Origin of the sequence: Citrobacter sp. Igbk 14 (assembly GCF_028069825.1) — a bacterium.
Lineage (GTDB): Bacteria > Pseudomonadota > Gammaproteobacteria > Enterobacterales > Enterobacteriaceae > Citrobacter.
This window is the reverse complement of the sequence record NZ_JANEWM010000004.1, coordinates 57,672-115,342: the sequence shown is the minus strand read 5'-3', so window position 1 is coordinate 115,342 and position 57,671 is coordinate 57,672. Positions and strand designations below refer to the sequence as shown.

General features: G+C 52.8%; 55 protein-coding genes, 1 tRNA gene, 1 other RNA gene and 1 pseudogene (2 of these 58 cut by a window edge). 31 read left to right on the top strand and 27 right to left on the bottom strand.

The features are described from left to right. The 16 genes and pseudogenes from NNN64_RS02965 to NNN64_RS02890 all read left to right on the top strand — a co-directional run. Positions 1-269, top strand: partial view of a phage protein Gp37 gene (locus NNN64_RS02965; protein ID WP_271440412.1) — the 3' portion only. Its footprint begins 265 nt before the window's first position; only the last 269 of its 534 coding nucleotides appear in the window; its start codon lies beyond the left edge, outside the window; it ends in the stop codon at positions 267-269. Then, a complete protein-coding gene (locus NNN64_RS02960) occupies positions 266-439 on the top strand; it encodes a DUF2635 domain-containing protein (protein ID WP_271440411.1) in 174 nt (57 codons plus the stop codon). The genes NNN64_RS02965 and NNN64_RS02960 overlap by 4 nt, the downstream gene beginning before the upstream one ends. Next, positions 436-1,956 carry a phage tail sheath subtilisin-like domain-containing protein gene (locus NNN64_RS02955; protein WP_271440410.1) on the top strand — a complete coding sequence of 507 codons (1,521 nt, stop codon included), beginning with the start codon at positions 436-438 and terminating at the stop codon, positions 1,954-1,956. The genes NNN64_RS02960 and NNN64_RS02955 overlap by 4 nt, the downstream gene beginning before the upstream one ends. Before the next feature lie 9 nt (positions 1,957-1,965). Further along, positions 1,966-2,319 carry a phage tail tube protein gene (locus NNN64_RS02950; protein WP_271440409.1) on the top strand — a complete coding sequence of 118 codons (354 nt, stop codon included), beginning with the start codon at positions 1,966-1,968 and terminating at the stop codon, positions 2,317-2,319. A 9-nt stretch (positions 2,320-2,328) separates the two neighbouring features. Beyond that, complete coding sequence (locus NNN64_RS02945) at positions 2,329-2,766, top strand: phage tail assembly protein (RefSeq protein WP_271440408.1); 438 nt, start codon at positions 2,329-2,331, stop codon at positions 2,764-2,766. Between the two features lie 129 nt (positions 2,767-2,895). Further along, positions 2,896-4,854, top strand: coding sequence for a tape measure protein (locus tag NNN64_RS02940; RefSeq protein ID WP_271440407.1), 1,959 nt, complete (start codon positions 2,896-2,898; stop codon positions 4,852-4,854). Between the two features lie 11 nt (positions 4,855-4,865). Continuing rightward, on the top strand, positions 4,866-6,299 hold the full coding sequence (locus NNN64_RS02935) for a DNA circularization protein (RefSeq protein WP_271440406.1): 1,434 nt from the start codon (positions 4,866-4,868) through the stop codon (positions 6,297-6,299). Beyond that, a complete protein-coding gene (locus tag NNN64_RS02930; protein ID WP_374044027.1) occupies positions 6,289-7,422 on the top strand; it encodes a phage baseplate assembly protein in 1,134 nt (377 codons plus the stop codon). Before NNN64_RS02935 ends, NNN64_RS02930 begins: the two co-directional genes overlap by 11 nt. Continuing rightward, complete coding sequence (locus NNN64_RS02925) at positions 7,419-8,003, top strand: phage baseplate assembly protein V (protein WP_271440404.1); 585 nt, start codon at positions 7,419-7,421, stop codon at positions 8,001-8,003. Before NNN64_RS02930 ends, NNN64_RS02925 begins: the two co-directional genes overlap by 4 nt. Beyond that, positions 8,000-8,437, top strand: coding sequence for a phage GP46 family protein (locus NNN64_RS02920; RefSeq protein ID WP_023293626.1), 438 nt, complete (start codon positions 8,000-8,002; stop codon positions 8,435-8,437). Before NNN64_RS02925 ends, NNN64_RS02920 begins: the two co-directional genes overlap by 4 nt. A 1-nt stretch (position 8,438) precedes the next feature. Next, the gene (locus NNN64_RS02915; RefSeq protein ID WP_271440403.1) at positions 8,439-9,521 is read left to right on the top strand and encodes a baseplate J/gp47 family protein; all 1,083 of its coding nucleotides are present in this window, start codon (positions 8,439-8,441) and stop codon (positions 9,519-9,521) included. Next, positions 9,512-10,096 (top strand): YmfQ family protein, encoded by a 585-nt coding sequence (locus tag NNN64_RS02910; protein WP_163181551.1) that lies wholly within the window; start codon positions 9,512-9,514, stop codon positions 10,094-10,096. The genes NNN64_RS02915 and NNN64_RS02910 overlap by 10 nt, the downstream gene beginning before the upstream one ends. A gap of 12 nt (positions 10,097-10,108) precedes the next feature. Continuing rightward, the gene (locus tag NNN64_RS02905) at positions 10,109-11,140 is read left to right on the top strand and encodes a glycine-rich domain-containing protein (RefSeq protein WP_271440402.1); all 1,032 of its coding nucleotides are present in this window, start codon (positions 10,109-10,111) and stop codon (positions 11,138-11,140) included. Next, positions 11,140-11,544: a hypothetical protein gene (locus tag NNN64_RS02900; protein ID WP_271440401.1), complete on the top strand. Its 405-nt coding sequence runs from the start codon at positions 11,140-11,142 to the stop codon at positions 11,542-11,544. Before NNN64_RS02905 ends, NNN64_RS02900 begins: the two co-directional genes overlap by 1 nt. A gap of 97 nt (positions 11,545-11,641) precedes the next feature. Then, positions 11,642-12,211 (top strand): recombinase family protein, encoded by a 570-nt coding sequence (locus NNN64_RS02895; protein WP_163181466.1) that lies wholly within the window; start codon positions 11,642-11,644, stop codon positions 12,209-12,211. 137 nt (positions 12,212-12,348) lie between these two features. Next, a pseudogene (locus NNN64_RS02890) lies at positions 12,349-12,489 on the top strand (MFS transporter); the annotation flags it as partial. Positions 12,490-12,572: 83 nt separating this feature from the next. Here NNN64_RS02890 and NNN64_RS02885 read toward each other — a convergent pair. Next, positions 12,573-14,633 carry an AsmA family protein gene (locus NNN64_RS02885; RefSeq protein ID WP_271440400.1) on the bottom strand — a complete coding sequence of 687 codons (2,061 nt, stop codon included), beginning with the start codon at positions 14,631-14,633 and terminating at the stop codon, positions 12,573-12,575. A gap of 77 nt (positions 14,634-14,710) precedes the next feature. Next, positions 14,711-15,478 (bottom strand): cyclic-guanylate-specific phosphodiesterase, encoded by a 768-nt coding sequence (gene pdeH / locus NNN64_RS02880; RefSeq protein ID WP_271440399.1) that lies wholly within the window; start codon positions 15,476-15,478, stop codon positions 14,711-14,713. Between the two features lie 227 nt (positions 15,479-15,705). Here pdeH and NNN64_RS02875 point away from each other — a divergent pair, with 227 nt between their 5' ends. Further along, the gene (locus NNN64_RS02875) at positions 15,706-16,635 is read left to right on the top strand and encodes a sugar kinase (protein WP_271440398.1); all 930 of its coding nucleotides are present in this window, start codon (positions 15,706-15,708) and stop codon (positions 16,633-16,635) included. A gap of 99 nt (positions 16,636-16,734) precedes the next feature. Here NNN64_RS02875 and NNN64_RS02870 read toward each other — a convergent pair whose 3' ends face one another. The 4 genes from NNN64_RS02870 to NNN64_RS02855 form a co-directional block, all read right to left on the bottom strand. Then, positions 16,735-18,228: a M16 family metallopeptidase gene (locus NNN64_RS02870; protein ID WP_271440397.1), complete on the bottom strand. Its 1,494-nt coding sequence runs from the start codon at positions 18,226-18,228 to the stop codon at positions 16,735-16,737. Between the two features lie 222 nt (positions 18,229-18,450). Then, positions 18,451-19,737, bottom strand: coding sequence for a C4-dicarboxylate transporter DctC (gene dctA, locus NNN64_RS02865; RefSeq protein ID WP_048213643.1), 1,287 nt, complete (start codon positions 19,735-19,737; stop codon positions 18,451-18,453). Positions 19,738-19,894: 157 nt separating this feature from the next. Then, positions 19,895-21,901 (bottom strand): biofilm formation regulator HmsP, encoded by a 2,007-nt coding sequence (hmsP, locus tag NNN64_RS02860; RefSeq protein WP_271440445.1) that lies wholly within the window; start codon positions 21,899-21,901, stop codon positions 19,895-19,897. A gap of 226 nt (positions 21,902-22,127) precedes the next feature. Continuing rightward, on the bottom strand, positions 22,128-22,235 hold the full coding sequence (locus NNN64_RS02855) for a type I toxin-antitoxin system toxin Ldr family protein (protein WP_271440396.1): 108 nt from the start codon (positions 22,233-22,235) through the stop codon (positions 22,128-22,130). Between the two features lie 426 nt (positions 22,236-22,661). On the opposite strand from NNN64_RS02855, the gene megL reads away from it, so the two are divergent. After that, positions 22,662-23,858, top strand: a complete 1,197-nt coding sequence (gene megL / locus NNN64_RS02850; protein WP_271440395.1) for a methionine gamma-lyase — start codon at positions 22,662-22,664, stop codon at positions 23,856-23,858. Between the two features lie 117 nt (positions 23,859-23,975). Further along, on the top strand, positions 23,976-25,274 hold the full coding sequence (locus NNN64_RS02845) for a transporter (RefSeq protein WP_271440394.1): 1,299 nt from the start codon (positions 23,976-23,978) through the stop codon (positions 25,272-25,274). Between the two features lie 33 nt (positions 25,275-25,307). On the opposite strand, the gene NNN64_RS02840 is transcribed toward NNN64_RS02845, so the two are convergent. The 13 genes from NNN64_RS02840 to NNN64_RS02780 all read right to left on the bottom strand — a co-directional run bounded on the left by NNN64_RS02840 (position 25,308) and on the right by NNN64_RS02780 (position 37,683). Further along, entirely contained in the window at positions 25,308-26,510 is a 1,203-nt protein-coding gene (locus NNN64_RS02840) for a sigma-54 interaction domain-containing protein (RefSeq protein WP_202037468.1), read from the bottom strand. A 176-nt stretch (positions 26,511-26,686) separates the two neighbouring features. Beyond that, positions 26,687-27,691 (bottom strand): dipeptide ABC transporter ATP-binding subunit DppF, encoded by a 1,005-nt coding sequence (gene dppF / locus NNN64_RS02835; RefSeq protein WP_043018667.1) that lies wholly within the window; start codon positions 27,689-27,691, stop codon positions 26,687-26,689. Next, complete coding sequence (gene dppD / locus NNN64_RS02830; protein WP_137382039.1) at positions 27,688-28,671, bottom strand: dipeptide ABC transporter ATP-binding protein; 984 nt, start codon at positions 28,669-28,671, stop codon at positions 27,688-27,690. The genes dppF and dppD overlap by 4 nt, the downstream gene beginning before the upstream one ends. A gap of 10 nt (positions 28,672-28,681) precedes the next feature. Then, a complete protein-coding gene (gene dppC / locus NNN64_RS02825) occupies positions 28,682-29,584 on the bottom strand; it encodes a dipeptide ABC transporter permease DppC (protein WP_137382040.1) in 903 nt (300 codons plus the stop codon). Positions 29,585-29,593: 9 nt separating this feature from the next. Beyond that, positions 29,594-30,613 (bottom strand): dipeptide ABC transporter permease DppB, encoded by a 1,020-nt coding sequence (gene dppB, locus NNN64_RS02820; protein ID WP_003827415.1) that lies wholly within the window; start codon positions 30,611-30,613, stop codon positions 29,594-29,596. Between the two features lie 167 nt (positions 30,614-30,780). Then, the gene (dppA, locus tag NNN64_RS02815) at positions 30,781-32,388 is read right to left on the bottom strand and encodes a dipeptide ABC transporter periplasmic-binding protein DppA (protein ID WP_271440393.1); all 1,608 of its coding nucleotides are present in this window, start codon (positions 32,386-32,388) and stop codon (positions 30,781-30,783) included. After that, entirely contained in the window at positions 32,303-32,539 is a 237-nt protein-coding gene (locus NNN64_RS02810; protein ID WP_170974355.1) for a hypothetical protein, read from the bottom strand. Before NNN64_RS02810 ends, dppA begins: the two co-directional genes overlap by 86 nt. A 209-nt stretch (positions 32,540-32,748) precedes the next feature. After that, positions 32,749-33,174, bottom strand: a complete 426-nt coding sequence (locus tag NNN64_RS02805; RefSeq protein WP_271440392.1) for a hypothetical protein — start codon at positions 33,172-33,174, stop codon at positions 32,749-32,751. Between the two features lie 118 nt (positions 33,175-33,292). After that, positions 33,293-33,425: non-coding RNA, RtT sRNA (locus tag NNN64_RS02800), on the bottom strand. 33 nt (positions 33,426-33,458) lie between these two features. After that, a tRNA-Pro gene (locus NNN64_RS02795) sits at positions 33,459-33,535 on the bottom strand. A gap of 90 nt (positions 33,536-33,625) precedes the next feature. Continuing rightward, positions 33,626-35,317 (bottom strand): kdo(2)-lipid A phosphoethanolamine 7''-transferase, encoded by a 1,692-nt coding sequence (gene eptB / locus NNN64_RS02790; RefSeq protein ID WP_271440391.1) that lies wholly within the window; start codon positions 35,315-35,317, stop codon positions 33,626-33,628. A gap of 210 nt (positions 35,318-35,527) precedes the next feature. Beyond that, on the bottom strand, positions 35,528-36,730 hold the full coding sequence (locus tag NNN64_RS02785) for an L-lactate MFS transporter (protein ID WP_048213653.1): 1,203 nt from the start codon (positions 36,728-36,730) through the stop codon (positions 35,528-35,530). A gap of 251 nt (positions 36,731-36,981) precedes the next feature. Continuing rightward, entirely contained in the window at positions 36,982-37,683 is a 702-nt protein-coding gene (locus tag NNN64_RS02780) for an autotransporter outer membrane beta-barrel domain-containing protein (protein WP_271440390.1), read from the bottom strand. Between the two features lie 159 nt (positions 37,684-37,842). On the opposite strand from NNN64_RS02780, the gene tag reads away from it, so the two are divergent. Together tag and NNN64_RS02770 are read left to right on the top strand one after the other, a co-directional pair. Beyond that, complete coding sequence (gene tag / locus NNN64_RS02775) at positions 37,843-38,412, top strand: DNA-3-methyladenine glycosylase I (RefSeq protein ID WP_202037460.1); 570 nt, start codon at positions 37,843-37,845, stop codon at positions 38,410-38,412. Beyond that, positions 38,402-38,842, top strand: coding sequence for an N-acetyltransferase (locus tag NNN64_RS02770; protein ID WP_137382046.1), 441 nt, complete (start codon positions 38,402-38,404; stop codon positions 38,840-38,842). The genes tag and NNN64_RS02770 overlap by 11 nt, the downstream gene beginning before the upstream one ends. Here the strand turns inward: NNN64_RS02770 and NNN64_RS02765 are convergent. Beyond that, positions 38,811-41,144 (bottom strand): molybdopterin guanine dinucleotide-containing S/N-oxide reductase, encoded by a 2,334-nt coding sequence (locus tag NNN64_RS02765; protein ID WP_271440389.1) that lies wholly within the window; start codon positions 41,142-41,144, stop codon positions 38,811-38,813. The two genes, NNN64_RS02770 and NNN64_RS02765, sit on opposite strands and share 32 nt — an antisense overlap. A 159-nt stretch (positions 41,145-41,303) precedes the next feature. Here NNN64_RS02765 and NNN64_RS02760 point away from each other — a divergent pair, with 159 nt between their 5' ends. From NNN64_RS02760 to ghrB, 6 genes are all read left to right on the top strand, one after another. Further along, positions 41,304-41,966 carry an OmpA family lipoprotein gene (locus NNN64_RS02760; RefSeq protein WP_271440388.1) on the top strand — a complete coding sequence of 221 codons (663 nt, stop codon included), beginning with the start codon at positions 41,304-41,306 and terminating at the stop codon, positions 41,964-41,966. Between the two features lie 141 nt (positions 41,967-42,107). Then, positions 42,108-43,124, top strand: a complete 1,017-nt coding sequence (locus tag NNN64_RS02755) for a LacI family DNA-binding transcriptional regulator (protein ID WP_271440387.1) — start codon at positions 42,108-42,110, stop codon at positions 43,122-43,124. 100 nt (positions 43,125-43,224) lie between these two features. Continuing rightward, a complete protein-coding gene (locus NNN64_RS02750) occupies positions 43,225-43,974 on the top strand; it encodes a sugar phosphate isomerase/epimerase family protein (protein ID WP_271440386.1) in 750 nt (249 codons plus the stop codon). A gap of 3 nt (positions 43,975-43,977) precedes the next feature. Continuing rightward, on the top strand, positions 43,978-44,916 hold the full coding sequence (locus NNN64_RS02745) for a sugar kinase (protein ID WP_202037455.1): 939 nt from the start codon (positions 43,978-43,980) through the stop codon (positions 44,914-44,916). 64 nt (positions 44,917-44,980) lie between these two features. Further along, on the top strand, positions 44,981-46,261 hold the full coding sequence (locus NNN64_RS02740; protein ID WP_137382051.1) for an MFS transporter: 1,281 nt from the start codon (positions 44,981-44,983) through the stop codon (positions 46,259-46,261). 22 nt (positions 46,262-46,283) lie between these two features. Next, complete coding sequence (gene ghrB / locus NNN64_RS02735) at positions 46,284-47,258, top strand: glyoxylate/hydroxypyruvate reductase GhrB (protein ID WP_202037453.1); 975 nt, start codon at positions 46,284-46,286, stop codon at positions 47,256-47,258. Between the two features lie 61 nt (positions 47,259-47,319). Here ghrB and NNN64_RS02730 read toward each other — a convergent pair whose 3' ends face one another. After that, entirely contained in the window at positions 47,320-48,030 is a 711-nt protein-coding gene (locus NNN64_RS02730) for a DUF3053 domain-containing protein (protein WP_271440385.1), read from the bottom strand. A gap of 380 nt (positions 48,031-48,410) precedes the next feature. Here NNN64_RS02730 and NNN64_RS02725 point away from each other — a divergent pair, with 380 nt between their 5' ends. From NNN64_RS02725 to cueP, 3 genes are all read left to right on the top strand, one after another. Next, complete coding sequence (locus NNN64_RS02725) at positions 48,411-48,701, top strand: HTH-type transcriptional regulator (protein WP_048213664.1); 291 nt, start codon at positions 48,411-48,413, stop codon at positions 48,699-48,701. A gap of 280 nt (positions 48,702-48,981) precedes the next feature. Beyond that, positions 48,982-49,194, top strand: a complete 213-nt coding sequence (gene cspE / locus NNN64_RS02720) for a transcription antiterminator/RNA stability regulator CspE (RefSeq protein WP_000014594.1) — start codon at positions 48,982-48,984, stop codon at positions 49,192-49,194. A 185-nt stretch (positions 49,195-49,379) separates the two neighbouring features. After that, positions 49,380-49,919, top strand: coding sequence for a copper-binding periplasmic metallochaperone CueP (gene cueP, locus NNN64_RS02715; RefSeq protein ID WP_271440384.1), 540 nt, complete (start codon positions 49,380-49,382; stop codon positions 49,917-49,919). 113 nt (positions 49,920-50,032) lie between these two features. Here cueP and glyS read toward each other — a convergent pair whose 3' ends face one another. From glyS to NNN64_RS02700, 3 genes are all read right to left on the bottom strand, one after another. Further along, positions 50,033-52,102, bottom strand: coding sequence for a glycine--tRNA ligase subunit beta (gene glyS, locus NNN64_RS02710; protein WP_271440383.1), 2,070 nt, complete (start codon positions 52,100-52,102; stop codon positions 50,033-50,035). A 9-nt stretch (positions 52,103-52,111) separates the two neighbouring features. Next, the gene (glyQ, locus tag NNN64_RS02705) at positions 52,112-53,023 is read right to left on the bottom strand and encodes a glycine--tRNA ligase subunit alpha (RefSeq protein WP_001168551.1); all 912 of its coding nucleotides are present in this window, start codon (positions 53,021-53,023) and stop codon (positions 52,112-52,114) included. 95 nt (positions 53,024-53,118) lie between these two features. Continuing rightward, positions 53,119-53,427, bottom strand: coding sequence for a YsaB family lipoprotein (locus NNN64_RS02700; RefSeq protein ID WP_271440382.1), 309 nt, complete (start codon positions 53,425-53,427; stop codon positions 53,119-53,121). 171 nt (positions 53,428-53,598) lie between these two features. Between NNN64_RS02700 and NNN64_RS02695 the strand changes: the two genes are divergently transcribed. Continuing rightward, positions 53,599-54,594 (top strand): acyltransferase, encoded by a 996-nt coding sequence (locus NNN64_RS02695; RefSeq protein ID WP_271440381.1) that lies wholly within the window; start codon positions 53,599-53,601, stop codon positions 54,592-54,594. On the opposite strand, the gene yiaB is transcribed toward NNN64_RS02695, so the two are convergent. From yiaB to xylA, 3 genes are all read right to left on the bottom strand, one after another. Next, the gene (yiaB, locus tag NNN64_RS02690; RefSeq protein WP_271440380.1) at positions 54,591-54,956 is read right to left on the bottom strand and encodes an inner membrane protein YiaB; all 366 of its coding nucleotides are present in this window, start codon (positions 54,954-54,956) and stop codon (positions 54,591-54,593) included. The two genes, NNN64_RS02695 and yiaB, sit on opposite strands and share 4 nt — an antisense overlap. Before the next feature lie 169 nt (positions 54,957-55,125). After that, positions 55,126-56,580, bottom strand: coding sequence for a xylulokinase (gene xylB, locus NNN64_RS02685; RefSeq protein ID WP_271440379.1), 1,455 nt, complete (start codon positions 56,578-56,580; stop codon positions 55,126-55,128). Positions 56,581-56,652: 72 nt separating this feature from the next. Continuing rightward, a protein-coding gene (gene xylA / locus NNN64_RS02680; RefSeq protein ID WP_271440378.1) for a xylose isomerase crosses the window boundary here: on the bottom strand, positions 56,653-57,671 show its 3' portion. Its footprint extends 304 nt past the window's final position; 1,019 of the gene's 1,323 nt are visible here — the last part of the coding sequence; the start codon falls outside the window, past its right edge; its stop codon occupies positions 56,653-56,655.

The following is a 57,671-nucleotide window of genomic DNA, read 5'->3' as shown; positions in this document are numbered from 1 at the left end:
TTGAGCGCCTGGTGGCGGGGATTAACTGGAAGACATTCGGCTCAACAACCGGCATGAAGCTGACCAAGGGGCAAAACCTCTATACCGATGCGCAGGGTGGCGCGGGATGTGCGCTTTACGGCCTTTATTTCAGCGGGACCACGCCCATCGATACCAGCATTGATCTCAGCTCTCTGGATGACTACGAACGCCACTGGCAGACGTGGAAGCAACCAGATGGCACACCGCCTTTTGAGGCGCATATCAACGTAAACGAGAAACAACCATGACTGATGTGCTGAAGATTAAGCCGGCTCCCGGCCGCACCGTTCGCGACCCGCAGACCATGAAACTGCTGGCCGCAGGCGGTGAGACCAAGCCGCAAAACAGTTTCTGGCTGCGCCGCCTCAAAGATGGCGACGTGCTCCCGGTAGAAGCCACTAAGAAAGGTGAGAAATGAGCGATATCTCTTTTGATTCGATCCCTGCAGGCGGCGCGATTCGCGTTCCTCTGGCGTATATCGAGTTCAACAACAGCAACGCCGTTTCCGGCACTCCTGCGCCACGTCAGCGTGTTCTGATGTTCGGCCAGCGAGCTTCTGACGTTAATCAGAAGCCGGTGGGGTCGGTGCCGGCGAATACGTTGACACGTATTTACTCCCCGTCTCAGGCGTCTGCAGCGTTTGGTCAGGGGTCGATGATCCACCTGATGGCAACCGAGTTCCTGAAACTTAACCGCGTTGCGGAGCTGTACTGCATCGCCCAGGGCGATGGCACGGGTGTTGCTGATGCCGCCACCATTAAGCTGAGCGGTACAGCAACGGAGAACGGCACGCTGGTGACTTATATTGCTGGTGTTCGTATTCCTGCCACCGTTAAGACCGGCGATAAAGGCGCGGATATCGCGCAGAGTCTGGCTGACCTGATTAATGCAAAATACGATCTGCCGGTGACAGCGACTGTTGTACCCGATAACGGCGGCGCGAACGCCGACCCGACGCATGCCGATGTGAAGTTATCGGCTAAGTTTCTCGGCCGCTCCTGCCCGACGGATACGCGCTTCAACTATTACGATCAGGAAATGACACCTGGTGGCATTGTGGCCACAGTGACCTATCCGGCTGATACCAACAGCAACCCGGACCTGTCGGCCTCTATCGCCGCGATGGGCGATTTACAGTTTAAATACCTGGTTATGCCCTATACCGACCCTGCCAACCTGAACCTGCTGCGTACCGAACTGGTGGAGCGCTGGGGGCCAATCAACCAGGCTGACGGTATTGCATTTACCAGCTATCACGGCCCGATGGGGAGCCTGACCACGTTCGGCCAGTCCCGCAACGATCACCTGCTGTGCTGTCTGGGTGCGCCGGCGACACCACAGCCTCAGTATGTATGGTGCACCAGTATTGCGGCCGTTGCGGCGGCGTCACTGAGCATCGATCCGGCCCGACCGCTGCAGACGCTGGTCGTCAGTAACCTGATGCCGCCGGTACAGACGGACCTCTTCACCTGGCCTGAGCGCAACGGGTTGTTATTCGATGGCATCAGTACCTTCACCGTGAACGATGGCGGCCAGGTGCAGATTGAGCGGTTGATCACGACTTACCGAACCAACAGCTACGGAGACCCGGACCCGTCATATCTGAACGTTGAGACCATCGCGACACTGAGCTATCTGCGCTATTCGACCCGCGTGCGTATTACGCAGAAATTCCCGCGCCATAAGCTGGCTGACGACGGTACAAACTTCGCGCCGGGTCAACCGGTAGTGACCCCGTCGATTATCAAAACGGAGCTGCTGGCGCTGTTTACTGAGTGGGAGGAAGCCGGTCTGGTTGAAGACTTCACCACCTTTAAAGACGAACTCTACGTGGTGCGCAACATAAGCGATCGTGACCGTGTTGATGTGCTGGCTGGGCCAAACCTCATTAACCAGTTCCGCATCTTCGCAGAACAGATCCGCTTCATTCTCTAAGGGGGGAATATGTCAAATCAACGTCAGGGCGTCGCCTTTATCCGCGTCAATGGCCTGGAACTTGAGACGCTGGCGGGCTGTACCTTCACGCCAGCCGGTGACAGTCGTGAGACTATTAAAGGTAGCCGCGTGTATGGCTTTAAAGCGTCACCGCGTGAGGCATCGCTTGAGTGCAAAATTCCCGGCGGCAGCGGCATTGGTCTGGATGAAATCATCGGCTGGACTGACATTACGGCTGAGTTTAAGGCCGATACCGGGGAAACCTGGATGATGCCAAACGCCTGGCAGACCGATGATCCACAAAACAGCGACGGTGAAATCACCATCAAACTCGCGGCCAAAACCAGCAAACGCATCGCATAAGGAGTCACCATGACCGAGTTTAAAAGCCCTGAGCAGGAAGCAATGGAGTTTCAGCAGGAAATTCTGGATGCACTGACGAATGGCACATTCCGCCTGCTTGACGGCATCCCGTTCGGCACCGGCGAAGAAATGGAAATGCAGTACGACATCAAATTTCGCGAGCTGACGGCCGGCGACATCATTGATGCGCAAATGGCCTCCGAGCGTGTCGTTGAGACTAAAGCGGGTCCGCAGCTGGTGAGTTCACCTTCTCAGATGGGGCTGGAGATGTTGCGCCGGCAGATTGCAACAGTCGGCGTCATTAAAGGTCCATTATCGCTGATTCTGCTCAAAAAAATGTCCCAGCGTGATTTCCACCGTGTCTCACTGGCGACCGATTTACGTGATGTTGCTCAGGCTGCTGCGATGACCCCTGACCGGGGGCGAGTGGCTGCAGTGTCGGAATGAGATTGAACAGGCGGCTATAGCGGTCGGCGTCATGCTTAAAGGGGGCCCGGAATGGGCCCTTTCTCTTCCGCTCTCCCGCCTTTTCCGACACTGCAAGCAGGCTGAAACCCTCTTTAAAAGGTAATTATCATGGCTGGGCAATTTCGCGCCTCAATCATTATTGATTTAATGGGCAACATTGCCCAGCGTTCCCGCCAGTTCTCCGGGAACATCTCCTCAATGGCTCGCAGCAGCCAGACGGCGATGAACGGTCTGCGCAATTCCGTAGCCAGTGTTTCAAACTCCATTGACCGCCTCGGTTCCTCGGCAACCCGCACGTTCGGCATGCTCACTGCTGGCGGTGCAACGATTGCCGGCCTCGGCTACACCGCCAATAAGCTATTTATCAGCATCGCGGCCACGCGTGAAAACCAGCGAATAGCGATGAGTTCCCTGTACAAAGGCAATAAGCAACACGCTAGTGAGATGATGCAGTGGGCGATCCAGAATGCTAAGGATTCCACATGGGGGTTAACGGGCGTTGTTGGAGAACTTATAAGCTCCAAGTCTTTTGGAATGTCCGACGAGCAGACCAAAAACTTTATAACCATGTTACAGGACGTGGGGGCGCAAAAAGGCTGGGATTTAAACGCGGCACAAGGGGCATCCCTGCAGTTAAAACAGATGTTCTCCCGCCAGCAAATTACGGCTGCGGATGCAAATCTTCTTACTGGCTACGGCATCAATGTTTATCAAATTCTTGCTGATAGATGGAACAAAGATGTCACAAAGGTCCGTCAAGCTGGCGAAAAAGGCAAGCTGGGGATTATGTCGATTATCCAGCTCTTTCAGGCGATCAGCGAAGAATCCAAAGGTGCTCAAAAAAATGCCATGAATGGTTGGACGGGGCTGACCGCACAGTTGGGGGATGTGTGGGAAGACTTCGCCGATAAACTGATGAATAAAGGGCCTTTCGAGATACTTAAAGGCCGTGTTAAAGGTGTGCTCGACTGGTATGGCCAACTGAGTAAACCCGGAGCAAATGGTGTAAGTGGTGTTGACCAGCTAACCGATGAGTTAGCCGCTAATTTCCAGACCGCCTTCGACACGATAAAGAGTGCAGCTGCTGAAACCTGGCGATACCTGGAGATGGGAAAGAACGCCCTGAGTTGGGTGGATGACAATATTGTCAGCCTCAAAACGATGGCCAAGGTCATTGGCGGTATCTGGCTGGCGAACAAGGCACTTCGTATGGGCGGTGCTATCGTTCGCCCAACCTGGCAGGTTGCCACCTCGCCATACCGTGCCTATCGGTGGATGCGCGGGCGTAACCAGCCTGGCGCGGGTGGACCAGGCATGCCGCCGATTATGAGCAACCCACAACTCATTCAGCAGGTCTTTGTGACCAACTGGCCGACGTCGTTCGGCGGTGGTGATGTTGTCGCCGGCAACGGAAAGCGTAAACGAGGTCCCGGCCGTGGTCGTGGCACCAGTGTCCCGGTTGTGCCATCTCCTGCAGCAGCTCCTGCAGCAAAAGCGGGTCTGTTTTCCCGTATCTTCAGTGGTGCTGGCTCGATGCTTGCTGGCGCAGGTTCTGCTATCAAAGGCGCGGGCAGTTGGGTGGCCAACAGTGCGATTGGCCGTGTGGCCGCAAAAGGTGCCGGTGCACTGGGCTGGCTGGGGCGTGGCGCAGGTCGTATGTTCTCCCGCCTCGGTGGTCCATTGATGGCCGGGGCTATGATGGCACCGACGCTCATGGATGAAAATGCCACAACCGAGGATAAAGGGTCAGCTATTGGCAGCACCGCCGGTGCCTGGGGTGGTGGCGCTGTGGGGTCGCTACTGGGGCCAATGGGTACGGTTGCCGGCGCAACGCTGGGCGGTGTGCTGGGTGATTATCTCGGCGGCTGGCTTGGCAACGTGTACGCCAAATTCTCTGGCAGTGACGGCAACAATCAGCCGCAGACCCCGCCACCAGAACAGAAAGTCAGTGCGCAGGCTCAGCTGAAAATTCAGCTGGCTGACGGCCTGCAGATAACCAGCACCAATATCCAGGAAGACGGGATGGGCATGAACGTCTGGACTGGTCAGAACCTTTACCCTTACTGATGAGATAAGCCATGTTTGAAGGTACAGTCGCCAGTGTGAACTCTCTCCGTGACGGGCTGGGGGCGCTGGGTTTAAAAAATAACAAACCAGATGGAAAAGGAACATTTCGTAATGTGCCGTTCCTGATTTTCCGTGACCAGCGCATGACCGGTGGTCGTCGTCTCGTTAAACGCGAATATCCACTGCGCGATAAAGGTGGTGCGATTGATCTGGGCCGAAAACTCCATGAATTCTCCTTCTCTGCCTGTCTGCTGGGCAAAGATGCACAGCAGCTAAAGGAAAACCTGATTGAGGCACTCGATGATGCCGGCGCGGGGGAGCTGACACACCCGGATTTTGGCACGGTGCAGGTACTGGTTGAAACATGGGAATGTCGCCACTCGGCAGATGAACTGAATTACTACGAGTTTACGATCACCGTTTATCCGGCCGCAGAAGATGAGGCACCAGAGCCATCTGCAGATACCGCAGCTGCAGTCACCGCCAAAAAAGACAGCCTGTTTGGTTCGCTGGGTGATACGCTTTCCGATGCCTGGCAGACAGTTCAGGAAGCAACAGACGGCGCAACGGCCGTGGCTGACGCTATCAGTGGCGTTTATGACGATATTGCCAGTGCAATTGAAAATGTCGGTATTCTGGGTAGTGTTAACGGGCTGTTGTCTGCCGTTACCCAAGTCAAAGGGATGGCAACACGGCTGGTTAATGCGCCAAAATTACTGGCCGCGAATTTGTTGGGGGCGCTTTCCGGGATCGCATCTGTTGCGGATAATGATGCTGGATTTAAAGCGTATGAACGCATTGGCGTTAATCTGAAGCGTCGGCAGGCTGCTACGGATACCGCTCATCTTGATCCGGCCGCTGCAGCGAACATCAATACGTTGTATTATGTTGCGACCGTCGCCACACAGACCAGCCAGGCTGAAGCGGCATCTGCCGTTCTGACTGATGCGCTGGCCACTGATGATGGACTCTCCCGCACTCCAGAACTGACGACCACGACGCCAGTCAGCTCAGTCTCCACACCTTCAACAACTCAGCAGGACTCAGCTGCCGGAATCACCCGGAGCGATTCAACTTCTGTAGCCTCAGAGAACAGTCCGGCATCGTTTCCACTCTTTGAAAGCCAGGCTGATATCGAACGGGTTACCAGTGAACTGGGCCAGATGCTGGATGACAGCGCCATTGCTGCTTCTGATGCCGGATTTACGACCAGCAGCCTTGAACTGGCCACATTTCGTCTAGTGGTGATTAACGATTTGCGCACTCGCGGTATTCAACTGGCGAATGTCCGCAACGTCACCCTAAATCAGACGGAGCCGGCACTGGTTGCCCTGTATCGCGAAACTGGTGACAGCCTTTACTGGCAGCGTTTTGGTCGCCGGAACAATGTACCCAATCCGCTCCTGATGCCAGGGGGCGTTTCTCTGGAGATCCTTGATGGCTGACGTCGAATTACGCACCGCAGGAAAGATTTTTGCCGGGTGGACGACCATCAATATTAACCGCTCCATCGAATCACTCTCCGGCTATTTCGAACTAGGTGTCAATGTTCAGCCAGAAACCGATTTATCATCACTTTCTCCGGGTCAACCTTTTACCCTCACCATTAATGGCCAGACGGTCATTACAGGTTATCTCGATGGCCGTCGTCGCAACATGACGGCCGACTCGATGTCCATCACCATCTCCGGCCGCGATAAAACAGCTGACCTGATTGACTGCGCGGCTATCTATCAGGGCCGTCAGTGGAAGGGGCGCACGCTTGAGCAGATTGCGCGTGACCTGTGCAGCCCTTATAAGGTGGCTGTTCGCTGGGAGCTGACAGACAGCGAATCCTCAGCGCCGTTTCCGTCCTTCACACTCGACTACTCAGAAACCGTCTATGAGGCGCTGGGGCGTGCCAGCCGCGCCCGTGGTGTATTGATGACCAGCAATGCCGCCGGTGAGCTGGTATTCACCCGCGCGGATGAAACCCAGACAGATAAGCTGATCCTCGGTGAGAATCTGATTGAGATGGAGTTTGAAGAGGACGATCGTGACCGCTTCAGTGACTACATCGTTGCTGGCCACGGCCGCGCCAGCGGCAAAGCCGGTGATGACCAGAGTGCCAAAAACATCGCCAGTCAGAAAGCTGAGGTGAAAGACTCCGATATCACGCGCTACCGCCCGACGATCATCCTTGCTGACAGTAAAACGGATTCCAAAGGTGCCAGCGGCCGCGCGACACGTGAAATGCGTCGTCGCCTAGCTAAATCACGCACCTTCGAGGCGAAAGTAGACGGCTGGCTGCGCCGCGATGGTTCGCTGTGGATGCCTAACCTGCTGGTCGATATCGATGCATCCCGCTTCAGTATCACCACGGGACCGCTTTTAGTCAGCAAAGTCGTACTGGCGCTGGATGATCGCACCGGCATCATGACCACGCTGACGCTTACCCCGCGCGATGGCTGGCTGGTACCAATTGAGCCGGACAGTAAAACGAAAAAATCCCGTAAAAGCGAGGATAAGAGCGGTGTGGATGCGCTGGCTGAAGAGTATTACCGCAAGCACCCGGAGAAGCGCCCATGAGTGAACAGGCATTTCAGCGTCTGATTGCTCCCGTCATGCGCCGGCTGCGGCTGATGATTGGCCGCGCCGTGGTAACGCTGGTTAATGACAGCCTGAAGATGCAGAACCTGCAGGTGACGAGCCTTGATGATGGTCCACTGGATGACGTCGAGCGCCCTCTGCAGTACGGTCAGATTAGCGTCCCGCTGGCTGGCTCTGAAGCCATTATGGTGAGTCTTGGTGGCGATACTGATTCTGCCGTTGCTCTGGTGGTTGATGACCGTCGTTATCGCCCTGTCGGTCTGTTCGCGGGCGATAGCGGTCTTTATCACTACGAGGGGCACCGCATCCGCTTAACCAAAGACGGCCGGGTCATTGTGACCTGCAAAACGGTTGAGGTGTACGCTGATGAAAGCGGGTTGTTCGACATGCCAAAAGCCCGGTTTACCGGTGACCTTGAGGTAGATAAAAATCTCCAGGTTAAAGGTAAAACTGACCTTCAGGGTGAGGCCACTGCGCCGGATATCATCGTGGATGGCAAATCTACCAAACGACACGTCCATGAAGAACATGACGGCCCATTAACGAAGGAGATGCAATGACAGACCTGGCATTCGTCTGGATTAATGGCCGGGGCGATATTGCTCAGAACGGCGAGGACATGCTGACCGACGACAGCCTAACCAATGACGTCATCATTTCTCTGCATACGGATCGTCGTGCGCTGGATTCAGATGATATTCCCGGCGATAACACTGACCGTCGTGGATGGTGGGCAGATACCTTCCGTGACCGTCCTATTGGCTCAAGACTGTGGCTGCTTTCCCGTGAAAAGACACTCAATTCAGTGCTCACCCGCGCTGCTGAATATGCGCTTGAGGCGCTGGTATGGCTTAAAGAAGCCGGCCGCGTGAAAAAGATAGCTGTTTACGCCAGCCAGCCGGAAAGCGGCTGGTTGCAGCTGGATATTGAATTCACGCTGCCGGATGGCTCTGTCAGTCCTTATTCCTTTAAATCGCAATATAACGGAATTTAACATGCCTTATAAATCGCCTACGTTGCCCGAATTAATCGCGCGTGCTGAAGGTAATATTCAGCAGCGTTTAAAAGGTTCCGCGACAGGAAATAAGGAAAAAGTCCTGGGCGTGCTGGCGCGTGCGCAGGCTGGTCTCGATGCCGGCCTGCATGAGCATATTTCCTGGGCATACCGCCAGATTATCCCCGGTGATGCGGATGAGGCGGAACTGCTTAAGCATTGCCAGTTCTGGGGGATTCGCCGCAAGCAGCCGACCCCGGCAAGCGACCCGATTACTGTCACGGCCAGCGCTGCCGGCACTATTCCAAAAAATACCCGCTGGCAGCGTGCCGGCAACATCGTTTATGCGCTTGAAACTGATTTTGATGTCGCTGCAGCCGGGTCCGTCGATGTCCCTGTGACGGCGGTAGTGTCAGGTACTGCCGGCAATGCCCCGGCTGGTACGACATTGACGCTGGTGACGCCTGTCGCGGGGATTTCCTCAGATGCCGTGGCCACAAACGGGCTAACTGGCGGCAGTGATATTGAGCCGGTCTCTGAGCTACTGGCGCGGCTGGAATTCCGTGCTCAGCATCCGCCTTGTGGCGGTAATAAATACGACTATGAGCGCTGGGCGCGGGAATGTGCTGGTGTGACACGTGCATGGTGCCTGCCGACCTGGCAAGGGGCCGGAACGGTTGGCGTTGCATTTGTTATGGATGGTAACAGCAGCATTATTCCAGGTGATTCTGATATTGCCAGAGTGACAGATTATATCGCCGGGCATCCGAATCAGATTACCGGCGTTATTGAGGGGCAACCAGAAGGGCCGGAGGTGACCGTATTTGCACCGAAATTAAAGCCGCTCGATATGACTATTAAAATATCGCCTAAAACGGATGCCCTGAAGGATGAAATAACAAAGGGGCTGGCATCGCTGTTTTATAACAAATGCGATCCAGGAAGTACGATGACAACATCAAGTATTCTCCGGGTTATTGCTGCCAGTCAGAGCCTGACCGACTTTGAGCTGATTTCACCCACTGCGCCCACTTATTCGGCTGCGGGTGAATTACTGGTGCCAGGAACGATCACATGGTCATGACCCGATTTCAGAGAATCTTCCTGCAGCTACTCCCAACAGGGCTGGCCTGGAACAAAGAGCCTGGTTCGGAGTTAAGCCTGCTCGCCGGTGCGCTGGCCGATGGGCCGGAGCAGGATGATGAGTCGATTGAACGTTTGCTGGCTGAACGTTTCCCCGACCAGTCAACAGTGCTGCTGGAGGACTGGGAGAAGTGGCTGGGATTACCGGACTGTACCAGCGCCGGCCAGACGTTTGATGAGCGCAGAACGGCGGCAGCTGAGAAGTACAGAATGGTTGGTAGCCTCAACCGTCAGTTTTATATCGAACTGGCCGCCAAATATGGATTCGATATTGATATTGAATCATTCAGCGATGGTGCTTATGCCACCTGCATGGATAACTGTCTTACTCGATTACGTAAAAATTACGGACGCTATACGTCCCATATTATTGTGAAGAACAGCATAGAGCGCCGTAATGCAACGGTACTCGATAATTGCCTGACGCCGCTTGTCGTTTACTCCGGGGGCGTTCTTGAGTGCCTTCTTGAGAAATATAAACCGGCTCACCAGGTCTTTATTTATATCTACCAATAAAGGAATACCAACATGTTCCATTTAGACAATAACAGTGGCGTTTCTGCCATGCCTCCAGTCGGTGCTGTGCAGAGTTCTGCACCCCGCTGGTATACGGAGGGAGGCGGCGGCACTCCGGCCAGTTATCCTGGAGCTGACTGGTACAACATTGTTCAGGCAGAGCTATTAAATTTGCTCAGTTCCTACGGTATTACTCCTAATAAATCTGATTTTAATCAGCTTCAAAAGGCGATTGAGGAAGCTATCAAACAGAAGGCAACCGCGAGTAGTGCGTTGCTTACTGCGATCGCCGCGCTTGTCACGTCGGCTGACAAAATGCCGTACTTCACAGGCAAAGATAAAGTAGCCATGACAGACCTGACCGGTTTTGCAAGAACGCTGCTTGGCCGAAGTGATGCCGCAGGCGTTCTCTCAGACCTTGGTTTGGTGGATGCATCAGGTATCGTTGGTCGTCTGGTGAATATTCAGGTGATTACTTCTACCCAACAGTACGTACCAACAACGGGTGCCAGGAGAATTATCTCCATCTTAACTGGCGGTGGCGCAGGCGGGGCACCGGCAAACGCAGCGACAACCAGTCAGATCTATTCAGGAGGCGGCGGAGGGGCTGGGGGGACCGCTATTGGTATTTTCACCTTATCTGCAATTAGTAATTTTCTGGTGACTGTCGGTTCAGGCGGGGCGTCAAATAATGCTGGAGGCAATTCAACGGCGTTTGGGATGACGGCACGCGGTGGCCTTCCTGGCACTAATAATGTCGGGACCAGTTCGTCAGCTGGCGGCTTCGGCTCGGATTCGTCGGGAGGGTTAATCAACCTTCCTGGCGGTGATGGCTGCGATGGACAGGCGGCAACCAGGCTTGTCGGAGGTACTGGCGGTTCATCGTTCTGGGGAGGCTCAGGGCGAAGTGGTTCCGGGAATGGTGCACCAGGGAAGGCGCCAGGCTCTGGTGGTGGCGGCGCACGTGATGATCAGTTGTCTGGAACTGCTTATGCAGGTGGGACTGGGGCAGATGGAGTTTGTTTAATACTGGAGTTTGCATAATGAATATTGCGCTGGTTTTGAACGGGGTCGTTATCAACACGATTATTTGTGAATCAGTAGGACTTGCCGAAGAGTTAAACCCTGATTGCGTGGCCGTCGATATAGACAACATTCATGCAGGAATTGGCTGGTTGTATGACGGTTCGAAATTTATCGCCCCGGTCGTTGAGAAAACACCCGAGGAACTTGCTGCGGAAAATCTATCCACAGCTCAATCAGAATATGACCGGGCAACCGCTGTTATCAACGGTTTGAATGAGCAGATAGAAGACGCTGATTATGCAGGAACTACCGAAGATGACGTACGTTCTGCGCTGACCGCGTGGACGGATTGCAGAAAGCAGTTACGTGCGTACATTAAAGCGAATGACGGAAGTAAGGATTTACCTGTCGCTCCAGCATAGTAACCTTTAGTGGGCACCTGCGAATTTCTTCGTCAAATGAGAAAACCTGGTAACCTGGTTCTACTGACGAATTGTCACATGAGCGGGAGAACACTTTATGATTATTGGGTATGCGCGAGTATCAAGTAACCATCAGGACACCGAGCTTCAAATGCAGGCGCTCAGAGCTGCTGGCTGTAAGTTAATTTTTGAAGAAAAGGCCTCTGGCCGTAAGACGAATCGACCGATATTGAAGAAAGTGGTTGAGATGCTAGAGCCTGGTGATGAGCTGGTCATTTGGAAACTGGATCGTATCGGACGCAATGTACTTCATGCTCTATTGACGTTTCAGAGTCTGGCTGAGCGTAATGTTAACATCCGTTCTATTACGGATGGCGTTGACCTAAGCACCGCAAGTGGGCGCTATAACTTCCGCAATATTCTTTCTGCGGCACAATATGAGTCCGATCTCAATAGTGAACGAACTCTGGCGGGACTTGCTGTTGCTCGGTCTAGAGGGCGTGTGGGTGGCCGTAGACCTAAGTTTACAGATGACGACTGGAACAGATGCGAGTCAGCTCTGAAGTCCGGTAAAACTCACAAGGAAGTGTCCGCACAATATGGAGTAGGTATATCTACTCTTTACAAAAAATTCCCCAGCAGTATGTCTGTCTCTCCGGGTTTGTGACCAATTTCATGTGGCCGCTTTACCGGCGGCTACATGACTAACATCCATAATTGTTCCAATGTCACTTAAAGTTAGAACGCCTGCTGCGATCCAATTTTAGCTGTCAAAGTTTCACAATTTATGCGCCGCGCTACAGTGCCTCTGTTGCCCCCTATATTGCCGCATGGCTGCAGGGGAACTACGGTCTGGCGGCGGTAGGAACCTATCTGGCATCAATGGCGGCGTTAACCCTGGTCGCCCTGCTGTTAACCCATGAGACACGGCATAAGTCATTGTGATTTTTTTGCCGGATGGCGGTGTAACCCCTTCTCCGGCCTGGGTTGAGCATAAAATCCAGGCCGGATAAACATCCGGCCAGACATCACTGCTTCATCTGCGACAAAATCGTCCGGCACTGATTCGTTTCATTTTCCGACGGAGAAATTAGCGCCAGCAGCGCCGCCGCTGGCGTAACCAGCGTTGCCAGCGCGGCAGCCACCGCACCGCGTGCAATCAACGGCCCTGCTTTTACCCCGGCCTGTGGGTTCTTAAATGTCCCGCGAACATACAGCGGTGAACGCAGGGTAATAATACGAATACCTTTGCTCTCCGGGTCGATGGTTAAATCCAGTTGCTCCGATGCAAAGCTTGCAGTCCCGGTCACGTTAATGACTGCGTTTTCCGTGTCGAACGCGAAAATTTGTGGGCGCGCGATACCCTTGACGATATCCAGATTTGCCGCTGCGCAGTTCACCCGTACTTCGTCATCACCGAATATTTGTCCGACGATATAGTTACCCAGATTCAGCCCAACGATCTCCATCAGATTGCGACTGACCAGTCCATCATTCATCAACAGCTTCAGATTACCGTTGCTGTTACCCAGCAACGCAGCCACTGAATTTCCGCTACCGCTCAACCGGGCGTCACCGTTCATCTCACCAAGCGTTTTCTGCATCAGCGCCACATCCGGCATCAGTGCTTTTAGCTTAAGCCGCCGCGCCTGAATATCCGCCTGCCCCCGCATCGGCTTTTTATCACCTTCCAGATGGATGCTGGAAACAATGCTGCCCCCTGCCAGACCAAATTTCAGTGGCTGCAGGCGCAGGTCAGCATTTTTCAGGAGAATATGGGTGGAGAGATCGCTGATGGGTAAGCGGCTACCGTGCTCAATCCGTTGCCCTTTGAAACGCACGTCAGCATCCATCACGTTCCATTTATCGGTTTCAAAACGATCATATGGCAAGACTTTGCCGGCGGGTTGCACGCTGTTCTCACCTTTGCGTCGTTCAGATTGTTTTGCCCGCTCGGCCCCTTTACCCGAATCAATGCCAATCAACGGTCCTAAATCCGCCAGTCGCAGTTGGCGTGATTCAACGTCGCCTTTCAGCATCGGGCGCGGCTTGCCGGTGGTATAGGTAAGCGTTCCGTGAATATCGCTATCGCCAATGCGACCATTAAAATGGCGGTATTCAAAAAGGGAGGACTTTTCTGGATCGATTTTCGCCACCAGACGGCCATCCGTTTCAAACGGTGGCGTATCCGGTAACAGCACACCGGTCAAATCGTATAAATCCCCGAGTGAATCCCCAGAGAATTTAAGCCGTAGATCGACACCGCCCATATTCATCGGATCATTTATCGTGCCGCTAAATACCACACGCGTGTTGCCCGAGCGAAAGTCAGCCTGTATCGGAAAAGGGGTACCTTCGCCGCGTAACGCCAGCATCCCGCCTATTTTCCCCGTTCCGGTTAGCGGTTCACCGTTGTAGCGGCCCTGGGCTTTCAGACCAAAAACGTAATCCTCAACGCTGGCACCCCCTTCTTTGCTGTTGGTGCCTGTCACTTCGCTAAACGGTAGCGGCTTGCCTAAGGGATCGACCAGGATCTCCAGCTCAGATTGCGTCACCTTATCGTTAACAGCGATACGCCCTTGATCGAACAGAATGTTATCCAGACGAAATGACCAGGCAGAGGGAGTGGCATTCAGATCGCGGTTTTTATCCCCAACGGGCGTAAAGGTCCAGTTGTTGTTTTCCTCCGACAGCCGGATGAGCCGCGCATCGGGTTTCACCAGCTTGACCCACGGTAACCAGATGGTTTTTGTCAGCAGTGCCAACGGGGCAAGCGTCGCCTCAACGCGGGGGAGATGTACCATTGTGACGTCGGGAATATCTGGCGGGTTGCCGAGGATAATATCGTCAGCATGAACATGCGGCCACGGAATCCAACTGCGCCAGCCGGTTTCCTGCTTCTGGCGTTCCCAGACGACGCCCAGGTCACCGCGTATGGCGAATGGACGGTTGAGTTCAGTAGAGACTTTCTGGTTGATGGTCGGTTTGAGCCGGTTCCAGTCAAATGTCGCAATCACAATGATGAGCACGACGATCAACAACAAGAAAACCCCTGCTATGGATGTGGCTATTTTGCTTGTTTTCGTCACTTTTTCCTCCTGACTTCCTCCCTTGCCTGACCTAAAGATAGTCCAGCAGGGCGAAAAGGAGGCACGCTACATCCGCATCAAAGCGACAGAATCACCTCGTCAAGGGTGCTCAACGGCACCGGACGAGAGAGGAAATAGCCCTGTGCAGCAAAAGCCGGTGAGTTTTGCACATCGCGCCACTCTTCCAGGGTTTCAACACCTTCGACAATCACGCCACGGCAATAGCGGTTCATAAGCTGGAGCAGCAAAGTGAAGAGGTTACGGCCTTCCGGCGTCTGACGCAGCATCACAAACAGATCCCGCGCCACTTTGATGTAGTCGTAGCTCACTTCGCTAAGGGCCGAGAAATTGGCCATCCCGGTACCAAAATCATCCAGCCAGAGCGGGCCGAACTCGCACATCGAGGCAAAAGACGATCCCTTCGGCAAGCGGATATGCTCTACCAACTCAAAGCGCAACCAGGGCAGGCATTCAATGATTTTCAGGATCTCGGGGTCCTGGCGCATCGCAATGAGCGTCGGGCCATCAACATTGACGGAGGCCAGCAGATCGTGGGCTCTGAAAAAATCACTTTTCAGTTCAAGTTGTTCAAGTTGCTCTTTCACTACCTCAACGCGATGCCGAACAGCCACTTCAGCAAAATAACGGTCTGGCGCAATGCGTTGAGAAGGGTTATCAGGATGGCTCACGACGGTTAGCAGCTCAACGGCCATCAGCCGACCATTGGTCTGGTAAATGGGCTGATAAGTGTAAGCACGCTCGCACTGCAGCCAATAGCGTCGCTCCTGCAAGCATTCGATACTCGCATCTGGCGTAATTAGCTGCTGGGTGACCTGCTTTATCATCTGAGGTGTCCTGTAAATAAGAGTGTGACTGACCGGACTCGTCAAAGGTTATCGGCGCTCAGGCGCAGAACTTTACGTTCAGCAGTACGCAAAATAAAAACAGCAGCAAAAACGACACAGAACACGTTCTGGCTCAAAAAAATAATGGAACGTTGTTTTAATATAGTTGACCACTTAACACCCACAGCGCACACTAACGCTAATTTTTTTCAGAGCAGGTTACGACTATGTCCAGGAAGATTGCCGTGATTGGCGAATGCATGATTGAGCTGTCACAGAAAGGCGCTGATGTTCAGCGCGGATTCGGTGGCGACACGTTGAATACATCCGTTTATATTGCCCGTCAGGTCGATTCTGCGGCCCTTTCCGTACATTATGTCACGGCGCTGGGCACTGACAGTTTCAGCCAGCAAATGCTGGAATCCTGGCAGGGCGAAAACGTCGATACGTCATTAACCCAGCGTATGGAAAACCGTCTGCCGGGTCTCTATTACATCGAGACTGACAGTACTGGTGAGCGCACCTTCTACTACTGGCGTAATGAAGCAGCGGCGAAATTCTGGCTGGAGAGCGAACAATCCGCCGCTATTTGCGAAGAGCTGGCGACATTTGACTATCTGTATCTGAGCGGAATCAGCCTGGCGATTTTAAGCCCGGCCAGCCGTGACAAACTGCTGTCGCTGCTGCGCGAGTGCCGCGCCAACGGCGGTAAGGTCATTTTTGACAACAACTACCGCCCGCGTCTGTGGAGCAGCAAAGAAGAAACTCAGCAGGTGTATCAGCAGATGCTGGAGTGCACCAATATTGCGTTCCTGACGCTGGACGATGAAGACGCACTGTGGGGTGAAAAACCCGTAGAGGACGTGATTGCCCGGACTCACGCAGCTGGCGTACAGGAAGTGGTTGTGAAGCGCGGTGCAGACTCTTGCCTGGTGTCCATCGAGGGTGAAGCACTTATCGATGTACCGGCTGTAAAATTACCGAAAGAGAAAGTGATCGATACCACAGCGGCAGGAGACTCCTTCAGTGCCGGGTATCTGGCAGTACGTTTAACCGGTGGCGATGCCGCAGAAGCCGCTAAACGCGGCCACATGACGGCAAGCACAGTTATTCAGCATCGCGGGGCGATTATCCCACGCGACGCCATGCCACAATAACGTGTTGTTCTTGTAGGCCGGATAAGGCGTTAACACCGCATTCGGTATTGAGTCGGCCGGGGGCGCTTCGCTTGCCCGGCCTACACGTTACGATACCCTTTACTGTACCGCCGGAATATCCGTCACTTCTGGGTGAGATTCATCCGTTTCAACCGGCGTTGCCACAGCAGTCGCTGGCACCATGATGCTATCCCATGTCGCCTGCAGATCCTTCATGTTGAACTCAGGTTCCCCTTTCGGCTGAAGCAAAATGAGAGCCATATCCTGCGATAGCTGCTGACGCAAATCCTGATTCAACATCTCAACGGTCAGACCATTCAGGAAATTCTGCCGTAAACGCTGATACTGTTCTGGCGCGATATCCACCACCTGGTTTTGCAACGAGCGCAAACGCTGGCTGATCAAAATATCGGTATCGGTGCGGCCGTAGGTGGCAAACAGTTTCTGCAATTCCAGATTTTTTTGCGCCACCAGCGCATTAAACTCTTCTTCCGGCAGGCCCTTATCCCGCACTTTCGCCAGTTCGCGTGCCACCGTGCCCAGGTTCGCATTTAGCTTATCGTTCGGCGATTCAACGTTAATGGCGCACTGTGCACGCAGGAACAGCACCCGACAATCAAAGCCGAGGCCGATATCTTTTGCGTTGTTCCTGGATAACGTCTGCTGAATATGCCAGAACAACGCTTCACGGGCTAAATCAGCACGCCAGTAGCGTAACAACGCGGCGGATTCACGAATAGGTTGCCACGGCGCGTCCCACATGATGGAAAGACGATCCTGGCGTACCGCATCGGTCATAATGCTTACCGCTTCCGCACGCAATGGAGAGAGCGTAGGCACCGGTGCCGGCGTTTCACGTTTTCCTTTTAACTCACCGAAGGTTTTATTGATTTGCTCAGCCACGCTGCGCGCGTCAACGTTACCGACGATAATGAGCGTCATTGCGTCCGGGGTATACCATTTCTGGTAGAACGACTGAATTTTTGCTGCATCAATCGGCTTTTTCAGCGGATCGGCGGGATCGTGCCCTAACAGCGTGGAGCCTTTCAAACGATAACGCCACCACCCTTCTTTGGTATCCGTCGGCCATGTTGCCACCATATCTTCGCTGCTCAGCGCATGGTTAACCGTTTCAGGGGTAATGGTCAGCTTGCCGGAGATATTCGCCAGATATGAAAGCGACTCTTTCAGCAGGTCATTTCGGCTATTGGGCAAGCTAAGGTTATATAGCGTGGAATCATAGGAAACGATAACGGGCGGCATGGGGCGTTTAGGATCAAACCCCTGCTGCCACAGAGAACGGGCTTGCGTGGCATCAAGGCCACCGCTTTGCGTCAACGCGATACGTGGGATCGCATGGCTAAAACCACTCTGTTGCGTACTTTCGGTGAGTGAACCGGTATTTACCAGCAGGCGAACCTCAATACGGTCGCTGGGGCGCTGGGGGGTGGCTAACACTTGCCACTGGAGACCATTCGCCAGCGTGCCCTGTTGCCACGCCGGGTCAGGCTGGAGCGCATCTGCCTGCACATAGCCGGCAGAGGCCATCATCAGCAAGCCGCCCGCTAAAAGTCGAATTTTTGTGCCCTGCATGTGAACCCCTGATCAACTATCCTGGTAATAAAAAGACAGCCCTGAGAAGGACCCTCTGAATATGACGTTAAAAACACTTCGTGTTAGACCGCAAGAACATAAAAATGTCACGGAAGAAGTGAAAAAATCCCGAAACCGTCGAACAGACAGTTTCAGGCTCAGGGGGTAATTATGCGCAAACGCCCGCAGTCCTGGAAGGGACTACGGGCATAAGTGGCGAGATTAAGAGGATAAATCGTGCGTTTTGCCATCCGGCGCACGATTATTCAGCACATCATCAAGCTTTTTGTGGTCCAGTTCTTTCACCCACTTAGCCACAACGACCGTTGCCACACCGTTACCGACCAGGTTAGTCAGCGCACGCGCTTCAGACATAAAGCGGTCAATACCCAGGATGAGCGCCAGACCCGCTACCGGCAGGTGCCCTACTGCGGAAATCGTCGCTGCCAGCACGATAAAGCCACTTCCGGTCACGCCCGCTGCACCTTTCGAGGAGAGCAGCAGCACCACCAACAGGGTTATCTGATGGAAGATATCCATATGACTATTGGTGGCCTGCGCGATAAACACCGCCGCCATCGTCAGATATATCGATGTTCCATCAAGGTTAAACGAGTAGCCGGTGGGAATAACCAGACCAACGACGGACTTCCGGCAACCCAGCTTTTCCATCTTATCAAGCATACGCGGCAGCGCTGACTCGGAAGAAGAGGTTCCCAAAACGATCAGCAGTTCTTCACGGATATAGCGGATGAACTTAAAGATGCTGAAGCCGGTTGCGCGGGCAATCGAACCCAGCACCACGACCACAAACAAGATACAAGTGATGTAGAAGCAGATAATCAACTGACCCAGTTGCACCAGCGTTCCGACGCCATACTTACCGATGGTAAAGGCCATGGCACCGAAAGCACCGATCGGCGCAAGGCGCATGATCATGTTGATAATGCCGAAAATAACCTGCGAGAAACTTTCAATTACGTTGAAAATCATCTGGCCTTTGCTGCCCAGACGGTGCAGAGCAAAACCAAACATCACCGCGAACAACAATACCTGCAGGATGTTGCCGCTGGCGAACGCGCCGATGACGCTACCCGGGATAATATCCATCAGGAAGCCCACGATCCCCTGGTCTTTTGCCTGCTCGGCGTAAATCGCTACCGCTTTGGCATCCAGCGTTGCCGGATCGACGTTCATCCCAGCACCGGGTTGCACCACGTTGACGATGATAAGACCAATGATCAGCGCAATCGTACTAACCACTTCAAAATAAAGCAGTGCAACCGCACCTGTGCGGCCTACTGCTTTCATACTTTCCATACCTGCAATGCCGGTAACGACAGTACAGAAGATAACAGGTGCGATGACCATCTTAATGAGCTTAACGAACGCGTCGCCAAGCGGTTTCATTTGGGCGCCTAATTCAGGGTAGTAATGGCCAAGGAGGATACCAATGGCAATTGCTGTCAGGACCTGAAAGTAAAGGCTTTTGAAGATAGAGGTTTTCATAGGGTGTCCTTAAAGTAAAAACCACAGGTCTTGTAAGGTTTTGTTTAACCTGCGGCCTTAAAGTAACACCCACACAACATGACAGAAATGCACCTGGATCATAATTGATACAAATTTGTTAAAAATTTTGAACTGGCTCGCACAAGCGCTACCTTTTTTAACTTTTGTAATCAGCTGATTCCTTCGCTAAATGGCGTTCTTCGAAGATATCTGCCGGAACCGGACGGGCAAACAGGAATCCTTGCGCGACTTCCACCCCTGCCTGTGATAACCAGTCGCGTTGCGCTTCGGTTTCAACGCCTTCCGCAATCATTTGCAAATTGAGACTATGAGCCAGCTGAATAATGGCAGAAATCATACTGCTATCCTCTGGCAGGCCTTCAACAAACATCTTATCGATTTTGAGCACATCAACTGGCAGTGACTTCATGTGCTGCAACTGTCGCAGACCCGCATAGCCCATACCAAAATCATCCAACGCAATGCGTACCCCCGCATTGCGCAGAGGACGCAGGATAGCAACAGCGGCGTTCGGATCATCGATATGCCGGCTTTCGGTAACTTCAAGAATCAAGGTGCCGGGCTTAATGCGATAACGGTTTAACAATTCCAGCAGATCCGACACCATACTAGGGTGCATCAGTTGTAGCGCAGACAGATTTACCGACAGCGGTAACATCAGACCACGTTCCTGCCAGGCTGCAAGTTGGCGACAAGACTCCTCCAGCACCCAATATCCAACCTTCACCATCAGACCACAGGATTCAATCCTGTCGATTAACCCTTCCGGTAATTCCCAGCTTCCGTCTGCCTGCTGCATCCGCAATAAAGCTTCAGCACTCAACATCTTGCCGCTGGCGATCTCTACCTGCGGCTGCATCCACAACGCAAATTGCTGGTGATCAAGCGCGGTCAGAATGTCGTTCTCTTCGGTCAAACGCTGCTGTGCTTCTTCCATTTGTTGCGGATCAAAGAACTGGATCTGGTTTTTACCCTTGCGACGCGAGGTTAACACTGCCGATAGCGCGCGGCTGTATAGCTGTTCCGCCGTCAAATCGCCGTAGTACATCGCCACCCCAATATTGCAACTCGGGCGTAGCTGGATACCCTGAATAGGCAACCGTTCATTCATGATAGTGAGTACTTGCTGACCTAATGTGATTGCATGCCAGGGTTCCTTCACACCGTGCGCGATAATCGCGAAGTCATAGCCGCTCACCTGAGTAAGCACCATTCTGGGTGCCAGCACCGATCTCAGTTTCTCAACCAGCGTCAACAGCAGGATTTCCCGCTGGGTCTCGGTCAATACACCGGCGGTATCACGCAGGGTTTCGCAGGTGACAATCATCAGCGCAGTTGTTTGCGGGCCAGTAACAATCTGCTCCAGTAGTCCCATTAAGAACGTCTTATTTGGCAGTTCAGAGACCGGAAAACGCATCGAATTGTCGTTCTGCTCTTCACTGTGGCGCAGGACCAGTTGCTGATTCAGGTTGTAGCTACGCACCAGCATCCCAATCTCATCATCCTGATGCATAAGCGGTAATGTCAGTTGATAGCCGATCAGCTCCTGCTGCGGAATATCGTTCAGTTCGCGAGCAATTTTGCGTAACGGGTGCACAATCAGGCGGTTAATACACCAGGAGATGGCTACCGACAGGATTAACGACAAAAGTAAGTAAATGGTCACTAACGTTGAAAGTGTGCTCGTCACGAATTTGTACATGCGGTAGGAATCCGCCTGTAGCACCAGATACGCCAGCGGCTGTGGGTTGGCGGAGCGCTCAAGAGAATAGACCGGGAGCGAAATCTGCACCGGCAGTTCAAACAGTCGAGTCACCGTAACCGGAACGGGGCGTTCAGGGATAAAGCTCATCCGCAATGCCTGAAACTGGTTGGGCAGTACCACATCCGCGCGACTGACCACGCCAGCGGGCTGGATACGGCTTAAAATCATTTCGGCTTCGGGGATATCCCCCTTCAGGATGGCGGCCGACAGAGGTTCACGGACGGAGCGAGCGATGCTTTCCAGTTGCGTAGCCGTGTTATAGCGGTTCTGCTGGACCAAATGGAACAACAAAACGGTGCAAAAAATAAAAACAAACACCATGACAACGGCCGCAACCATCGCCATCTGCTTAATTGTTAACGAGCGACTGACACGCAAACTGACTCTCCACGGATAGACAAAAACTGCCGTCAGAGTATACCCCATCGTAACGGTATTAAGAGAGGCGGTATCTGAAAACTTCCCTTTGTGCATTATCGCCGCAGGTTAGACACATGACGCTGGGATTTACCTGCAATTAAGGCGAAAAAGGCCGCAAAGTTGCCTCTGCGGCCCGGTTCGGGCGCATATTGCCATCACGGCAGGCTGACGCCCACTAAGAGCATTACTTCCTGTTACGTAGCCAGTTCACAATCAGGCTGGCAATAATACCAGCGATGATCGGCGCTGCCAGATCGTGCCAGAAAGCACTACCCAGTTGCATGAGCGTCATATAGCCGCCTGCGTTGCAATGGCAACTATTCACGGCTATTCTTGAGTTGTTCAGGTTCAAGTTAGCCCCCGTTTTGTTGCCAGGTTTTTACCGAACAACGTGCGGGGGTTTTCTCTTTCCAGCAACCTATGCCGCCGGGGATCAAGCCCCCGCAACATTGCGCCTCACCGGGATATCCCGGCTTGCCGCTGATTCGACGGTAACCCTTTCGCCCTGGCACCCCGGCGCCATCCACTCTGCGTGAAGCCTCGCAATTACGGCGCTACAAATCCGATATGGCTGGAAAGATTGTTGCCAGTTGGCAACTTTCCTGACGCTCTCCTGAAACAAAAATTATCTAATTCATTGATATTTAAATCTTAATTTTCTGGCACAGCAATTGCTATTTGAATGTGAGCTGTTCTGTTCCGAATTAAAGGAGATATCATGTCTGACTGTCGTACTTACGGATTCAATACCCAGATCGTTCACGCGGGGCAACAACCCGACCCTTCAACCGGCGCGCTCAGTACGCCTATCTTCCAGACCTCAACATTTGTTTTTGACAGCGCCGAACAGGGTGCCGCCCGCTTTGCGCTCGAAGAGTCCGGGTACATTTATACCCGTTTGGGTAACCCCACCACCGATGCGCTGGAGAAAAAGCTGGCAGTTCTGGAAAGGGGTGAAGCCGCGCTGGCAACGGCATCCGGCATTTCCGCCATCACCACAACTCTGCTGACGCTGTGTCAACAAGGTGACCATATCGTTTCTGCCAGCGCAATTTATGGTTGTACTCACGCATTTCTGTCGCACAGCATGCCGAAGTTCGGCATTAACGTGAGTTTTGTCGACGCCGCAAAACCGGAAGAAATCCGCGCCGCGATGCGGCCGGAAACTAAAGTTGTGTATATCGAAACGCCCGCCAACCCGACGCTCTCATTGGTCGATATCGAAACAGTGGCGGGCATTGCCCACCAGCAGGGCGCTTTGCTGGTCGTGGATAACACCTTTATGTCGCCATATTGTCAGCAGCCTCTGCAATTGGGCGCAGACATCGTGGTCCACAGTGTAACCAAGTACATTAACGGACACGGTGATGTGATTGGCGGCATCATTGTCGGGAAGCAGGAGTTTATCGACCAGGCGCGGTTTGTCGGTCTGAAGGATATTACCGGTGGCTGTATGAGCCCTTTCAACGCCTGGCTAACCCTACGCGGCGTTAAAACATTGGGCATTCGTATGGAACGTCACTGTGAAAACGCGCTGAAAATTGCCCGTTTCCTCGAAGGACATCCCTCCATTACCCGCGTGTATTATCCAGGTCTGACTTCGCACCCACAGTATGAGCTGGGCCAACGGCAGATGAGCCTGCCCGGGGGAATTATCAGCTTTGAAATTGCCGGCGGCCTCGATGCTGGCAGACGGATGATCAATTCTGTAGAATTGTGCCTCCTCGCGGTCAGTCTCGGTGATACCGAAACCCTCATTCAGCACCCAGCGTCTATGACACATTCGCCCGTTGCGCCAGAGGAACGGCTTAAAGCAGGTATTACCGACGGACTTATCCGTCTTTCTGTCGGTCTTGAAGATCCAGAAGATATTATTAACGACCTTGAACACGCCATCAGAAAGGCAACATTCTGACCATTACGACCTGAACCGACGACGATCGGTTCAGGTCGTTGAGAATCAAGGCACAACAGTCTGGCTATACGCGCACTCCTTTTTTGGGGAGAACGGGTATTTTGGGCAGGGGGTTCTATGCAGGACAACACATTACAATTAAGCAACAATACAGCAACCGCCGTACCATTCTCAAAGAAAATACCATTTACAAAATACGATTTTGGCTGGGTATTACTTTGCATCGGCATGGCAATTGGTGCTGGTACAGTTCTGATGCCGGTACAAATTGGCTTAACCGGCATTTGGGTTTTTATTGTCGCCTTTATTATCGCTTACCCGGCAACGTATATTGTGCAGGACATTTATTTAAAAACATTATCCGAAAGTGAAACCTGCAATGACTACACCGATATTATAAGTCATTACCTTGGAAAAAACTGGGGTGTATTTCTCGGTGTGATTTACTTTTTGATGATTATTCATGGAATATTCATCTATTCATTATCCGTTGTTTTTGACAGTGCCTCATATATAAAAACCTTCGGGCTAACCGACACCGACCTTTCGCAATCAATCATCTATAAAGTGGCTATTTTTGCGGTACTGGTCGCCATTGCTTCCGGTGGAGAAAAGCTGCTGTTCAAAATCTCCGGCCCGATGGTGGTGGTAAAAGTCGGCATTATCATTATCTTCGGCTTTGCGATGGTCCCACACTGGAACTTCAGCAATATCAGCGCCTTTCCTGAAGCTTCGGTCTTCTTTCGTGACGTTCTGTTGACCATCCCATTCTGCTTCTTCTCTGCGGTGTTTATTCAGGTGCTCAACCCCATGAATATCGCCTACCGCAAACGGGTGGCTGATCGGGTACTGGCAACGCGCATGGCCATTCGTACCCACCGCATCAGCTACATTACGTTGATTGCAGTCATCCTGTTTTTCTCATTCTCATTTACCTTTTCGATTAGCCACGAAGAGGCGGTTTCAGCCTTCGAACAGAATATTTCTGCACTGGCTCTGGCCGCACAGGTCATTCCTGGTCAGATTATTCATATCACCTCCACGATATTGAATATCTTTGCTGTCCTGACCGCATTCTTCGGTATTTACCTGGGCTTCCATGAAGCGATTAAAGGAATTATCCTTAACGTGCTTAGCCGCGTAATTGATGTTGAGAAAATAAACCCACTAGTGCTTACATTGGGTATTTGCACGTTTATTGTTATTACGCTGGTTATTTGGGTTTCGTTCCGCGTCTCAGTGCTGGTATTCTTCCAGTTAGGCAGTCCGCTATATGGAATTGTGTCGTGTATTATTCCGTTTTTCTTGATCTATAAAGTGGCGCAACTGGAAAAACTGCGCGGGCTAAAAACCTGGCTAATCCTGATCTACGGGATTTTGCTGTGCCTGTCGCCACTGTTAAAACTGATTGAATAATCCGATGACAGCGCCGTCAATGTCTGGCGGCGCTTAACTCACGCTCTCAAGCTGGTAACTCCGAATTTTATTCAATACCGTGGTATGCGATACGCCCAGCGCCTTAGCAATATGCCGCGACGACACATTCTCTTCCACCATCTGCTCAATTAACTGACGCTCAGCGCACTGGACCTGTTCTTTAAACGGACGTTGAGTGTGGCGCAATTCGCCTGCCGACAGATTCGCCATCCCCAGGTCTTCCCGGGTAATAACATCAGATTCGGCCATCAGCATCAGACGAATAATCGTGTTTTCCAGCTCGCGTACGTTACCCGGCCAGCTGTGCTGGTGCAAAGCGTCAAAACAGGCTTTATCCAGAATAATTCGCCGTTGGAACTCCTTCGCGTATTTCTGCACAAAGTGGCGGATCAGCAGACTGATATCCTGCGGGCGCTCGCGTAACGGTGGAATGGTGAGTGAAAGTACGTTGATGCGGTAATAGAGATCGGCGCGCAGCAGACGTTGCTCCACCATCTCTTCCAGATTTGCGTTCGTCGCCACAATAATACGCGCATTAACCGGAATGGTTTGCGCCCCGCCAACGCGACGGATCCCCCCATCCTGAAGGACACGCAACAATTTGGCCTGTAAGCTCAGCGACATTTCACCAAATTCATCCAGAAAAAGGGTGCCTTTATCAGCCATTTCAAACAGCCCTTTTTTGCCTTTACAATCCGCGCCACTGAAGGCCCCTTTCTCATAGCCAAAAAACTCACTTTCCATCAGCGACTCGGGAAGTGCTGAACAGTTAACCGGAATAAACGGATAAAAACGCCGCGATCCGGAATTATGGATGGCCCGGGCAAGCAGTTCCTTACCGGTTCCGGTTTCACCACGAACCAAAACGGTATATTTGCTATCCGCTATTCTGATCGCTTTTTCTATCAGCAGTTGCATGCTCTGGCTGCTGCAAATAATGTCAGAAAAATAACGCGGACGTTCCGGTTCAGACATCGACAGTTCGCTTATCTCTTCGCACAGATATGCAACGTTAATAATATCAGCGCGCTGGCTTAAGCAGGATTGTACGCAGGAAATATCCTGCAATTGGCGACACCAGGATTTAATCAGAATGCGTCCAGGCGTAACTTTCATGGAGATGATATTGATATCACAGCAGGAAAATTCCTTCAGGACATCCTCAACCATCGACAGACGATCAATTGTTTTAATATCCCAGCGTATCGTGACCACATTTGCTCCTGGTAGTTAGCAACTGCGAAGTAGATATTTCTGTGACGAAAGCCAACCTGACGACATTCTAGACACTATGGAATAATGTTCTGCCAATGGACTCACATTGTGGGAGTAAAAACGAATTATAAAAAAACCGGAGCACAAGGCTCCGGTTATTGGGTCATAACCCACGTTTATTGCTGCGGATTTTCATCCTGGTCAACGGCAAAGCACGCAACCAGTTGGCCGCCGTAGTCTTTCAGTTGTGGCTGTAGTTGGGTACAAGGACCAAAGCGACGACGGCAACGGGCGTTAAACGCACAGCCCGGTGGCGGATTCAGCGGGCTTGGCAGCTCGCCGGTCAGCTTAATGCGCTCGCGGCGGTCATCCGGGTTCAGGCGTGGTGTCGCAGAAAGCAACGCCTGCGTATACGGATGGCGCGGATTATTGAAGATCTGATCCTTGGTGCCCTTCTCCACACAACGGCCCAGGTACATCACCATCACTTCATCCGCAATATGTTCCACTACCGACAGGTCGTGCGAGATAAAGACGTAGGACAGCCCCAGTTCCTGCTGCAGATCCATCATCAGGTTCAACACCTGCGCGCGCACGGATACATCCAGCGCGGAAACGGGTTCGTCGGCAATCACTACGTCCGGGTCAAGCATCAGGCCACGGGCAATCGCAATACGCTGACGCTGACCGCCGGAGAACATATGCGGATAGCGGTCGTAGTGCTCGGTTTTCAGCCCCACTTTCGCCATCATCGCCAGCGCTTTTTCACGGCGCTGCTCTTTGCTGAGCGTGGAGTTGATCAGCAACGGCTCTTCCAGAATCTGCCCCACTTTCTTACGCGGGTTCAGAGAACCGTACGGGTTCTGGAACACAATCTGGATTTTCTGCCGACGCAACTTCTGCGCCTGCGGGTCGTGCTTCAGCAGATCCTGTCCCTGGTAATACAGTTCACCGCCGGTCGGGACTTCAATCATCGTCAGCAGGCGTCCAAGAGTGGATTTCCCACAACCCGACTCACCGACTACCGCCAATGTTTTACCGCGCTCTAAGGTGAACGAAACACCGTCCAGCGCTTTCACCAGGCGTTCCGGGGCGAACATACCCTTCTTCACCGGATAGTGTTTTTTCAGATCAATGGCCTGCAACAGCGGCTGTGGCAAAGCGGCCTTTTGCGTACTCATAGCCCAGGCCTCCCGGCATCATCAAGTGGGTAGTGGCATTTCGACTGACGACCGCCTTCCAGCAGGTTCAGTTCAGGTTCTTCAGCGCGGCATTTGTCGGTTGCATAGGGGCAGCGAGGATTCAACAGACAACCGTTCGGGCGGTCATATTTCCCTGGCACCACACCCGGCAACGATGCCAGACGCGCTTTATCCTGAGCAAACTCTGGCAACGCACGCAGCAACGCCTGGGTATATGGATGACGCGGTGCGCGGAAAATGTCGTGCGCCGCTCCGGTTTCCACCACCTGACCGGCATACATCACGATAATTTTATGCGCAGCCTCCGCCACCAGCGCCAGGTCATGAGTGATCAGAACCAGCGCCATATTCTCTTTCTGTTGCAGTTCCAACAGCAGCTCAATGATCTGTGCCTGAATGGTCACATCCAGCGCTGTTGTCGGTTCGTCGGCAATGAGCAGCTTCGGACGACAGGCGATCGCCATCGCGATCATCACACGCTGGCTCATCCCACCGGACAGCTGGTGCGGATACACATCCAGACGCGAGGCCGGGTCAGGGATACCCACCAGCGTTAGCAGGTCAATTGCCCGCTGAACACGCGTTTTTTTATTTCCGCCCTGGTGCACCTTAATGGCTTCCATGATCTGGTAACCCACGGTATAGCACGGGTTAAGGCTGGTCATCGGGTCCTGGAAGATCATCGCCACTTCCGCGCCCACCAACTGACGACGCTCTTTCTCAGAGATACGCTTCAGATCGCGACCGTTAAACTCCAGATTTTCGGCCATCACGCGGCCGGGATAGTCAATCAGCCCCATAATCGCCAGCGAACTGACCGATTTACCGGAGCCGGATTCGCCCACAATGCCAACCACTTCACCCTGGTTCACACTGTAACTAATACGGTCTACGGCGCGGAATTCGGAACCAACGTCGCCGAAGTGCACCGATAATTTATCTACATTTAATAACGCCATCTCGAACCTCTTACTGCTTCAGTTTGGGATCGAGCGCGTCACGCAGACCGTCACCCATCAGGTTAAATGCCAGCACCGTCAGCAGGATCGCCAGACCTGGGAAGGTCACGACCCACCAGGCACTCTGCGCAAACTGCAACACGTCGGAGAGCATGGTTCCCCATTCCGGTGTTGGTGGTTGCGCACCCATACCCAGGAAGCCAAGCGCGGCCATATCGAGAATAGCGTTAGAGAAACCGAGCGACGCCTGAACGATCAGCGGCGCAAGACAGTTAGGAAGAATATTAACGAACATCTGACGCATCGCACCTGCACCCGCTACGCGAGAAGCGGTAACGTAATCGCGGTTCACTTCCACCAGGACTGCGGCACGCGTCAGACGGACATAGTGCGGCAATGCCACGAACGTCAGCGCCAGCGCAGCGTTACCAATAGAAGGACCAAATACGGCAACCAGCACCAGAGCCAGCAACAGGCTCGGCAGCGCCAGCATAATATCGACCACACGCATGATGACGTTATCGACGATACCGCCAAAGTAACCGGCAACCAGACCGAGCACCACGCCCATCAACAGGGACAGTACTACCACCAGGCAGCCAACCAGCAGCGATAAACGCGCGCCATACATCAGACGCGACAGCACATCGCGGCCTACATCGTCAGTACCGAACAGATGTGCCATGGTGCCACCTTCCTGCCACGCAGGTGGGGCCAATAGCGTATCGCGGAACTGATCAGCTGGATTGTACGGTGCGAGAACGTTGGCAAAGACCGCAATCAGGATCATCACCACCACATACACCAGCCCGACAACCGCACCTTTGTTGCGTTTAAAATAGTGCCAGAACTCCTGCAACGGGGTCATCGGCACCGGTGCAGCAATAACTTTATTTTCAGTAACCTGTGACATGATGGCCCCTTACTTCTTATGCCGAATACGCGGGTTCACCACGCCGTACAGTAGGTCTACCAGCAGGTTGACGAGAATAATCATCGTCGCCACCAGTAATACCCCGCCCTGCACTACCGGATAATCACGGCGTTGCAGCGCATCAATCAGCCAGCGCCCCAGACCCGGCCACGAGAAGATGGTTTCGGTCAGGATCGCCCCCGCCAGCAGCGTACCGACCTGAAGGCCAATAACGGTCACAACAGGCAGCATGGCGTTGCGCAGAGCATGAATGATGATGACGCGCATACGGGTCAACCCTTTGGCGCGCGCGGTACGAATGTAGTCTTCGCCCAGCACTTCCAACATCGATGAACGGGTCATACGCACAATCACCGCCAGGGGAATGGTGCCAAGCACCATCGCCGGCAGGATCATATGCGCCAGCGCATCAATGAAGTTGCCCTCTTCACCCCAGATGGCTGTGTCGATCAGCATAAATCCGGTCAGTGGATTGGAATCATCAAGGAACACCATGTCGCTCACGCGACCGGAAACCGGCGTCAGATTCCACTGCACAGAAACCAACATGATCAGCATCATGCCCCACCAGAAGATAGGCATTGAGTAACCGGTCAGCGCCAGACCAACGGCGGTATGATCAAAAATAGAACCGCGCTTAACGGCAGCAAGTACACCCACCGGGATACCCACTGCGACGGCGAAAATCATCGCGCAGACACCGAGTTCCAGTGTCGCTTTAAAGCGAGGCACGAACTCTTCCCACACCGGTAAGCGGCTTTTCAGCGAGATACCGAGATCACCATGCATAACCCCCCAAATATAATGGAGGTACTGCTGCCACATCGGCTTATCCAGACCAAGTTCAGCCAGCAATTGAGCGTGACGCTCAGGGGAGATCCCACGTTCACCCGCCATGATCATGACCGGATCGCCGGGGATCATATGGACGAAGGCAAAGGTGAGAAGAGTGATACCGATAAACGTGGGGATGACGAGTCCCAAACGTCGGAGAATGAACTGCAACATAACCCGGATTCTCTCTAATGACGCGCAGCCTGGTGACAGTGCGTCTGTATTGCTCACAAATCTTATCCCACGCAAACTGCATCGCGGGTAAAGCATTACGCCGGAGGGCGCTGCGCTTATCCGGCTTACACAATACCGGGGCGCAGCGCTTCCTTAATTGCTTTTAATTATTCGACAGAAACGTTTTCGAAGTGGTGTTTGCCTAATGGATCAACCACATAGCCTTTGACTTCTTTACGCACTGGCTCGTACACGGTGGAGTGAGCAATGATCAGCGCAGGTGCCTGGTCATGCATCACAACCTGAGCCTGTTTGTAGAGCTCAATACGCTTGTTGTGGTCATCGGTTGCACGTGCCGGCTGAATCAGATCTTCAAACGGCTTGTAGCACCAGCGAGAGTAGTTGGAGCCATCTTTCGCCGCAGCACAGCTAAACAGCGTGGCGAAGAAGTTATCCGGATCCCCGTTATCACCGGTCCAGCCCATCATTACAGCCTGATGTTCACCAGACTTGGCACGCTTGAGGTACTCACCCCATTCGTAGGTAACAATCTTGGCCTGAACACCAATTTTCGCCCAGTCAGCCTGGATCATTTCAGCCATACGGCGCGCGTTCGGGTTATACGGACGCTGTACCGGCATTGCCCACAGTTCAACGGTAAAGCCTTTATCCTGACCGGCTTCTTTCAGCAGTGCTTTCGCTTTCTCAGGATCGTAGTTGTAATCTTTAACGTCGTCGTTATAGCCCCACATGGTCGGCGGGATCAGGTTCTTCGCGGCAACTCCAGCCCCCTGATAAACAGCCTTGATGATCGCTTCTTTGTTTACCGCATAGGTCAACGCCTGACGAACTTTCACGTCATCAAACGGTTTCTTCTCGGTGTTGAAAGAGAGATAACCGACGTTCAGACCAGCCTGCTCCATCAGATTGATATTTTTGTCCTGCTTCATGCGCGCAATGTCCGCCGGGTTCGGATACGGCATCACCTGGCATTCATTTTTCTGCAGTTTGGCATAACGCACGGAAGCGTCAGGCGTAATGGAGAAGACCAGACGGTCAATCTGCGGCTTGGTGCCCCAGAAGCCGTCGAACGCTTTATACAGAATACGAGAATCTTTCTGGTACTGCTGCAGCTGGAACGGACCGGTACCGATTGGGTTCAGGTCAACTTTCTCCGGCGAACCGGCCTTCAGCATGTTGTCCGCATATTCTTTAGAAAGAATAGAGGCGAAGTCCATGGCCAGGTCAGCCAGGAACGGTGCTTCCGGACGGGTCAGTACGAACTGGACAGTTTTATCGTCCACTTTCTTCACTTCACTGATCAGGTCTGGCAGACCCATCCCTTCGAAGTATTCGTAGCTGCCGCCAGAAACTTTATGGTACGGGTTCTGAGCATTTTTCTGACGATCGAAAGAGAACACCACGTCATCAGCGTTGAAATCACGCGTCGGTTTGAAATCTTTGTTGTCCTGCCACTTCACGCCAGGGCGAAGGTGGAAGGTATAGGTTTTACCGTCTTCGCTGATTTCCCACTTCTCAGCAAGACCGGGGATCACTTCAGTTGTACCGGTTTTGAATTCAACCAGGCGGTTATAGATCGGTACGGAGCTGGCATCATAGGTAGTACCAGAGGTGAAAAGCTGTGGGTTAAAGCCTTCAGGAGATCCTTCTGAACAATAAACCAGAGTTTTAGCCTGTACGCTTGCGGCGCAGGTCATGGCCACCAGGCTCAGACCAAGCTTCAGCATCCCTGACTTCTTCAAGGAAATACTCATTCTTCTGCTCCAAATGTGATGTTTGTTGTTTTACCCTTTGCAGTGGGTTTGCACCGCCTGGCCTTTTTTGTTTTTTACCCGGCCGGGTCGGCGTTAAGAGGATGGGGATTCCGTTCACATAAGCGACTGAGTTGCAGTGCGGATTCTCCATGAAATGCCCCTCATGCCCTACAATCTGTCAACAGAATGTGAAAACGTCAATACAGGTAACCGTGATTTACACCAACGGTGAGAATTGGCAAACAAAGATTAAAAAAAGTGCAGGCGGGTATTTTCAGCAGGGAAATTTGTGCTACGCGCACTATGCCAGAATAAATATCTTCATATTCAGAAACATTTGGTGATTAACATTTATGCAAATTATGAAAATTTTCTCAACACATGCTGCATATCTGAGCGATTAATACCATGAACGTTAAAACGCACAGCGGAAAATGCTAGGTTCAGCCATAAGTAACGCAAAAAAAGATTCAAGCAAATATAAAAAAAGGCAATGGAATATGTCACAGAATCGTTAACAGTCAGTGGGAAGTGGTGCACAATTTTTGCAGACAAAATGAAGGTCAAAATGGGGATGGGAAAACGCAAAATACATCCTGTCAGTGCTTGCCTGTAGGCCGGATAAGGTGCTTGCGATGCCAAAACGGTGTAAATGTTTTGCCTGATGGCACTGCGTTCGTAGGCCGGATAAGGCGTCTGCGCCGCCATCCGGCGATGCCAAAACGCTGCAATGTTTTGCCTGATAGCTCTGTGTTCGTAGGCCGGATAAGGCGTCTGCGCCGCCATCCGGCGATGCCGACTCCCGCGCGCTTTAATTGCCTGATGGCGCTGCGCTTATCAGGCCTACAAATCTTTTGGATTCCAGAAAGCAAAAAACCCGCTCAAAGAGCGGGCTTTTCTAATTTGGTCGGTGATAGAGGATTACTCGTCACTTCGTGGCTCGCCCTGCGGGCCGTTGCTGCCGCAACGTTCTCTCGCTACGCTCGAGTCGAACCTCTTGCCCCCGGAGGTTCTCATCCTCACGGGCTTCAAATGCAAAAAACCCTGCTCGTTGAGCAGGGTTTTAAATTTGGTCGGTGATAGAGGATTCGAACCTCCGACCCCTTCGTCCCGAACGAAGTGCGCTACCAGGCTGCGCCAATCACCGAATGCGGGGCGCATCTTACTGCTCAGCTGCGCGCCCGTCAATCCCTTAGTATCAAAATGCCATTCGATCGGTGAGAAAGTCAGCAGCCCATTACCGGGCTACAACCTTCTTATCGTCCGGGACATGACACCAGTTGTTATTCTCATTTATACCGCCGTTTGGCGAGGTATATCCAAGGCAACCGAGAATGGTGTCGTACAGTTCAACATGGCGACGCGGAACCTTCATATCAGCCTCCTGCTTAAGGTGGGCGAAGGCTTTCGCATGATCGGGGTCTTCCAGATACTTATCAGACATCCACACCAACATAGGAACGCGGAACTGCTCTGGTGGTGCCATTTTACGTGGCGTACCGTGCAGGTGTTCACGCTCGTTGATCGACTCACCGTGATCGGCAGCATAGAACACGATCGCTTTCTTATCGCGCAGCTGGTCAAACACTTTGGTGATAAAGTGGTCAACATAGGTTACCGAGTTATCAAATGAGTTAATCATCTGCGCTTTCGAACAACCGCTATCAACATTGACACACTCCGGCTTCCACTGGGCGTACTCACGGGTATAGCGCTGCGTGTAGTTAAAGTGTGAGCCTTTGGTATGCAGGATAATCAGGTGCTTACCATTATCGTCCGGTTTGATTGATTGCTGCATCTCAGAAATCAGCAGCATATCGTCAACCGTTTTGCCACGGTTACGCGGCTCAGCGCCAATCTGCTCACGATATGCGATGTTCTCCGCCATCGTGTTGCTGTAGAACCACATCTCACTTTGCATCGCGTAGAGATCGGTATTAAAACCTAGCTGGCTGAGTACGGAAAAGACATTTTGTTCTTTCAGCGTACGCTGCGGGTTTTCCTCTGCTCCGCCTTCACGAACAAACATACAGCGTAGCGAAAGTTTGGTTGCCGTATCACACGAATATCCGCGGAAAGCGGCCAGGTTTTTTTCCTGAGCCAGCCTTGGCGTAGTATTTCTCTCGTAGCCAAAAATACCCATATGATCCCAACGGGTCGTTTCGCCGATAATAAACACGACGTAGGTATCATCAATATTCTTGGGGGCGACGTAGGTAAATTTCTTCGCCGGATTCATCAGCGACTTGTTATCTGAAGACTCATCAACCTGCGCCCAGGCATACAGACCCAGCGCAGACAACCAGTTTGAAGGCAAATATGAATTTGCCACTACGCCACCGTAGCTGGGCAAATCAATACCCGTTTCCCGTTCAACCGATTTCTGCTGTATTCCCAGTAACCGAATCGGCGCCCACACCATCAAGCCAGCCAACAGAACAACGGCCACGCTACGCCATCTCATACCTGGCGTACGTATCTGTTTTAACAGGGTATAGCGGCAGCGATTACTCCAGATAAGCAGCAGCGGCAAGATGCTGACCGAGACCAGCCACACAATAAAATGCCAGCCCACAACTTCCTTTGATAAATCAATATCGGTTGTCATGACCGAGGCAATAATGCCGTAGCCAATTACCACATTCAGGAAGGTCATGTAATAGCTGGCACCAGCGGAACACAGCACCACAAAGGTAGCCAGTACGCGCCAGGCCCGCCGACCAAACAGAGACAGAAGACGAAGTAAAAAGAAGGTAACCAGCACGGTGCCGGCTAATTCAACAACCGCAGAGATTCCTTTCAGCGCGGTAAATTCCTGCACATAGCTGCCAATGCGGCGATAAAAAACTGCGCAGTTCATAAACAGACCGATATAGATCGCAAGCAAGAAGCTAAGCTTTTGCTGCGTCATCGATTTAATGTATCTCATGCAAAAAAACCCTGGGAATCGGGATAAAAACACCCTGTGAAGTGGTCAATCGAACCAAACAGGGAAAAATGCGACAACAGCAGAGATGAAATGTCTACGGGCGCGGCTAAGTAGACCACAGGAGGGGAGAAAAGTGCTTATGGAGAATGCAAACGGCGCATATATTTTTGTAAATATATGCGCCGTGTATAAATCAGACGAAGTGTAAAATCAGGCGTGTGCCTCAGTAAATACGCTACGCTGCGGCTGGCGAATGGTCGTGGACAGCGCCAGCGAGATGATTAACAGCGCAAAGATAACGCAGAAGGTCACATAGAAACCGCCGAACAGCGAGGCGATAATTGACCCGCAGATGCTGCCAATCCCGAAGCCCAGGTAGATAACCCCATAGTTTTTCGCCAGGTTATTCAGGCCGAAGAACTCACTCACCAGTGACGGGAAGACCGTAATGGTGCCACCGAAGTTGAAGGCGACACAGGCAATGGCTGCGAAGAATGTCACTTCATTCAGCGGAGCAAAAAGCAGCGCCGCCATACCCACCAGCGAAACAACCTGACCAATGGTGATAACGCGAATACGGGAAATTTTGTCGGACAGAATACCCAGAACCAGACGACCTGACAGGTTCGCGATAGAAATAACAGTTACCGCATTCGCTGCTGTTGCCACATCCATTTTTGCCAGGCTTTGGGCGATATCTTTCGCGACACCAATCACGTAAAGCCCGCTCATGCATGCTGTCAGGAACATCACTGCCAACATCCAGTACTGTGGTTTACGCATGGATTGCGCCAGCGTGTAGTCGTTCTCTACCACGCCATTTACGGCTTTAACTTCCTGGTTTGGCGCATCTTTCATCAGCGTGGAGCCAAAGACAATCATCACCAGTACAATCGCGCCCCAAATCATAAAGGTCTTTTCCAGACCCACTGTGCTCAGCAGTTGGCTGTCGATAAATTTAAAGCCGAGGCTACCCAGGCCGTAAGAACCGATCGCAAAGGCGGAAATCAGCCCTTTACGCTCAGGGAACCATTTCACGCAGTTGGACAGGGTTAACAGGTATCCTGCACCGTCAGCCAGGCCAACCAGTACACCGGCACTCAGCCACAGCATAATCAAGCTGTCAGAATGCGCGGTTAAGAAGAAGCCCACACCCAGTAAGATACCGGATGCCATGGTGACGCGTTTCACGCCGAAACGTTCCTGAAGCTTCCCGGCGACGGAAGAAGAGATCGCCAGACCCAGACTCAGCAAACCAAAGGAAAATGCGACCTGACTAACCGGTGCATCGAGTTTTGAAGAGAGTGCGCCATTGAACAGGCTCCAGGTATAAACAGAACCTAATGCAAATTGGGTAATGATGGTGCCGATCAGTGTCAGCCACCGGGTACGCTGATAATCAGAAGTTTTCATGGCAGTCTTCCTGCATAGACAAAATGGGAAATTCTCTGCCGACAACCATACCGAAGTGCTTTTATGACCAGGAGAAAACGGCATGAAATGCCATCAGGACGGAATGAAATGCCTGGATTGCGGAATGAATGACGAGACAAAAAGTCGGGTTACTGAATTTTATTGCCGGAGTTAGTGCACGCTATCGCTGGAATGCGTGTGATTATTGATCCCAACATGTAACACAGATGTTTTAACCAGGCTTTTTTTCGTTAAAATTTGGCACTCACTCCCATGGTGTACAGGTAGTCGCTGTTATTCGTACTGTTTTCTGCCTGAGAAAGTGCCGCATAGGCAGCCATATGCTGATTCAGCAGCATATCTGCACCGACAGTGACATCGACCCAGTTACCCTCCTGACTCGTCGCCGCCATACGATTGAGACCCGATTGCGCCTTCCAGATATTCTCGCCAAATTGCTGGTTATAACTGATTTGCGCCCATGGCCGTATATCGCCAAGCTGCGAGTCGACCCGCCAACCCAGGGTACTGACGCTGGCATGCCACATCGGATCGGTCAGCGTTAGCGAAGTCACACTGTCGCCAAATTCGTTGTAGGTAGAGGTGGTTGAGCCATCATAATGCAGGGCTGCGACGGGCCCCGTCGTCACCTTACGGGAAAGGGGAAAATTCCAGCCCACGCTCATACCGCTGGTCGCATCCAGAGCCGTTTGGTCCGCCAGATTCACTACCGGCCCCGCCACGTTCTGGGTGGAGCGAATACGCTCTTCCAGGATGTCGTTATAACGTGGTTGGTGATCGCTGTCCCATGTATAACGTTCCGACGTATGACCGGACAGCGCATCAACGATATATTCTTGTTGCCAGCCATATGCCGTATTGGCAAACAGCGCACAAACGATGACGTTCGCCAGAATTAACCTCTGACGACCACTACTGTTTCTTATAATCATCAACGCGACTCCAGAAAAGAGCCGAATTCGGCGATATTATTGTCATTGTTTAAAGGATATCGGGCACATGAGGCCCTGTATTAAATATTGTCTTTTTAGCGGGCGCGTCAAGGCGAGCCGAATGAAATTTTTACGCCAGTAAAAACAGCGAGGAAGAGTATGCAGCGTTGCGGTTGGGTCAGTCAGGATCCACTATACATTGCCTATCATGACAAGGAATGGGGCGTCCCGGAAACCGATGGTAAAAAGCTGTTCGAAATGATCTGCCTTGAAGGCCAGCAGGCTGGGCTGTCGTGGATAACGGTGCTAAAGAAACGGGAAAACTATCGCCAGGCATTCCACCACTTCGATCCTGCAACCGTTGCGGCGATGACCGAAGAGGATGTAGAAAGGCTGGTACTGGATGCCGGTATTATTCGCCATCGAGGAAAGATTCAGGCCATTATCGGCAACGCCCGTGCCTTTTTGGCAATGGAGCAAAACGGTGAGCCGTTTAGCGAGTTCGTCTGGTCATTCGTCGATAACCAACCGCAGTTAACCCGTGCAGCCAGTCTGAGCGATATCCCTACTTCAACGCCTGCCTCTGACGCACTTTCTAAAGCGTTAAAAAAGCGTGGATTTAAGTTTGTTGGCACCACCATCTGTTACTCCTTTATGCAGGCATGCGGTCTGGTCAACGACCATGTCATCGGCTGCATGTGCTACCCAGGAGAACAACATGATTCGTGAATCCAACGCTGACGATCTGGCACCCATTCTGGCACTGTGGATGGAAAGCACCATTTTTGCCCATCCTTTTATCGAAGAACGCTACTGGCGCGAGAGTGAGCCTATCGTACGTGATGTCTACCTGCCCGCTGCGCAAACCTGGGTGTGGGAAGAAAACGGTGTGCTCAAAGGTTTTGCCAGCGTGATGGAAGAGCGTTTTTTAGGCGCGCTGTTTGTCGAGCCTGCCGCCATCAGAAGCGGTATCGGCAAAGCGCTGGTGCAACATGTGCAGCAGCGCTTTTCGTGGCTCAGCCTGGAGGTCTACCAGAAGAATCAATCAGCGGTAAACTTCTACCACGCACTGGGCTTTCGCATTGAAGACAGCGCGTGGCAGGAAGAGACTCACCATCCAACCTGGATTATGGGCTGGCAGGTGGATCAAACGCCGTAAGCACCAGGTTCGGCCCACTGTACTTCTCCAGCCACGCCAGCGCGGTATTGCCCGCACAGCCGTTCCCCAGCTTCGAGCTGGGGAGATCTTTGGTCAGCACGTTGACAGCGCCATTTTTACAAATACCGTCGGCGGCCGGGTCCAAATCAGGCCAGGCCCCCTCGTGAATACAGATGACGCCGGGTTTGATCCCTGTCGTCACAACAGCACCCGCCAGGATATGCCCACGGTGGTTCCACACCCTGACCGTATCGCCATCTGCAATCCCCCGCGCTTGCGCATCCTGCGGATGAATCGTCACTGGCTCCCGATCCGCCACCGCATACTGTTCGCGTAACGCACTGTAGTTGAGCTGGCTGTGCAAACGGTGAGCCGGATGGGCGGAGAGCACCTGCAGTTGGTCGGGTTCGGCGTTGCCGAACCACTCATCAGGCTCCAGCCACATCGGGTGTCCTGCACAATCTGCATAGCCGTAACCTGCAATTTTTGCAGAATAGATTTCAATTTTTCCACTGTCCGTTTTCAGCGGATGCGCCTGTGGATCGCGGCGAAAATCAGCAAAACGGATGAACTGCGTATTTGCGGCGTTTTCCGGCATTTCGATCAGTGCATTCTTTTGCCAGAACTCAGCGAAGGGCGGCAGTGTAACCTGCTGGCTGGCACCACGCTGCGCAGCAATGTCGTAAAAAGTTTCCAGCCACGCCAGTTCGCTTTTCCCCTCAGTGAATCGGGTATAACCGCCCTGTTCCCAGCGCTCACTAAGCTCGGCAAAAACATCAAAATCGTTGCGCGCTTCAGCCTGTGGTGGCACGACCTGCTTCATCGGCACCAGATGCTGGTTGCTGTAGTCTCCGGTCATGGTCAAATCGTTACGTTCAAAAGAGGTTGTCGCGGGTAACACGATATCGGCATGCTTCGCCGCAGCGGTCCAGAAACACTCCGAGATAACCACCAGTTCCGGCTTTTGCCAGGCGCGGATCAGACGATTGGTGTCCTGGTGATGCGTGAAGTTTGCGCCCCCGGCCCACCAGAGCATGCGGATGTCCGGGAAATGCCGATCCATACCGTTGTGCTGATAGAAACCGCCGGGATTTTCCAGCGCCTCGACGATACGCGCCACCGGGATTTTATCCACCGCGTCGGTGCCGCCTTTGAGGCTCCCTTGCATCGAAGCCAGTACCGCTGCACGACGCGTCGGGTTCCCTCCGTTGGCAAAATGATACGACAGTCCAAAGCCACCGCCGGGCGTGCCAATTTGACCGAGCATGGCGGCCAGCGTGACGATCATCCAGTGTTTTTGCTCGCCATACTGCTGACGCTGCATACCCCAACCGGCCATCAGCATGGTGGTATTTTGGTGAAATATTGCTGCAAGTTCGCGTATTTTCGCTGCCGGAATACCACAAATTTCAGCAGCCCACTCTGCCGTTTTCGCTATCCCATCGGATTTACCCAGCAGGTAGTCGGCGAACGAATCATATCCGGTTGTACAACGGGCGAGAAAATCCTCGTCATGCCAGTCGTTTTCCACCAGCGTATACGCGATACCCAGCATCAACGCTACGTCGGTCCCCATATGCGGGGCAATCCATTCCATCTTGTCGCCAAAGAACGCCACACTTTCCGATCGCATTGGATCGATGCAGATCAATCGCTTACCGCTATCGCGCAGCGCTTCAAAGTAAGCAATACCCTGTTCGTCAGACGCATTCCAAGCAATTTTCAGCGTATTCAGTGGGTTAGCGCTCCACAGCACCACCACATCGCTATGCTCCAGCACCATCGGCCAGCTGGTCTGCTGCTGGTAAACTTCGTTGCCGCCTACCACATACGGCATGATGGCCTGTGCCGCCCCCGTAGAATAATCCCCCAGGTGCCCGGTATATCCCCCCGCCAGCGCCATATAGCGCTGCAGCAGGGTCGCCGCTTTGTGTAATACACCGTTCGACCGCCAGCCGTATGAGCCGGCAAAAATCGAGGTTGGACCGTAACTGTCACGGATGCGCTTATGCTGCGCATCGATAAGATTCAGCGCATCGTCCCAGCTAACACGAACAAACTCATCCTGCCCGCGCACGCCTTGCGGATTATCCGGCGAGGCAAGGAATCCTTTACGCACCATGGGAAAACGTACCCGCGTTTTACTGTGTACCTGATCGCGAACCACGGTTTGCAGCGAGTTGGGATGAGAGGTGGGTAATGCCCCCCGGGATGAAAAAACAGTCTCGCCATCGGTTTCGACAAGAATGGGCCCCCAGTGTGCGGCAGTTAACACCGGGTAATGTGCAGGTGAATTAGCCAAGATGGCGCTCCTGAATGCGATGTGACGGCTTATGGTTATGCCGTTCAATGTTACTTACAAATTTCAGAGTCTTCCCTGGAATTTTCTTCATGTTCAGACGTCATAATCAACCGCCACGGTCGCTGTGGTAAAGAAGAAAAAAGTCATTAAGGAATTAAGATGAAGAAACGTGTATTTGTTATTGCTGCCATCGTGAGCGGCGCCCTGGCGGTATCTGGCTGCACAACAAACCCTTACACCGGCGAGCGAGAAGCAGGAAAATCCGGCATCGGCGCGGGTATCGGTTCCCTGGTGGGTGCGGGTATTGGCGCACTCTCGTCTTCGAAGAAAGATCGCGGAAAAGGCGCGCTGATTGGTGCAGCGGCAGGTGCGGCTGTGGGTGGCGGTATCGGTTATTACATGGATGTGCAGGAAGCAAAACTGCGTGAGAAAATGCAGGGAACAGGCGTCAGCGTGACGCGTAGCGGCGATAACATCATTCTGAACATGCCAAACAATGTCACCTTCGACAGCAGCAGCGCCAACCTGAAACCGGCGGGCGCAAACACGCTGACCGGCGTGGCAATGGTACTGAAAGAGTACAATAAAACAGCCGTCAACGTGTTGGGCTTCACCGACAGCACTGGCAGCCACGATTTGAACATGCGTCTGTCACAGCAGCGTGCCGACTCCGTCGCCAGCGCGTTGATTACCCAGGGCGTGGCAGCGAACCGCATTCGCACTCAGGGTATGGGCCCGGCGAACCCCATCGCCAGCAACAGCACGGCTGAAGGTAAAGCGCAGAACCGTCGCGTAGAGATTACGTTGAGTCCTGTGCAGTAATCGTTGAGCCGGGTGGCGGCTTCGCCTTACCCGGCCTACGTTCGACATATAGGCCCGGTAAGCACAGCGCCACCGGGCAAATTACTTGCTTCGTCAGATTTTCCCGCTAAGGTATTCTCACTAAATCCAGGGAAATCAGCGATGAGCAAATCAACACGGGCAACCATCAGCGATGTGGCAAAGGCCGCAAAAACCGGCAAGACCAGCATTTCACGCTACCTCAACGGTGAAAAGCATCTGCTATCCGACGCGCTGTTAGCCCGCATTGAAAAAGCCATTGCCGAACTCGACTACCGTCCCAGCCTGATGGCCAGAGGCCTGAAGCATGGGCGTACTCGCCTGATTGGCCTGATTATCGCTGATATAACCAACCCCTACTCCGTCAACGTGTTAAGCGGTATTGAAGCCGCCTGCCGTGACAAAGGTTTTACCCCGCTGGTCTGTAACACGAACAACGAAGTGGATCAGGAGCTGCATTATCTCGATCTGCTGCGCAGCTACCAGGTCGAAGGGATCGTGGTGAACGCCGTCGGGATGCGTGAAGAAGGACTGAACCGTCTGCAACAGTCTGCGCTGCCAATGGTACTGATTGACCGTAAGATCCCGGATTTCGCCTGCGATATGGTCGGACTGGATAATACCCAGGCAGCGACCGTTGCCACCGAACACCTGCTTGAACAAGGTTTTGAAGCCATTCTGTTCCTTAGCGAGCCGCTGGGGATGGTCAATACTCGCCGCGAGCGCCTGAGCGCCTTTCGCGCCACGCTCGCACGCTACCCCGGCGTTATCGCGCAAAATGCCGAAGTTCCGCTAACGGACAATACGCAACTCGATGACACACTGCGCCAGTTTCACCAGCAGCATCGAGGGATGCGCAAAGCCGTTATCTCTGCCAATGGCGCCCTGACGTTGCAGGTTGCCCGTGCGTTAAAGCGTATTGGCCTCAACTGGGGCAGCGACATCGGGCTACTTGGGTTTGACGAGCTGGAATGGGCCGAGTTAGCTGGCGTCGGCATCACCACGCTAAAACAGCCCACCTGGCAGATTGGCTACACCGCCGTCGAGCAGGTAGTACGCCGGATCGATGGCGACTCAGACGCAATCCAGGAACAGGTTTTTTCCGGCGAACTGATCGTTCGTGGCTCCACCGCCCGCTAAATTTCCTTCGTGATGGTGATCATAAATTCAACATCACAGGCTTTTCTTTGGAACCGGTTCCATCTAGCGTTATAGCAAGAACGCTGGTTATGGAGTTTCCATGAAAAGAAAAATTATGGTGGTCACTGCCGCTTACGGCTACGACCAGGTACGCGCCGCAGGTGGGCAAACGGCCCTGCTGCCCATCATTGCCGAAGCCGGTGCTGACGGGGTTGAAATCCGCCGCGAGATGCTGACCGACGCCGAGCTAAAAACACTGCCAACAATGGCCTCTGCGATTGAGATTTTCGGCCTGCTGGCATGCTACTCCGCCCCCGAACCGCTGTTCACCGAAGACGGAAATCTTAATCCTCGCCTTCCGGAATTACTCCAGGAAGCGCAAGCCCTGCAAGCACTGTGGTTAAAAGTTTCCCTCGGCCATTTTGCCCATGACGGACAGTTCGACGTGTTGCGCGAATGGCTGGACAACAGCGGGATGGAGCTGGTTGTCGAAAACGATCAAACATCCTGTGGACGCCTGCAACCGATGAAGCGCTTTAACGATGCCTGTCAGGCATTCAATCTGCCCATTTCTCTGACCTTCGATATGGGAAACTGGTTGTGGGTAGGTGATTCTCCGGAAGAGGCTGCACAGCAGTTGGCCTCAAGCGTTGGATATATCCATGTGAAAGCCGCCACACCACATCGTGACAGCTACCGTGCCGTGCCGCCGGATCACACGGAATCACGCTGGCTGGCGCTGCTGGACACGTTGCCCGCAGATGTTCCGCGCGGCATTGAATTCCCCCTGGAAGGGCAAGACTTAACGGCGGTTACCCGTCACTACGTCGCTCTATTACGCAAGGAGTAACACATGAAAAATTCACTGGACGTTGTCACCATTGGTGAAGCGATGGCGATGTTTGTCGCCACACAAACCGGTGATTTGGCGGACGTGGAACAGTTTATTAAACGCGTTGCTGGCGCTGAACTTAATGTGGCAACCGGACTTGCCCGCCTGGGTCTGAACGTAGGCTGGGTAAGCCGCGTGGGTAACGACAGTTTTGGCCGTTTTATTATTAAGTCGCTGGAGAAAGAAGGGATTGATGCGCAGGGAGTCACTCTGGACGGGCGCTACGCTACCGGCTTTCAGCTTAAATCTAAAGTCGAAAATGGAACCGATCCCATTGTGGAATATTTCCGCAAAGGCTCTGCAGCCAGCCATCTCAGCGTTGAGGATTATCACGATGGGTATTTCTCCAGCGCACGCCACCTGCACCTGAGCGGCGTTGCAGCTGCGCTGTCTGCCAGTTCATATGAACTACTGGCGCACACCGCCCGCACCATGAAGGCCCAGGGGAAGACCATCTCGTTCGACCCGAATTTGCGCCCGGTACTGTGGAAAAGCGAAGGCGAGATGGTGGAAAAACTCAACCGACTGGCATTCCAGGCTGACTGGGTACTGCCGGGGTTAAAAGAGGGCATGATTTTAACCGGACAACAAACTCCAGAAGCCATTGCAGACTTTTATCTGCGTCATGGCGTGAAGGCCGTCATCGTGAAGACCGGGGCTGATGGGGCCTGGTACAAAGCAGCTAGCGGCGAGCAAGGCAGCGTCGCGCCGGTGAAAGTCGACAACGTGGTCGATACCGTCGGCGCAGGAGATGGCTTTGCCGTCGGCGTGATCAGCGCGCTGCTGGAAGGCCGAACGCTGCATCAGGCAGTGACCCGGGGCAATAAAATTGGCGCTCTGGCCATTCAGGTTCAGGGCGACAGCGAAGGATTACCCACACGTGAACAATTAGGGGAATAAATTCCCGGCCAACTCTGTACCCTACAGACAGAGGCGGCGTATCAGCATAACCAGAGGGCAGTCTATGAATAGCTCAACCAACGCAGCAAAACGCTGGTGGTACATCATGCCAATCGTGTTTATCACGTACAGCCTGGCGTACCTTGACCGTGCGAACTTTAGCTTCGCTTCCGCCGCCGGTATAAACGAGGACCTCGGCATTACCAAAGGGATCTCTTCCCTGCTGGGCGCGCTGTTTTTTCTCGGCTATTTCTTCTTCCAGATCCCAGGCGCAATTTACGCCGAACGCCGCAGCGTACGTAAACTGATTTTTGTCTGTCTGATTCTGTGGGGCGCCTGCGCGTCACTGACCGGGATGGTCAGCAACATTCCGATGCTGGCCGCCATTCGCTTCATTCTTGGCGTCGTTGAAGCCGCGGTCATGCCGGCCATGCTGATTTATATCAGCAACTGGTTTACGAAGTCCGAGCGTTCGCGTGCCAATACCTTCCTGATCCTCGGTAACCCTGTCACCGTCCTGTGGATGTCCGTCGTGTCCGGGTATCTGATTCAGGCGCTGGGCTGGCGTGAAATGTTCATCATTGAAGGTTTTCCGGCCATCATCTGGGCGTTCTGCTGGTGGGTACTGGTAAAAGATAAACCGTCGCAGGTGGGCTGGTTGTCAGAATCCGAAAAAGCCGCGCTGCAGGCCCAGTTAGAAAAAGAACAGCAGGGTATCAAAGCCGTGCGTAACTACGGCGAAGCGTTCCGTTCACGTAACGTTATTCTGCTGTGCATGCAGTACTTTGCCTGGAGTATTGGCGTCTACGGTTTTGTTCTGTGGTTGCCGTCAATTATCCGCAGCGGCGGTGCCAACCTGGGTATGGTAGAGGTCGGTTGGCTTTCGTCCGTTCCGTATCTGGCCGCAACGGCTGCGATGATCCTGGTTTCATGGGCTTCCGATAAACTGCAAAACCGTAAGCTGTTTGTCTGGCCACTGCTGCTGATTGCCGCTTTCGCCTTTATTGGCTCCTGGGCCGTTGGCGCAGACCACTTCTGGATTTCTTACACACTGCTGGTTATCGCCGGCGCGGCGATGTACGCCCCGTATGGTCCCTTCTTCGCCATCATTCCTGAGATGTTGCCGCGCAACGTCGCTGGGGGAGCCATGGCGTTGATCAACAGCATGGGCGCATTAGGCTCCTTCTTTGGTTCCTGGTTTGTCGGCTACCTCAATGGCACCACCGGCAGCCCGTCCGCCTCATACATTTTTATGGGGGTAGCGCTTTTTGTCTCAGTGTGGCTAACTCTTATTGTTAAGCCTGCTAATAATCAACAGCTACCTATTGGCGCACGCCACGCTTAAATTTTAACTTACGGAGATTCGCATGAAGCCGTCCATTATTCTCTATAAAGCGTTACCTGACGATTTACTGCATCGCCTGGAAGAGCATTTTACTGTCACTCAGGTGCCTAACCTGCGTGCGGAAACCGTAGCACAGCACGCCGCAGCCTTTGCCAGCGCGGAAGGCCTGCTGGGCTCCAGTGAAGCCGTCAATACCGCCCTGCTGGAGAAAATGCCCAAACTGCGTGCGACCTCGACCATTTCCGTAGGCTATGACAATTTCGATGTTGAAGCCTTAAACGCACGCAAGGTGCTGCTGATGCACACGCCAACGGTGCTGACAGAAACCGTGGCGGACACGGTAATGGCGCTGGTGTTAAGTACGGCGCGACGCGTGGTGGAAGTCGCTGAACGCGTGAAGGCAGGCGAATGGACAAAAAGCATCGGAGCCGACTGGTTTGGTACCGATGTTCACCATAAGACGTTGGGTATTGTCGGCATGGGACGTATTGGGCTGGCGCTGGCACAACGCGCGCATTTCGGCTTTAGCATGCCGATTCTCTACAACGCGCGCCGCCACCATCAGGAAGCGGAAGAACGTTTCAACGCGCGCTACTGCGACCTGGATACGCTGCTGCAAGAATCGGACTTTGTTTGCCTGATTCTGCCGTTAACGGACGAAACCCACCATCTGTTCAGTACCGAACAGTTTGCCAAAATGAAGTCTTCTGCCATTTTCATTAACGCCGGGCGTGGCCCGGTGGTGGATGAGAACGCACTGATCGCCGCTCTGCAAAGCGGGGAGATTCATGCCGCTGGGCTGGATGTGTTTGAACAAGAGCCGTTGCCGTCAGACTCACCGCTGCTGTCACTGCCGAATGTGGTGGCGGTGCCGCATATTGGTTCAGCCACGCATGAAACGCGCTATAACATGGCGGCTTGTGCTGTGGATAACTTAATTGACGCACTGCAGGGAAAAGTTGAGAAGAACTGCGTAAATCCGCAAGTGGCCAAATAACACAAAAGGCCGGGTAGCATTGGTGCTCACCCGGCCTTTAATGTGTCTTACCGTACGACGATTACTGCGCGGCACTCACCGCAGCAGTCCATGCCTGATTAAATGCCTGATGCTGCGCCGCCAGCGGGCCAATCAGCGTATTGTACTGACTGGCCTGTTGTGAGGTTGGGAACTGGATGCCGTTCGCAACAAAGCTCACCTGCGTATCCTGCTGCGCGATAAAATCGCCTACCTGCACCAACTGCTGCGTGAAAACTTGCGCGGCTGGGATCAGCGGCTGTAACGCCTCTGCCGGTGCGGTCACGACTTTGCTGTAAACCTGATCAAAGACAGGTTTCAGATCATCACCCTGCTTCAGCGCGCCATGGGCAGCATCTGCCTGTAGCTTCGCATTCTGCAACTGTTGTCCTAACACGCCCAGCGCGCCATTTGCCTGACGCAGCGGTTCACGCTGAGTCATGTAATCCTGAGGAACACGGATTGCGTTTACGCTATCAACAACCGGGCGCAGACCGGAGTCCATTGCCTGATTAACCTGCTGTGAATAGCCATAAAGAATCGCGTAATCGGACACAAACGGGCCAAACTGTTTTTTCTGATCGGCAGTAAGCGTCGGTAAACGCTCTCCGCTACGCATTGCAGTATTCTGCAGAAAATCGATAAACGCTTTGCGTTGATCGCCTTCTTTATCAAAACACCCACTCAGGCCAACTACCATTAAGAGCGCCAAAACAGGCGCAAACCAGCGAGAGCAGGACTTACCTGTCGCCATTTTAATACTCCTTTCACCCAAAAATGCGCACAACGACACCCGCGTGCCTGACGTTGACAAGGATAGTCCAGGTCAGCCCCGCAAGATACCCTTTCCGCGTAATCTTGTCGGGGAAAATAACGGTTTCCACCACCCGGTGTTTTGCTCAACAATGCTCCATTCACATAACGGCGGTCTATTTTAGTCATCTTTACAATTGGAAGGGTTCGATCGGAGATCCCGACCTTTATCAGTTCGTTAGCCAACTAAAGGTTGTCACCCGCGATTCGCTGAAACGAATCCACAACGCATACCTTAAATTCGCCTTCATTTTTTCCGACTACGCTTAATGAGCTTCGATGAAATTCACGATCCCGCTGTGTGATTTATAGGAGTTCTCAATGGAATACAAAGATCCTATGTTTGAACTGCTAAGCAGTCTGGAGCAGATTGTTTTTAAAGATGTATCGCAGACAGTTACTCAGACGCAAAAAACCAACCCTTTCGCTGAATTTGAACAACTACGACGAGGGACAGGTTTAAAAACAGATGATTTCGCCCGGGTGATGGGCGTGACGGTCGCGATGGTTCATGAATGGGAGTCTAAACGCGTGAAGCCATCCAGTACCGAATTGAAGTTGATGCGTCTGATTCAGGCAGACCCTCGATTAAGTAAACAGTTGATGGATTGAGCTATTTTTTAATTTTTCTGAAGAACGGTCCGGTAAAAGGGCCGTTCCCTTACGGAGGGTATCCACAAATAAGAAAATAGTAGTTGCATCCACAGGCGTAAAATGAGTTAATGCGCTCAACGGTTTGACGTACAGACCATTAAAGCAGTTTAGTAAGGCAAGTCCCTTCAAGAGTTATCATTGATACCCCTCGTAGTGAGCATTTCCTTTACTGTTAAAAAATCTGTAGAGCACGCCATATCGCCGAAAGGCACACTTATTTTTTAAAAGGTAATACACTATGTCCGGTAAAATGACTGGTATCGTAAAATGGTTCAACGCTGATAAAGGTTTCGGTTTCATCACTCCTGACGATGGCTCTAAAGACGTGTTCGTACACTTCTCTGCTATCCAGAACGATGGCTACAAATCTCTGGACGAAGGTCAGAAAGTTTCCTTCACCATCGAAAGCGGCGCTAAAGGCCCGGCAGCTGGCAACGTAACCAGCCTGTAAGCTTAAAAAGCTCAGAATTCAAGATCCCTGCCAAACGGCGGGGATTTTTTTTATTTGTTCTCCACGCCCCCTCTCCCGAACACGTCTTTGCATTACTTTACCCATCACACCTTTGACCTTTCCCTAAGGGCAAGCTTTATAGTGAGCGAGTTTATATTCCACAATTTTCACAAGGAATTGAAGCTATGTCGAAATCCTCACTGCTGTTATTTTTAGGTTTGCTCACAACCGGTACCGCCTTCGCGGCAACACCGGAAGCCAATTTCCTGGCTGAACACGGACTCAGCGGGAAATCCGTCGAGCAAATAGTCGAGACCATTGACCAATCCCCCCAGAGTCGCCCGCTGCCGTACTCAGCCTCTGTCACCAGTACCGCGCTGAAGCTGTCTTCGGGCGACCAGGTGTATACGATGCCGCTCGGCGATAAGTTCTATCTGTCGTTTGCCCCCTATGAGTGGCAAACGCACCCTTGTTTCAACCACAGCCTTTCCGGTTGTCAGGGAGAAATGCCTGGGAAAAAATTCAACGTCAAAGTGACGGATAGCAAAGGGGATGTGGTTGTACAAAAAGAGATGAAAAGTGGCCGAAATGGTTTCGTCGGGATTTGGTTACCGCGCAATATGACAGGTACCATCGCGGTAAGCTACAACGGTAAATCAGCCGAGTATCCCATTAAAACGATGGAAGATAGCCAGACCTGCCTGACAAAATTACAACTGCGCTAACAGCATAAAAAAATGCCGGATAGCGCAATGTTTATCCGGCCTACTGGTGTCTTTCTTGTAGGCCGGATAAGGCACAGCCACCATCCGGCATTTTCTAAATCAGCGCAGGGCCGTTACTGCAGCAGCGAAATATCCGCAACACGCAGGAATAGCTCACGCAGTTTTTCGAGCATAGACAGACGGTTAATACGCAGATCTTTATCCTCTACGTTCACCATCACTTTCTCGAAGAACGCATCGACCGGTTCACGCAGTGCCGATAGCTCAACCAGCGCTTCCTGGTAATGACCGGCAGCGAAGACAGGCTCCAGCTTATCGCGCAACACCACAACCTGCATTGCCAGCGCAATTTCTTCCGGCTCTTTCAGCGTCGCCGCATTCACGCGGTCATTCAGCGTCTCTTCAGACTTCGCCAGGATGTTCGATACACGTTTGTTCGCAGCAGCCAGCGCGGACGCGGCTTCCAGCGTACGGAAGTGCGAAACCGCCTTCATACGTGCGTCAAAATCAGCCGGACGAGTCGGACGACGCGCCAGTACGGCCTGAATGGTATCTACGGTATAGCCTTCGTCCTGATACCAGGCGCGGAAACGACCCAGCATGAAGTCGATAACGTCATCCACCACGTTGGCGTTGGTCAGCTTGTCGCCATACAGACGTACCGCTTCTTCCGTCAGCGTTTGCAGATCCAGATTCAGGTTCTTCTCAACGATGATACGCAGCACGCCCAGCGCGGCACGACGCAGTGCAAACGGGTCCTTGTCGCCTTTCGGATGCTGACCGATACCGAAAATACCCGCCAGGGTGTCCATCTTATCGGCAATCGCCACCGCACAGGCAACCGGGTTAGACGGCAGGTCATCACCGGCGAAGCGCGGCTGATACTGCTCGTTCAACGCGACGGCCACATCTTCCGCTTCGCCATCATGACGCGCGTAGTGCATGCCCATTACGCCCTGGGTGTCAGTGAACTCGAAGACCATGTTGGTCATCAGGTCGCACTTGGACAGCAGGCCAGCACGCGTTGCGTGGTTTACATCAGCGCCAATCTGTTCGGCAATCCAGCCCGCCAGCGCCTGAATACGGTCAGTCTTGTCACGCAGCGTACCCAGCTGTTGTTGGAACAGCACGGTTTGCAGACGCGGCAGATTGTCTTCCAGACGTTTTTTACGGTCAGTATTGAAGAAGAACTCGGCATCTGCCAGGCGCGGACGAACCACCTTCTCGTTACCGGAGATAATCTGGCTCGGGTCTTTCGATTCGATGTTAGCAACGAAGATAAAGTTCGGCAGCAGTTTGCCGTCGTTCGCATAAACCGGGAAGTACTTCTGGTCACCTTTCATGGTGTGTACCAGCGCTTCAGACGGCACCGCGAGGAATTTCTCTTCGAACTTCGCAGTCAACACTACCGGCCATTCCACCAGCGAGGTGACTTCTTCCAGAAGGCTTTCGCTCAGGTCAGCGTTACCGCCAATCTTACGCGCTGCTTCTTCAGCATCGGCTTTGATTTTCGCTTTACGCTCAGCGTAATCCGCGATCACTTTGCCACGCTCACGCAGGATTTCTGGATACTGATCGGCAGAATCGATGGTGAATTCCGGCTCGCCCATAAAACGATGACCGCGGATCACGCGATCGGACTGAATCCCCAGAATCGTTGCCGGAATCACTTTGTCGCCCAGCAGCAGGGTCACAGTGTGAACCGGACGCACGAAGTGGACGTCAGACGCCCCCCAGCGCATCAGTTTCGGGATCGGCAGCTTCGCCAGCGAAGTCGCAATCATGTTCGGCAGCAGCGCTTCAGCGCTTTCGCCTTTCACATGCGCGCGGTACAACAACCATTCGCCTTTATCGGTGGTCAGACGCTCGGCCTGGTCAACGGTGATACCGCAACCACGCGCCCAACCTTCCGCCGCTTTACTCGGTTTACCTTCAGCATCAAACGCCTGGGCAATTGCCGGTCCACGCTTCTCAACTTCACGATCGGGTTGAGATTCCGCCAGGGCAGCGACTTTCAGCGCCAGACGACGCGGAGCAGCAAACCACTCAACATTGCCGTGCGCGAGGCCAGCGTTATCCAGCTCCGCAGTGAAGTTCGCAGCAAAGGACTCAGCCAGGCTGCGCAGTGCTTTTGGTGGCAGCTCTTCAGTGCCGATTTCCACCAGAAAAGTTTTCTCAGACATGGCCGCCTCTTATTTGTCTTTGTTGCACATCGGGAAGCCAAGGGCTTCACGGGAAGCGTAGTAAGCTTCTGCCACTGCTTTAGTCAGGGTGCGAATGCGCAGAATGTAGCGCTGACGCTCGGTGACGGAGATGGCTTTACGCGCATCCAGCAGGTTGAAGCTATGGGCGGCTTTCAGAATACGTTCATACGCAGGCAGCGGCAGTGGGTTTTCCAGCGCCAGCAGCTGCTGCGCTTCTTTCTCGTACTGCTCGAAGCAGGTGAACAGGAAGTCCACGTCAGCGTATTCGAAGTTGTAAGTGGATTGCTCCACTTCGTTCTGATGGAACACATCGCCGTAAGTGGTTTTACCCAGCGGGCCGTCGCTCCAGACCAGGTCGTAAACGCTGTCTACGCCCTGAATGTACATGGCCAGACGTTCCAGACCGTAGGTAATTTCCCCGGTCACAGGTTTACATTCCAGACCACCAACCTGCTGGAAGTAGGTGAACTGCGTGACTTCCATGCCGTTCAGCCACACTTCCCAACCGAGACCCCAGGCACCCAACGTCGGGTTTTCCCAGTTATCTTCCACGAAACGGATATCGTGAATGGTCGGGTCCATACCCAGCTCTTTCAGAGAACCCAGGTACAATTCCTGAATATTGTCCGGTGACGGCTTAATCACTACCTGGAACTGATAGTAGTGCTGTAAGCGGTTCGGGTTTTCGCCATAGCGCCCGTCGGTCGGACGACGAGAAGGCTGCACATAAGCAGTCGCCATCGGTTCCGGCCCCAGTGCACGCAGGCAGGTCATTGGGTGAGATGTCCCCGCGCCGACTTCCATGTCCAATGGTTGAACGATGGTGCAGCCCTGGCGAGCCCAGTAATCCTGTAAGGTCAGGATCAAGCCCTGGAAGGTCCTGGTATCAAACTTTTGCATATTATTTCGTGCTGGATACGTGTGGATTTAAAGGAAGCGATCAGTATACCCGCTGGCTGCAAGATATACAGTACGAAACGGGAAAAAGGGGGAACTTAGCGCATGGAAAGGTGCAAAAACTGCCCGTCTGCGTCAAATGAGCAGACAAAACTCTCTTTACGGAAGGTAGAACCGCGCATCTCATAACTACCCTGGAATTGCTCAAGACCGGTGATAGCAATTTTCTGGGCACCCGTATTATAAAGCTCCGATGCTTCACTTTTGCACAATGACTCCATATCCAGCGAACGCGTGGCAGTAATTTTGACCTTTTGCGCTTTCTGCACGGGTACTGACGATTGTGGATCGGCGCACCCCGCCAGCAGCAGCGTGAGGATTGCTGGAAAGAAATACTTCATCATCATTTTATTACCGCCTGGTTTACTGGTCAGTCTTATTATTAGTGTCTGGAAACAGATCCTATTGTGAGAATCTCCCCAGGCCATCACAAGCTTTAGCGTAATAACTCGGATTAATCCAGTGAGCGATGTTCGCAAATACAGGTCAGACTTTTTTTAATGAAAACAGAGGAACTGATGCAGCCCAAAATTTTCTGGATTGATAACTTACGCGGGATAGCCTGTTTAATGGTTGTGATGATTCACACTACGACCTGGTACATCACCAATGCGCAAAGCGTCAGCCCGGTAAATTGGGATCTTGCCAATGTGCTAAATTCAGCTTCTCGCGTTAGCGTCCCGCTGTTTTTTATGATCTCGGGTTATCTCTTTTTTGGCGAACGCAGCGCCAGACCGCGACATTTCATCCGTATTGCGTTGTGCATCCTGTTTTACAGCACCGTTGCACTGGCCTACATCCTGCTGTTCACCTCGATCAACGCTGAGCTATCGTTGAAAAACCTGCTACAAAAACCGGTGTTCTACCACCTGTGGTTTTTCTTCGCTATTACCGTTATCTACCTGGTCTCCCCGTTAATTCAGGTGAAAAATGTCAGCGGAAAAATGCTGCTGGCATTGATGGTCGTGATTGGCGTTATTGCCAATCCCAATACCGTATCGCAAAAATTGGGCAGCTTTGAGTGGCTACCCATCAACCTGTACATCAGTGGCGATACCTTCTACTACATTCTGTACGGCATGCTGGGTCGGGCAATTGGCATGATGGAGACACAAAAGCGCTCACTCACCTGGCTCTGTGCAGCGTTGTGTATCGTCGCCGTGTTTGTTATTTCCCGCGGGACGCTGCATGAGCTCCAGTGGCGAGGTAATTTTGCCGATACCTGGTATCTCTATTGTGGCCCGGCGGTATTTATCTTTGCTGCATCGCTCCTGACGCTGGTCAAAAACACGCTCAGCACACGCACACTGCCCATACTGGGGATTGTTTCCCGTCACTCGTTAGGTATTTACGGTTTCCACGCGCTGATCATTCATGCGCTACGTACCCGCGGTATTGAACTCAAAAACTGGCCACCGCTGGATATGCTATGGATTTTTAGCGCTACGCTGGCGGGCAGTCTATTGCTTTCCATGCTGCTACAGCGCATCGATACACGCAGACTGGTGAGTTAGAATTCATCAGAATGTGCCTTTTCCGTTGGGCACATCAGCAAAATCAGCCCTGATATACACACACAGAATGCTGCCGGGTACAGCCCCATTTCGAGGGGAGCTAACGGGGCATTCCACACCCCAACGAGCAGTAACCCGACCGTTATGAGCGCAACCATCTGACACACAAAAGCAAAGCGTTCATCACTCTGATTACGGTTTTCAGCTCGCAGGTAAGCGTAGGTCACGAACAATCCGGTCATCAGAACACCTAAAAAGTAACCTTTTCCGCTGAGTAAGGGGCATGACCACCATAGGCCTGCGCAGTAAATGAGTGCGCCGGAAAGAAACAATAGCCATGGCAATAGCCGCGTCGTCTTCATTGGGATCTCCTTATCCTCTACCACGGATACAATATGAATAACCCACTCAAGACAACACAGAAAAACGCTATCCAACTGAAATTTCAGAATACATTCATGCACATGAGCTATTGATTCAATGGAAACATATATGAGGAAAATCCCCTCTGCTCATCAGAGGGGAACACGATCAGGACATTAAGGGCAGCAATTGCCGATAGATACGACGGAAGGTTTCCCGACGTTGTTGATAACGAGCATGACGCTCTGTATCAGGATAATGCGCCTGCTCCAGCACCAGTTGAGGCAGTAAGTCAGAGAGTGGTTGTTGTGGATTCATCGCAATTTGCGCCAGCCGTGCTGCGCCCAGGGCAGGACCGACATCTCCGCCTGTACGGTAATCCAGCTGCAGCCCGCTGATATCGGACAACATCTGCCGCCAGTATTCGCTACGCGCCCCACCACCGATGAGCGTAATGCTGGCCGGTGTAACGCCACAGGCATGTACCACATCCATACCGTCAGCTAAGGCAAATCCCACACCTTCAAGTACCGCTCGCGCCAGTTCTGCCGGACCATGCTGATGCGTCAGGCCAAAAAAGACACCTTTCGCCTGCGGGTTATTGTGCGGCGTACGTTCACCTGACAGATAGGGCAAGAACCAGACCGGTTCAGCCTGCTCATTTGCCTGCTGTGCGGCATCAATCAGCGCAGGTACGCTTGTCAGCCCGGTTAATTTTGCCGCCCAGTCGAGGCAGGATGCGGCGCTCAGCATCACTGACATCAGATGCCACCGTTCAGGCAGCGCGTGGCAAAAGCTGTGTACCGCACTTTCTGGTTTACTGAGAAAGCCATCGCTTACAGCAAAGTAGACGCCGGACGTACCCAATGACAGCATCGCCTGGCCTGCATTCATCATCCCTACGCCAACCGCACCCGCCGCGTTATCGCCACCACCGGCAACGACCGCAACTTCTGACATGCTCCAGGATTGCGCGACAGCAGGCAACAGCGTTCCGGTAATCGCACTGCCCTCGTACAAGGCCGGCATATGTGCGCGAGTCAGTTGACACGCAGACAACATGACGTCACTCCAGTCACGTTTCGCGACATCCAGCCACATCGTACCTGCGGCATCCGACATATCGCTGGCAAACTCTCCGGTCATACGCAGACGCAGATAATCTTTCGGCAGCAAGACTTTATCAACCTGGCTGAAAATGTCCGGTTCATGGCGCTGAACCCACAGCAATTTAGGGGCGGTAAAGCCAGGCATCATCAGATTGCCGGTAATCACACGAGATTGTGGCACCTGATTTTCCAGCATCACGCATTCTTCAGCGCAGCGACCGTCATTCCACAGGATTGCCGGACGCAGAACCTTCTGCTGCTTATCAAGCAGCGTCGCGCCGTGCATCTGCCCGGCAATACCTAACGCCTTTACCTCGCTGAGAGAATGTTGCTGGCCCAACGCTTTTACAGCACGATCCGTCGCCAGCCACCACTGTTCAGGATCCTGCTCCGACCATAATGGATGAGGCCGGGAGACGGTCAATTTCTCCGTGTGCGAGGCCACCACATCGCCCTGCTCGTTCAGCAGAATGGCCTTTACGCCTGATGTACCAAGATCTATCCCGATATACATAGGGTATCGTTCCTTAAAGAAAGGCCCGGTAGCGAATCGCTATCCGGGCTTACGGACGTACTCGGCAGTCCGTTATTTGTCGAACAAATAATGGTTTACCAGATTTTCCAGCTGTTCCTGATGGCCGCTCTGATGCACCGGTGCCAGGTTATGTTGTTCAGCGTACTGCGCAATTTCCGTCAGCGTCATCTGACCTTTCAGAATTTGCTGGCCCAGCTCACCATTCCAACCGGCATAACGTTTTGCCACGCGCTGATCCAGGCCACCGTCTTCAATCATACGGGCCGCAATTTTCAGCGACAGCGCCATGGTATCCATCGCCCCAATATGACCATAGAACAGATCGTATTTATCGGTACTCTGACGACGGACTTTGGCATCAAAGTTCAGGCCACCTGTGGTAAATCCGCCCGCTTTCAGGATTTCGTACATGACCAGCGCATTCTCTTCTACGCTGTTCGGGAATTGGTCGGTATCCCAGCCCAGTTGTGCGTCGCCACGGTTCGCATCGACGGAACCAAATAGCCCCAGAGCAATCGCCGTAGCGATTTCGTGGTGGAACGAATGCCCTGCCAGCGTGGCATGGTTTGCTTCAATGTTCAGTTTGATCTCTTTTTCCAGACCGAACTGCTTCAGGAATCCGTAAACGGTCGCGGCATCGTAGTCATACTGGTGTTTAGTGGGTTCTTGCGGCTTCGGTTCGATCAGTAAGGTGCCCTGAAAACCTGTTTTGTGTTTATGCTCGACCACCAGTTGCATAAAGCGGCCAATCTGCTCACGCTCCTGACGCAGGTCGGTATTAAGCAGCGTTTCATAACCTTCACGGCCGCCCCACAGAACGTAGTTCTCGCCACCTAATTTATGTGTGGCATCCATGGCAGTCACGACCTGCGTGGCCGCCCAACTGAAGACTTCCGGGTCCGGGTTAGTCGCCGCGCCTGCGCCATAACGTGGGTTAGTAAAGCAGTTTGCCGTACCCCACAGCAGTTTCACGCCGCTCTGTTCCTGTTTTGCCGCCAGCACATCCACCATCTGGGCAAAGTTATTTTTATACTCTTTCAGTGACGCGCCTTCAGGCGAGACGTCAACAT

Bases quoted from the DNA above. Each gene is read 5' to 3' on its own strand.
- NNN64_RS02700 (WP_271440382.1), bottom strand. From the start codon at position 53,427: ATGATGATGAAGTATTTCTTTCCAGCAATCCTCACGCTGCTGCTGGCG.
- glyS (WP_271440383.1), bottom strand. From the start codon at position 52,102: ATGTCTGAGAAAACTTTTCTGGTGGAAATCGGCACTGAAGAGCTGCCA.
- NNN64_RS02745 (WP_202037455.1), top strand. From the start codon at position 43,978: ATGAAAAATTCACTGGACGTTGTCACCATTGGTGAAGCGATGGCGATG.
- NNN64_RS02900 (WP_271440401.1), top strand. From the start codon at position 11,140: ATGAATATTGCGCTGGTTTTGAACGGGGTCGTTATCAACACGATTATT.
- NNN64_RS02750 (WP_271440386.1), top strand. From the start codon at position 43,225: ATGAAAAGAAAAATTATGGTGGTCACTGCCGCTTACGGCTACGACCAG.
- NNN64_RS02875 (WP_271440398.1), top strand. From the start codon at position 15,706: ATGTCCAGGAAGATTGCCGTGATTGGCGAATGCATGATTGAGCTGTCA.
- NNN64_RS02725 (WP_048213664.1), top strand. From the start codon at position 48,411: ATGGAATACAAAGATCCTATGTTTGAACTGCTAAGCAGTCTGGAGCAG.
- eptB (WP_271440391.1), bottom strand. From the start codon at position 35,317: ATGAGATACATTAAATCGATGACGCAGCAAAAGCTTAGCTTCTTGCTT.
- NNN64_RS02910 (WP_163181551.1), top strand. From the start codon at position 9,512: ATGGTCATGACCCGATTTCAGAGAATCTTCCTGCAGCTACTCCCAACA.
- cueP (WP_271440384.1), top strand. From the start codon at position 49,380: ATGTCGAAATCCTCACTGCTGTTATTTTTAGGTTTGCTCACAACCGGT.
- NNN64_RS02805 (WP_271440392.1), bottom strand. From the start codon at position 33,174: ATGGCGGCGCAGACGCCTTATCCGGCCTACGAACACAGAGCTATCAGG.
- NNN64_RS02935 (WP_271440406.1), top strand. From the start codon at position 4,866: ATGTTTGAAGGTACAGTCGCCAGTGTGAACTCTCTCCGTGACGGGCTG.
- NNN64_RS02780 (WP_271440390.1), bottom strand. From the start codon at position 37,683: ATGATTATAAGAAACAGTAGTGGTCGTCAGAGGTTAATTCTGGCGAAC.
- NNN64_RS02920 (WP_023293626.1), top strand. From the start codon at position 8,000: ATGACAGACCTGGCATTCGTCTGGATTAATGGCCGGGGCGATATTGCT.
- NNN64_RS02845 (WP_271440394.1), top strand. From the start codon at position 23,976: ATGCAGGACAACACATTACAATTAAGCAACAATACAGCAACCGCCGTA.
- dppC (WP_137382040.1), bottom strand. From the start codon at position 29,584: ATGTCACAGGTTACTGAAAATAAAGTTATTGCTGCACCGGTGCCGATG.
- NNN64_RS02950 (WP_271440409.1), top strand. From the start codon at position 1,966: ATGTCAAATCAACGTCAGGGCGTCGCCTTTATCCGCGTCAATGGCCTG.
- NNN64_RS02855 (WP_271440396.1), bottom strand. From the start codon at position 22,235: ATGACGCTCATGCAACTGGGTAGTGCTTTCTGGCACGATCTGGCAGCG.
- NNN64_RS02915 (WP_271440403.1), top strand. From the start codon at position 8,439: ATGCCTTATAAATCGCCTACGTTGCCCGAATTAATCGCGCGTGCTGAA.
- NNN64_RS02905 (WP_271440402.1), top strand. From the start codon at position 10,109: ATGTTCCATTTAGACAATAACAGTGGCGTTTCTGCCATGCCTCCAGTC.
- dppF (WP_043018667.1), bottom strand. From the start codon at position 27,691: ATGAGTACGCAAAAGGCCGCTTTGCCACAGCCGCTGTTGCAGGCCATT.
- NNN64_RS02730 (WP_271440385.1), bottom strand. From the start codon at position 48,030: ATGGCGACAGGTAAGTCCTGCTCTCGCTGGTTTGCGCCTGTTTTGGCG.
- dppA (WP_271440393.1), bottom strand. From the start codon at position 32,388: ATGAGTATTTCCTTGAAGAAGTCAGGGATGCTGAAGCTTGGTCTGAGC.
- tag (WP_202037460.1), top strand. From the start codon at position 37,843: ATGCAGCGTTGCGGTTGGGTCAGTCAGGATCCACTATACATTGCCTAT.
- megL (WP_271440395.1), top strand. From the start codon at position 22,662: ATGTCTGACTGTCGTACTTACGGATTCAATACCCAGATCGTTCACGCG.
- NNN64_RS02960 (WP_271440411.1), top strand. From the start codon at position 266: ATGACTGATGTGCTGAAGATTAAGCCGGCTCCCGGCCGCACCGTTCGC.
- yiaB (WP_271440380.1), bottom strand. From the start codon at position 54,956: ATGAAGACGACGCGGCTATTGCCATGGCTATTGTTTCTTTCCGGCGCA.
- NNN64_RS02740 (WP_137382051.1), top strand. From the start codon at position 44,981: ATGAATAGCTCAACCAACGCAGCAAAACGCTGGTGGTACATCATGCCA.
- NNN64_RS02955 (WP_271440410.1), top strand. From the start codon at position 436: ATGAGCGATATCTCTTTTGATTCGATCCCTGCAGGCGGCGCGATTCGC.
- NNN64_RS02695 (WP_271440381.1), top strand. From the start codon at position 53,599: ATGCAGCCCAAAATTTTCTGGATTGATAACTTACGCGGGATAGCCTGT.
- cspE (WP_000014594.1), top strand. From the start codon at position 48,982: ATGTCCGGTAAAATGACTGGTATCGTAAAATGGTTCAACGCTGATAAA.
- NNN64_RS02895 (WP_163181466.1), top strand. From the start codon at position 11,642: ATGATTATTGGGTATGCGCGAGTATCAAGTAACCATCAGGACACCGAG.
- ghrB (WP_202037453.1), top strand. From the start codon at position 46,284: ATGAAGCCGTCCATTATTCTCTATAAAGCGTTACCTGACGATTTACTG.
- NNN64_RS02940 (WP_271440407.1), top strand. From the start codon at position 2,896: ATGGCTGGGCAATTTCGCGCCTCAATCATTATTGATTTAATGGGCAAC.
- dctA (WP_048213643.1), bottom strand. From the start codon at position 19,737: ATGAAAACCTCTATCTTCAAAAGCCTTTACTTTCAGGTCCTGACAGCA.
- NNN64_RS02810 (WP_170974355.1), bottom strand. From the start codon at position 32,539: ATGGAGAATCCGCACTGCAACTCAGTCGCTTATGTGAACGGAATCCCC.
- dppB (WP_003827415.1), bottom strand. From the start codon at position 30,613: ATGTTGCAGTTCATTCTCCGACGTTTGGGACTCGTCATCCCCACGTTT.
- NNN64_RS02760 (WP_271440388.1), top strand. From the start codon at position 41,304: ATGAAGAAACGTGTATTTGTTATTGCTGCCATCGTGAGCGGCGCCCTG.
- NNN64_RS02785 (WP_048213653.1), bottom strand. From the start codon at position 36,730: ATGAAAACTTCTGATTATCAGCGTACCCGGTGGCTGACACTGATCGGC.
- glyQ (WP_001168551.1), bottom strand. From the start codon at position 53,023: ATGCAAAAGTTTGATACCAGGACCTTCCAGGGCTTGATCCTGACCTTA.
- NNN64_RS02945 (WP_271440408.1), top strand. From the start codon at position 2,329: ATGACCGAGTTTAAAAGCCCTGAGCAGGAAGCAATGGAGTTTCAGCAG.
- NNN64_RS02770 (WP_137382046.1), top strand. From the start codon at position 38,402: ATGATTCGTGAATCCAACGCTGACGATCTGGCACCCATTCTGGCACTG.
- NNN64_RS02870 (WP_271440397.1), bottom strand. From the start codon at position 18,228: ATGCAGGGCACAAAAATTCGACTTTTAGCGGGCGGCTTGCTGATGATG.
- pdeH (WP_271440399.1), bottom strand. From the start codon at position 15,478: ATGATAAAGCAGGTCACCCAGCAGCTAATTACGCCAGATGCGAGTATC.
- NNN64_RS02925 (WP_271440404.1), top strand. From the start codon at position 7,419: ATGAGTGAACAGGCATTTCAGCGTCTGATTGCTCCCGTCATGCGCCGG.
- NNN64_RS02755 (WP_271440387.1), top strand. From the start codon at position 42,108: ATGAGCAAATCAACACGGGCAACCATCAGCGATGTGGCAAAGGCCGCA.
- xylB (WP_271440379.1), bottom strand. From the start codon at position 56,580: ATGTATATCGGGATAGATCTTGGTACATCAGGCGTAAAGGCCATTCTG.
- dppD (WP_137382039.1), bottom strand. From the start codon at position 28,671: ATGGCGTTATTAAATGTAGATAAATTATCGGTGCACTTCGGCGACGTT.